Source organism: Synechococcus sp. BIOS-U3-1 (assembly GCF_014279975.1).
Classification (GTDB): domain Bacteria; phylum Cyanobacteriota; class Cyanobacteriia; order PCC-6307; family Cyanobiaceae; genus Synechococcus_C.
On the sequence record NZ_CP047936.1, the window covers coordinates 1,657,096 to 1,708,597 of the forward strand.

General features: G+C 52.1%; 70 protein-coding genes (2 of these 70 running past the window's edge). 31 read left to right on the plus strand and 39 right to left on the minus strand.

Features of this window, described 5'->3' with window-relative positions; all coding sequences use genetic code 11:
- The 3 genes in view from SynBIOSU31_RS08905 to SynBIOSU31_RS08915 are tightly spaced (at most 19 nt apart) and all read right to left on the minus strand, a layout consistent with a single transcriptional unit that may run on beyond the window.
- On the minus strand, positions 1-1,208 hold the 5' portion of the coding sequence (locus tag SynBIOSU31_RS08905) for a hydroxysqualene dehydroxylase (protein WP_186489292.1). Its footprint begins 427 nt before the window's first position; only the first 1,208 of its 1,635 coding nucleotides appear in the window; the start codon lies at positions 1,206-1,208; its stop codon lies beyond the left edge, outside the window.
- Between the two features lie 19 nt (positions 1,209-1,227).
- The gene (locus SynBIOSU31_RS08910; protein ID WP_186489296.1) at positions 1,228-2,199 is read right to left on the minus strand and encodes an SDR family NAD(P)-dependent oxidoreductase; all 972 of its coding nucleotides are present in this window, start codon (positions 2,197-2,199) and stop codon (positions 1,228-1,230) included.
- A complete protein-coding gene (locus SynBIOSU31_RS08915) occupies positions 2,192-2,992 on the minus strand; it encodes an SdiA-regulated domain-containing protein (RefSeq protein ID WP_186489299.1) in 801 nt (266 codons plus the stop codon). The genes SynBIOSU31_RS08910 and SynBIOSU31_RS08915 overlap by 8 nt, the downstream gene beginning before the upstream one ends.
- A 159-nt stretch (positions 2,993-3,151) precedes the next feature.
- Between SynBIOSU31_RS08915 and SynBIOSU31_RS08920 the strand changes: the two genes are divergently transcribed.
- Both SynBIOSU31_RS08920 and SynBIOSU31_RS08925 read left to right on the plus strand, forming a co-directional pair.
- Positions 3,152-3,298 (plus strand): hypothetical protein, encoded by a 147-nt coding sequence (locus SynBIOSU31_RS08920; protein WP_186489301.1) that lies wholly within the window; start codon positions 3,152-3,154, stop codon positions 3,296-3,298.
- 94 nt (positions 3,299-3,392) lie between these two features.
- Positions 3,393-3,587, plus strand: coding sequence for a hypothetical protein (locus tag SynBIOSU31_RS08925; RefSeq protein ID WP_186489303.1), 195 nt, complete (start codon positions 3,393-3,395; stop codon positions 3,585-3,587).
- 72 nt (positions 3,588-3,659) lie between these two features.
- Here the strand turns inward: SynBIOSU31_RS08925 and SynBIOSU31_RS08930 are convergent, their stop codons facing one another.
- Positions 3,660-4,079, minus strand: coding sequence for a DoxX family protein (locus SynBIOSU31_RS08930; protein WP_186489304.1), 420 nt, complete (start codon positions 4,077-4,079; stop codon positions 3,660-3,662).
- A 69-nt stretch (positions 4,080-4,148) separates the two neighbouring features.
- Between SynBIOSU31_RS08930 and SynBIOSU31_RS08935 the strand changes: the two genes are divergently transcribed.
- Positions 4,149-4,625 (plus strand): cupin domain-containing protein, encoded by a 477-nt coding sequence (locus tag SynBIOSU31_RS08935; protein ID WP_186489306.1) that lies wholly within the window; start codon positions 4,149-4,151, stop codon positions 4,623-4,625.
- 30 nt (positions 4,626-4,655) lie between these two features.
- Here SynBIOSU31_RS08935 and SynBIOSU31_RS08940 read toward each other — a convergent pair whose 3' ends face one another.
- The gene (locus SynBIOSU31_RS08940) at positions 4,656-5,144 is read right to left on the minus strand and encodes a cupin domain-containing protein (RefSeq protein WP_186489308.1); all 489 of its coding nucleotides are present in this window, start codon (positions 5,142-5,144) and stop codon (positions 4,656-4,658) included.
- 96 nt (positions 5,145-5,240) lie between these two features.
- Here SynBIOSU31_RS08940 and SynBIOSU31_RS08945 point away from each other — a divergent pair, with 96 nt between their 5' ends.
- Positions 5,241-5,630 carry a putative quinol monooxygenase gene (locus SynBIOSU31_RS08945; RefSeq protein ID WP_186489309.1) on the plus strand — a complete coding sequence of 130 codons (390 nt, stop codon included), beginning with the start codon at positions 5,241-5,243 and terminating at the stop codon, positions 5,628-5,630.
- A gap of 358 nt (positions 5,631-5,988) precedes the next feature.
- Entirely contained in the window at positions 5,989-6,741 is a 753-nt protein-coding gene (locus SynBIOSU31_RS08950; RefSeq protein ID WP_186489311.1) for a GAF domain-containing protein, read from the plus strand.
- Here the strand turns inward: SynBIOSU31_RS08950 and SynBIOSU31_RS08955 are convergent, their stop codons facing one another.
- Genes SynBIOSU31_RS08955 through SynBIOSU31_RS08975 form a run of 5 tightly spaced genes read right to left on the minus strand, consistent with a single transcriptional unit; the run spans position 6,742 to position 11,527 of the window.
- Positions 6,742-7,965 carry a glycosyltransferase gene (locus tag SynBIOSU31_RS08955; RefSeq protein WP_186489312.1) on the minus strand — a complete coding sequence of 408 codons (1,224 nt, stop codon included), beginning with the start codon at positions 7,963-7,965 and terminating at the stop codon, positions 6,742-6,744. It lies immediately after the preceding gene.
- Between the two features lie 39 nt (positions 7,966-8,004).
- The gene (locus SynBIOSU31_RS08960; RefSeq protein ID WP_186489314.1) at positions 8,005-8,265 is read right to left on the minus strand and encodes a hypothetical protein; all 261 of its coding nucleotides are present in this window, start codon (positions 8,263-8,265) and stop codon (positions 8,005-8,007) included.
- A gap of 52 nt (positions 8,266-8,317) precedes the next feature.
- Complete coding sequence (locus SynBIOSU31_RS08965) at positions 8,318-9,127, minus strand: VanW family protein (protein ID WP_186489315.1); 810 nt, start codon at positions 9,125-9,127, stop codon at positions 8,318-8,320.
- Between the two features lie 25 nt (positions 9,128-9,152).
- On the minus strand, positions 9,153-10,202 hold the full coding sequence (locus tag SynBIOSU31_RS08970) for a WD40 repeat domain-containing protein (RefSeq protein ID WP_186489317.1): 1,050 nt from the start codon (positions 10,200-10,202) through the stop codon (positions 9,153-9,155).
- Positions 10,190-11,527, minus strand: a complete 1,338-nt coding sequence (locus SynBIOSU31_RS08975) for a CobW family GTP-binding protein (protein ID WP_186489318.1) — start codon at positions 11,525-11,527, stop codon at positions 10,190-10,192. Before SynBIOSU31_RS08975 ends, SynBIOSU31_RS08970 begins: the two co-directional genes overlap by 13 nt.
- 157 nt (positions 11,528-11,684) lie before the next feature.
- Between SynBIOSU31_RS08975 and SynBIOSU31_RS08980 the strand changes: the two genes are divergently transcribed.
- Genes SynBIOSU31_RS08980 through SynBIOSU31_RS08995 form a run of 4 tightly spaced genes read left to right on the plus strand, consistent with a single transcriptional unit; the run spans position 11,685 to position 15,525 of the window.
- Positions 11,685-12,593: a metal ABC transporter solute-binding protein, Zn/Mn family gene (locus SynBIOSU31_RS08980; protein ID WP_255477176.1), complete on the plus strand. Its 909-nt coding sequence runs from the start codon at positions 11,685-11,687 to the stop codon at positions 12,591-12,593.
- Between the two features lie 6 nt (positions 12,594-12,599).
- Positions 12,600-13,370, plus strand: coding sequence for a metal ABC transporter ATP-binding protein (locus SynBIOSU31_RS08985; protein ID WP_186489321.1), 771 nt, complete (start codon positions 12,600-12,602; stop codon positions 13,368-13,370).
- Complete coding sequence (locus SynBIOSU31_RS08990; RefSeq protein ID WP_186489322.1) at positions 13,363-14,220, plus strand: metal ABC transporter permease; 858 nt, start codon at positions 13,363-13,365, stop codon at positions 14,218-14,220. The genes SynBIOSU31_RS08985 and SynBIOSU31_RS08990 overlap by 8 nt, the downstream gene beginning before the upstream one ends.
- Positions 14,221-14,259: 39 nt before the next feature.
- Positions 14,260-15,525, plus strand: coding sequence for a cytochrome P450 (locus SynBIOSU31_RS08995; RefSeq protein ID WP_186489323.1), 1,266 nt, complete (start codon positions 14,260-14,262; stop codon positions 15,523-15,525).
- Positions 15,526-15,540: 15 nt separating this feature from the next.
- Here SynBIOSU31_RS08995 and SynBIOSU31_RS09000 read toward each other — a convergent pair whose 3' ends face one another.
- The 4 genes from SynBIOSU31_RS09000 to SynBIOSU31_RS09015 form a co-directional block, all read right to left on the minus strand.
- A complete protein-coding gene (locus SynBIOSU31_RS09000; RefSeq protein ID WP_255477177.1) occupies positions 15,541-15,726 on the minus strand; it encodes a hypothetical protein in 186 nt (61 codons plus the stop codon).
- A gap of 135 nt (positions 15,727-15,861) precedes the next feature.
- A complete protein-coding gene (locus tag SynBIOSU31_RS09005; protein ID WP_255477178.1) occupies positions 15,862-16,083 on the minus strand; it encodes a hypothetical protein in 222 nt (73 codons plus the stop codon).
- A 187-nt stretch (positions 16,084-16,270) separates the two neighbouring features.
- Positions 16,271-16,495: a hypothetical protein gene (locus SynBIOSU31_RS09010; protein ID WP_186489326.1), complete on the minus strand. Its 225-nt coding sequence runs from the start codon at positions 16,493-16,495 to the stop codon at positions 16,271-16,273.
- 46 nt (positions 16,496-16,541) lie between these two features.
- Entirely contained in the window at positions 16,542-17,063 is a 522-nt protein-coding gene (locus SynBIOSU31_RS09015; protein WP_186489328.1) for a hypothetical protein, read from the minus strand.
- 9 nt (positions 17,064-17,072) lie between these two features.
- Here SynBIOSU31_RS09015 and SynBIOSU31_RS09020 point away from each other — a divergent pair, with 9 nt between their 5' ends.
- Complete coding sequence (locus SynBIOSU31_RS09020) at positions 17,073-17,384, plus strand: hypothetical protein (RefSeq protein WP_186489330.1); 312 nt, start codon at positions 17,073-17,075, stop codon at positions 17,382-17,384.
- A gap of 533 nt (positions 17,385-17,917) precedes the next feature.
- A complete protein-coding gene (locus tag SynBIOSU31_RS09025) occupies positions 17,918-22,126 on the plus strand; it encodes a hypothetical protein (protein ID WP_186489332.1) in 4,209 nt (1,402 codons plus the stop codon).
- A 96-nt stretch (positions 22,127-22,222) separates the two neighbouring features.
- Here SynBIOSU31_RS09025 and SynBIOSU31_RS14605 read toward each other — a convergent pair whose 3' ends face one another.
- Entirely contained in the window at positions 22,223-22,612 is a 390-nt protein-coding gene (locus SynBIOSU31_RS14605; RefSeq protein WP_255477179.1) for a DUF3104 domain-containing protein, read from the minus strand.
- Positions 22,613-22,642: 30 nt separating this feature from the next.
- On the opposite strand from SynBIOSU31_RS14605, the gene SynBIOSU31_RS09035 reads away from it, so the two are divergent.
- Positions 22,643-23,263 (plus strand): DUF3598 family protein, encoded by a 621-nt coding sequence (locus SynBIOSU31_RS09035; protein ID WP_186489334.1) that lies wholly within the window; start codon positions 22,643-22,645, stop codon positions 23,261-23,263.
- Between the two features lie 11 nt (positions 23,264-23,274).
- Here SynBIOSU31_RS09035 and SynBIOSU31_RS09040 read toward each other — a convergent pair whose 3' ends face one another.
- Complete coding sequence (locus SynBIOSU31_RS09040; RefSeq protein WP_186489336.1) at positions 23,275-23,655, minus strand: hypothetical protein; 381 nt, start codon at positions 23,653-23,655, stop codon at positions 23,275-23,277.
- 485 nt (positions 23,656-24,140) lie between these two features.
- Here SynBIOSU31_RS09040 and SynBIOSU31_RS09045 point away from each other — a divergent pair, with 485 nt between their 5' ends.
- Positions 24,141-24,341 carry a chlorophyll a/b-binding protein gene (locus SynBIOSU31_RS09045; RefSeq protein ID WP_186489337.1) on the plus strand — a complete coding sequence of 67 codons (201 nt, stop codon included), beginning with the start codon at positions 24,141-24,143 and terminating at the stop codon, positions 24,339-24,341.
- A 142-nt stretch (positions 24,342-24,483) separates the two neighbouring features.
- Positions 24,484-26,409 (plus strand): DUF4114 domain-containing protein, encoded by a 1,926-nt coding sequence (locus SynBIOSU31_RS09050; protein ID WP_186489339.1) that lies wholly within the window; start codon positions 24,484-24,486, stop codon positions 26,407-26,409.
- A gap of 20 nt (positions 26,410-26,429) precedes the next feature.
- Here the strand turns inward: SynBIOSU31_RS09050 and SynBIOSU31_RS09055 are convergent, their stop codons facing one another.
- Entirely contained in the window at positions 26,430-26,633 is a 204-nt protein-coding gene (locus SynBIOSU31_RS09055; protein ID WP_115126788.1) for a hypothetical protein, read from the minus strand.
- Positions 26,634-26,904: 271 nt separating this feature from the next.
- Here SynBIOSU31_RS09055 and SynBIOSU31_RS09060 point away from each other — a divergent pair, with 271 nt between their 5' ends.
- Positions 26,905-27,009 carry a DUF4278 domain-containing protein gene (locus SynBIOSU31_RS09060; RefSeq protein WP_186489341.1) on the plus strand — a complete coding sequence of 35 codons (105 nt, stop codon included), beginning with the start codon at positions 26,905-26,907 and terminating at the stop codon, positions 27,007-27,009.
- 46 nt (positions 27,010-27,055) lie between these two features.
- A complete protein-coding gene (locus SynBIOSU31_RS09065; RefSeq protein WP_186489343.1) occupies positions 27,056-27,379 on the plus strand; it encodes a hypothetical protein in 324 nt (107 codons plus the stop codon).
- Between the two features lie 5 nt (positions 27,380-27,384).
- Here the strand turns inward: SynBIOSU31_RS09065 and SynBIOSU31_RS09070 are convergent, their stop codons facing one another.
- Positions 27,385-28,212, minus strand: coding sequence for a J domain-containing protein (locus SynBIOSU31_RS09070; protein ID WP_186489352.1), 828 nt, complete (start codon positions 28,210-28,212; stop codon positions 27,385-27,387).
- A gap of 119 nt (positions 28,213-28,331) precedes the next feature.
- Between SynBIOSU31_RS09070 and SynBIOSU31_RS09075 the strand changes: the two genes are divergently transcribed.
- On the plus strand, positions 28,332-28,997 hold the full coding sequence (locus SynBIOSU31_RS09075) for an SDR family oxidoreductase (protein WP_186492952.1): 666 nt from the start codon (positions 28,332-28,334) through the stop codon (positions 28,995-28,997).
- Positions 28,998-29,082: 85 nt separating this feature from the next.
- On the opposite strand, the gene SynBIOSU31_RS09080 is transcribed toward SynBIOSU31_RS09075, so the two are convergent.
- Together SynBIOSU31_RS09080 and SynBIOSU31_RS09085 are read right to left on the minus strand one after the other, a co-directional pair.
- Entirely contained in the window at positions 29,083-29,244 is a 162-nt protein-coding gene (locus SynBIOSU31_RS09080) for a hypothetical protein (RefSeq protein ID WP_170951881.1), read from the minus strand.
- Entirely contained in the window at positions 29,241-29,378 is a 138-nt protein-coding gene (locus tag SynBIOSU31_RS09085; RefSeq protein ID WP_066908436.1) for a high light inducible protein, read from the minus strand. Before SynBIOSU31_RS09085 ends, SynBIOSU31_RS09080 begins: the two co-directional genes overlap by 4 nt.
- Before the next feature lie 149 nt (positions 29,379-29,527).
- Here SynBIOSU31_RS09085 and SynBIOSU31_RS09090 point away from each other — a divergent pair, with 149 nt between their 5' ends.
- Both SynBIOSU31_RS09090 and SynBIOSU31_RS09095 read left to right on the plus strand, forming a co-directional pair.
- Entirely contained in the window at positions 29,528-29,764 is a 237-nt protein-coding gene (locus SynBIOSU31_RS09090; RefSeq protein WP_370593616.1) for a hypothetical protein, read from the plus strand.
- A 7-nt stretch (positions 29,765-29,771) separates the two neighbouring features.
- A complete protein-coding gene (locus tag SynBIOSU31_RS09095; protein WP_186489354.1) occupies positions 29,772-30,572 on the plus strand; it encodes a PhzF family phenazine biosynthesis protein in 801 nt (266 codons plus the stop codon).
- Between the two features lie 142 nt (positions 30,573-30,714).
- Here the strand turns inward: SynBIOSU31_RS09095 and SynBIOSU31_RS09100 are convergent, their stop codons facing one another.
- From SynBIOSU31_RS09100 to SynBIOSU31_RS14795, 3 genes are all read right to left on the minus strand, one after another.
- A complete protein-coding gene (locus SynBIOSU31_RS09100; RefSeq protein WP_186489356.1) occupies positions 30,715-31,143 on the minus strand; it encodes a hypothetical protein in 429 nt (142 codons plus the stop codon).
- A complete protein-coding gene (locus tag SynBIOSU31_RS09105) occupies positions 31,140-31,289 on the minus strand; it encodes a hypothetical protein (RefSeq protein WP_186489358.1) in 150 nt (49 codons plus the stop codon). The genes SynBIOSU31_RS09100 and SynBIOSU31_RS09105 overlap by 4 nt, the downstream gene beginning before the upstream one ends.
- A 288-nt stretch (positions 31,290-31,577) precedes the next feature.
- Positions 31,578-31,832, minus strand: a complete 255-nt coding sequence (locus tag SynBIOSU31_RS14795; RefSeq protein WP_067093057.1) for a hypothetical protein — start codon at positions 31,830-31,832, stop codon at positions 31,578-31,580.
- A gap of 136 nt (positions 31,833-31,968) precedes the next feature.
- Between SynBIOSU31_RS14795 and SynBIOSU31_RS09115 the strand changes: the two genes are divergently transcribed.
- On the plus strand, positions 31,969-32,127 hold the full coding sequence (locus tag SynBIOSU31_RS09115) for a hypothetical protein (protein ID WP_186489362.1): 159 nt from the start codon (positions 31,969-31,971) through the stop codon (positions 32,125-32,127).
- A gap of 16 nt (positions 32,128-32,143) precedes the next feature.
- On the opposite strand, the gene SynBIOSU31_RS09120 is transcribed toward SynBIOSU31_RS09115, so the two are convergent.
- Positions 32,144-32,299: a hypothetical protein gene (locus SynBIOSU31_RS09120; protein ID WP_186489364.1), complete on the minus strand. Its 156-nt coding sequence runs from the start codon at positions 32,297-32,299 to the stop codon at positions 32,144-32,146.
- A gap of 41 nt (positions 32,300-32,340) precedes the next feature.
- Here SynBIOSU31_RS09120 and SynBIOSU31_RS09125 point away from each other — a divergent pair, with 41 nt between their 5' ends.
- The 3 genes from SynBIOSU31_RS09125 (at position 32,341) to SynBIOSU31_RS09135 (ending at position 35,139) form a co-directional block, all read left to right on the plus strand.
- Positions 32,341-32,601, plus strand: a complete 261-nt coding sequence (locus SynBIOSU31_RS09125) for a hypothetical protein (RefSeq protein ID WP_186489365.1) — start codon at positions 32,341-32,343, stop codon at positions 32,599-32,601.
- 288 nt (positions 32,602-32,889) lie between these two features.
- Positions 32,890-33,990, plus strand: coding sequence for a site-specific integrase (locus SynBIOSU31_RS09130; protein ID WP_186489367.1), 1,101 nt, complete (start codon positions 32,890-32,892; stop codon positions 33,988-33,990).
- A 420-nt stretch (positions 33,991-34,410) separates the two neighbouring features.
- Positions 34,411-35,139 (plus strand): hypothetical protein, encoded by a 729-nt coding sequence (locus SynBIOSU31_RS09135; protein ID WP_186489369.1) that lies wholly within the window; start codon positions 34,411-34,413, stop codon positions 35,137-35,139.
- A gap of 222 nt (positions 35,140-35,361) precedes the next feature.
- Here the strand turns inward: SynBIOSU31_RS09135 and SynBIOSU31_RS09140 are convergent, their stop codons facing one another.
- Complete coding sequence (locus SynBIOSU31_RS09140; protein ID WP_186489371.1) at positions 35,362-35,676, minus strand: hypothetical protein; 315 nt, start codon at positions 35,674-35,676, stop codon at positions 35,362-35,364.
- On the minus strand, positions 35,673-36,209 hold the full coding sequence (locus tag SynBIOSU31_RS09145) for a hypothetical protein (protein WP_186489373.1): 537 nt from the start codon (positions 36,207-36,209) through the stop codon (positions 35,673-35,675). Before SynBIOSU31_RS09145 ends, SynBIOSU31_RS09140 begins: the two co-directional genes overlap by 4 nt.
- Positions 36,210-36,319: 110 nt before the next feature.
- Here SynBIOSU31_RS09145 and SynBIOSU31_RS09150 point away from each other — a divergent pair, with 110 nt between their 5' ends.
- Positions 36,320-36,709, plus strand: coding sequence for a hypothetical protein (locus SynBIOSU31_RS09150; RefSeq protein WP_186489374.1), 390 nt, complete (start codon positions 36,320-36,322; stop codon positions 36,707-36,709).
- Positions 36,710-37,445: 736 nt separating this feature from the next.
- Here SynBIOSU31_RS09150 and SynBIOSU31_RS09155 read toward each other — a convergent pair.
- Together SynBIOSU31_RS09155 and SynBIOSU31_RS09160 are read right to left on the minus strand one after the other, a co-directional pair.
- Complete coding sequence (locus tag SynBIOSU31_RS09155; RefSeq protein ID WP_186489376.1) at positions 37,446-37,886, minus strand: hypothetical protein; 441 nt, start codon at positions 37,884-37,886, stop codon at positions 37,446-37,448.
- A 14-nt stretch (positions 37,887-37,900) separates the two neighbouring features.
- Entirely contained in the window at positions 37,901-38,239 is a 339-nt protein-coding gene (locus tag SynBIOSU31_RS09160; protein WP_186489378.1) for a hypothetical protein, read from the minus strand.
- A 110-nt stretch (positions 38,240-38,349) separates the two neighbouring features.
- Here SynBIOSU31_RS09160 and SynBIOSU31_RS09165 point away from each other — a divergent pair, with 110 nt between their 5' ends.
- From SynBIOSU31_RS09165 to SynBIOSU31_RS09175, 3 genes are all read left to right on the plus strand, one after another.
- A complete protein-coding gene (locus SynBIOSU31_RS09165) occupies positions 38,350-39,066 on the plus strand; it encodes a hypothetical protein (protein WP_186489379.1) in 717 nt (238 codons plus the stop codon).
- A 296-nt stretch (positions 39,067-39,362) separates the two neighbouring features.
- Entirely contained in the window at positions 39,363-39,608 is a 246-nt protein-coding gene (locus SynBIOSU31_RS09170; RefSeq protein WP_186489380.1) for a hypothetical protein, read from the plus strand.
- Positions 39,609-40,363: 755 nt separating this feature from the next.
- Positions 40,364-40,756 carry a DUF3104 domain-containing protein gene (locus SynBIOSU31_RS09175; RefSeq protein ID WP_370593617.1) on the plus strand — a complete coding sequence of 131 codons (393 nt, stop codon included), beginning with the start codon at positions 40,364-40,366 and terminating at the stop codon, positions 40,754-40,756.
- 49 nt (positions 40,757-40,805) lie between these two features.
- Here the strand turns inward: SynBIOSU31_RS09175 and SynBIOSU31_RS09180 are convergent, their stop codons facing one another.
- On the minus strand, positions 40,806-42,611 hold the full coding sequence (locus SynBIOSU31_RS09180; RefSeq protein ID WP_186489381.1) for a hypothetical protein: 1,806 nt from the start codon (positions 42,609-42,611) through the stop codon (positions 40,806-40,808).
- Between the two features lie 35 nt (positions 42,612-42,646).
- Here SynBIOSU31_RS09180 and SynBIOSU31_RS09185 point away from each other — a divergent pair, with 35 nt between their 5' ends.
- Entirely contained in the window at positions 42,647-42,841 is a 195-nt protein-coding gene (locus SynBIOSU31_RS09185) for a hypothetical protein (protein WP_186489382.1), read from the plus strand.
- A gap of 1 nt (position 42,842) precedes the next feature.
- Here the strand turns inward: SynBIOSU31_RS09185 and SynBIOSU31_RS09190 are convergent, their stop codons facing one another.
- The 3 genes from SynBIOSU31_RS09190 to SynBIOSU31_RS09200 form a co-directional block, all read right to left on the minus strand.
- A complete protein-coding gene (locus tag SynBIOSU31_RS09190) occupies positions 42,843-43,118 on the minus strand; it encodes a CCRG-2 family RiPP (protein ID WP_186489383.1) in 276 nt (91 codons plus the stop codon).
- Positions 43,119-43,225: 107 nt separating this feature from the next.
- On the minus strand, positions 43,226-43,420 hold the full coding sequence (locus tag SynBIOSU31_RS09195) for a hypothetical protein (protein ID WP_186489388.1): 195 nt from the start codon (positions 43,418-43,420) through the stop codon (positions 43,226-43,228).
- Between the two features lie 569 nt (positions 43,421-43,989).
- Positions 43,990-45,378 (minus strand): glycosyl hydrolase family 57, encoded by a 1,389-nt coding sequence (locus SynBIOSU31_RS09200; RefSeq protein WP_255477449.1) that lies wholly within the window; start codon positions 45,376-45,378, stop codon positions 43,990-43,992.
- On the opposite strand from SynBIOSU31_RS09200, the gene SynBIOSU31_RS14800 reads away from it, so the two are divergent.
- Together SynBIOSU31_RS14800 and SynBIOSU31_RS09205 are read left to right on the plus strand one after the other, a co-directional pair.
- Positions 45,293-45,535, plus strand: coding sequence for a hypothetical protein (locus SynBIOSU31_RS14800; protein WP_255477469.1), 243 nt, complete (start codon positions 45,293-45,295; stop codon positions 45,533-45,535). The two genes, SynBIOSU31_RS09200 and SynBIOSU31_RS14800, sit on opposite strands and share 86 nt — an antisense overlap.
- A 1,239-nt stretch (positions 45,536-46,774) precedes the next feature.
- Positions 46,775-47,722 carry a hypothetical protein gene (locus SynBIOSU31_RS09205; protein ID WP_186489390.1) on the plus strand — a complete coding sequence of 316 codons (948 nt, stop codon included), beginning with the start codon at positions 46,775-46,777 and terminating at the stop codon, positions 47,720-47,722.
- A 1,092-nt stretch (positions 47,723-48,814) separates the two neighbouring features.
- Here SynBIOSU31_RS09205 and SynBIOSU31_RS09210 read toward each other — a convergent pair.
- The 3 genes from SynBIOSU31_RS09210 to SynBIOSU31_RS09220 all read right to left on the minus strand — a co-directional run bounded on the left by SynBIOSU31_RS09210 (position 48,815) and on the right by SynBIOSU31_RS09220 (position 50,095).
- The gene (locus SynBIOSU31_RS09210; protein WP_186489391.1) at positions 48,815-49,102 is read right to left on the minus strand and encodes a hypothetical protein; all 288 of its coding nucleotides are present in this window, start codon (positions 49,100-49,102) and stop codon (positions 48,815-48,817) included.
- Positions 49,103-49,284: 182 nt separating this feature from the next.
- Entirely contained in the window at positions 49,285-49,593 is a 309-nt protein-coding gene (locus SynBIOSU31_RS09215) for a hypothetical protein (RefSeq protein WP_186489392.1), read from the minus strand.
- Positions 49,594-49,783: 190 nt separating this feature from the next.
- Positions 49,784-50,095, minus strand: a complete 312-nt coding sequence (locus tag SynBIOSU31_RS09220; RefSeq protein ID WP_186489393.1) for a TIGR03894 family protein — start codon at positions 50,093-50,095, stop codon at positions 49,784-49,786.
- Positions 50,096-50,258: 163 nt separating this feature from the next.
- On the opposite strand from SynBIOSU31_RS09220, the gene SynBIOSU31_RS09225 reads away from it, so the two are divergent.
- Positions 50,259-50,636, plus strand: a complete 378-nt coding sequence (locus SynBIOSU31_RS09225) for a DCC1-like thiol-disulfide oxidoreductase family protein (protein ID WP_186489394.1) — start codon at positions 50,259-50,261, stop codon at positions 50,634-50,636.
- Here the strand turns inward: SynBIOSU31_RS09225 and SynBIOSU31_RS09230 are convergent.
- The 4 genes from SynBIOSU31_RS09230 to SynBIOSU31_RS09245 all read right to left on the minus strand — a co-directional run.
- Positions 50,627-50,785: a hypothetical protein gene (locus SynBIOSU31_RS09230; protein WP_186489395.1), complete on the minus strand. Its 159-nt coding sequence runs from the start codon at positions 50,783-50,785 to the stop codon at positions 50,627-50,629. The genes SynBIOSU31_RS09225 and SynBIOSU31_RS09230 overlap by 10 nt on opposite strands.
- Positions 50,786-50,900: 115 nt before the next feature.
- A complete protein-coding gene (locus tag SynBIOSU31_RS09235) occupies positions 50,901-51,074 on the minus strand; it encodes a Nif11 family protein (RefSeq protein ID WP_186489397.1) in 174 nt (57 codons plus the stop codon).
- 126 nt (positions 51,075-51,200) lie between these two features.
- A complete protein-coding gene (locus tag SynBIOSU31_RS09240; protein WP_186493178.1) occupies positions 51,201-51,401 on the minus strand; it encodes a hypothetical protein in 201 nt (66 codons plus the stop codon).
- 64 nt (positions 51,402-51,465) lie between these two features.
- A protein-coding gene (locus SynBIOSU31_RS09245; RefSeq protein WP_186489398.1) for a prohibitin family protein crosses the window boundary here: on the minus strand, positions 51,466-51,502 show its final stretch. 770 nt of this gene lie beyond the right edge of the window; only the last 37 of its 807 coding nucleotides appear in the window; its start codon lies beyond the right edge, outside the window; its stop codon occupies positions 51,466-51,468.

Below are 51,502 nucleotides of genomic sequence, written 5' to 3' on the forward strand. Positions count from 1 at the left end.
CAGTCGACGATGCCCTGATCACTCAATTCAGCAATCGCCGTAGCGTTGTAGAAGTCGCTGGCAATCACCGAGCCCTGCACGGGCTGACCACCCCAGAGCTCCTGCTCATTAGCTTTCTGCAGCTGATCCAGCATGAAAAAAGTGGCCCCGGCACCGTGAAGCGCAGTGAAGCGCGAGAACACATTGGCGGGATCGGCAACCGGTACGTAGCGATCCAGCCATAGCCGCACCGACACCACATCGATCGAACCAAGAGTGCCGGCCTGCACCAGCTCCGGTGCCAGCACACCACACTCTGGCGATTGCGCCATCAAGGCACCCATTCCCTTAGCTCCCATTGCCAGCACTACCGCATCCACGTCATCCAGAACATCCCTGCTCCCCGTCATCACGTTGCGGGTTTCCAACGACCGAATCGTCTGGCCGTCGGCTGACACGTTGAGTTTGGTCGCCAGCGTGCCGCCCAGCACCGCGAGTTGATGGCGCTCCCGTAGCCGGTTACTGAGTGGTGCAATCAGCTGTTCGGCAATGCTCTTGGAGCGAATCCAGCGCACATCAAACGAGTCTTGGTGAGCCAGGGCGTAGTAATACAGAAGCTCCATGGTCACCGCCGCCGAAAGCTCCTCCGGCGGCTTGAACAGCCCCACCAGCAGCGTAGGGCGCAGGAAATCGTCGATCATGCGATCACTGATCCGCAGCTGTTTAAACAGCGTCAGCGCATCGATCGCGTCGTAGCTCCGGTACACCGCGTCGCTGCGGTTGAGATCGAGCATGGCGTAGAGCAGACCAGCGATGCTGAGCCGATCAGACACGGGCAGGCGCTTGAAGTTCTTCACCGTGGCCAACACCTGCCCGACAGGACTGGGCAACTGCGGCGCATCACCAAACACAGGCGCGGTGGCCTCCAAACCATCCGGCGACCAAAAGGCACTGGTGGTGAACTCCGTGTAGATCGAGCCCAGGCCAAGCTCATCGGTGAGGGCGTTGATATTGGGATAGTCCTTCCAAAAGCCGCGGGTGCCGGCTTCGAAGGGCTTGCCGCTCGGGGTTGTGATTGGCTCACTACCGCTGGGATCCGCCATCCCGTCGATCAGAGTCACGCGCACGCCGGCTTCGCAGAGCGCTTTGGCCGTACCCCAGCCTGCCCAGCCGGCACCGACCACCACTACATGAGACGTCTGGTTTGCTGAAAAACCGTTCTCGGCCATTGGGCTTCTGTGCTTGAGCTCAAGTTAGAGAGATCGGCAGCTCAGACATCAACTGCTCTGACAGCCGCCATAGTTCAGCGGCCTTCGGCAGATCAGCGCCATCAGCACTGGTGTCCGTGGGATCAAGCCGATGCCCACCGAACCTCACCACCTTGTTAGTGAAGTAGTTGAACCCCGGCGTGATCTCCGGATCGCACACCAGCTGCGCCAGCAAGCGGCCAGCGTTTTCGGGTGATTCAGTGATCCGCAGCAAATCACGGGCCACGAACGCGAACGCCCCCATGCCCAGCGGGTTACTGCGCTTGTTGTACCGGAAGAAGCCTCCGTTGGTGCGCGTGATCACCAGGCCGGGGCTCCAGGCGATCACCGGCATCACGGCCCCTAGCTGCCGGTTGAGCTCCCGCGCCATCAGCACGTTGCAGAGCTTGCTGTCTTTGTAAGCCTTGTTGCCATCAAAGCTTGGGTTCCCATCCACCATCGCGAAGCCGGGCCCGGCTCGCAGCCCCTGCAGATCGCCGAGATCCGCAGGCTTGCCCACCTTGCCGGCACCGCTGCTGGGGTTGTGCACCTCAGACGCGGTGATCACCACCCGCGGGCTATCGGCCTTGCACAACAGGGGCAGCAGCCGCATCGCCATCAGCTGATGGGCCAGCTGGTTCACAGCAATGGTGAGTTCGATGCCCTGCGCTGAAAACTGTGGGTCGGAGGCACCGGCGTATTGCAAACCGGCATTGAGCACCAGCGCATCCAACGCTGCACCGCTGTCCACAAGCTGGCTGCAGATCGTGGCAACAGCCCCGAGATCGGCTAGGTCGCAGATCAGGATGTGAACGGATCCCGGCAGCAAACTGCGGGTCTGATCGGCCGTGGCCTGGTTGCGGCAGACAATCGTGAGCTCATGCCCCTGGGCGATGAGCACTGTTGCCGCCTCAAAACCCACGCCGGAGCTTCCTCCGGTGAGCAGCACGCGTTTGGATGCAGGATCAGCCATGGAGCTGGAACACGTAGAGCTCGGCGTCACGATCGCTCACCACATAAACCTTGCCACGCTTTGAATCCACGGCGATGCCTTCTGCTTTACGCACACGCTTGGATTGGCCACCGTCTTCGAGACTGAGATCAAGGCGATGCAGCACCCGATCACGCGTCCAGTCGTAATGGAACAGGCATTGCCCCTGATCACTGGCGATCCAGAAGCTGTCGTGCAGGCTGTCGTAGCTCAATCCGGAGAAGTCGAGCCTGCGAGTCCCCCGCTTTGGATGAGAGAAGCCGTTCTCTGGCGTTAGCAATCGCGACGACAGGATCGTGCTGCATGCAGCATCGAGTTCGATGAGCAGCCCTGGTCGACATTCCTTGACCACAAATACGTGCTGATTGGTGCTGTTTACCGTGATCCCCTCCAGACCCTTGTTGTCGGGCTGAGCGGGGAAGTGCATAGCAACGCTGGCGTAATTGACCATCTCGGCCAGGGGGCGACTCTGCAATTCACGACGACTGGCGAGATCAATACTGACCACCGAATTGGTCTCCTCCTGCACAGCCAGCAGCAGCCTGCCGTCGCAGCTGAGGGCGAGACCCTCCAGCCCTGTCGCATTCACAAAAAACGACTCACTGGTCGACACCCGGCCATTGAGATCCATGCAAAAGATGGCCTTCGTATCGTCGCTGACCGTGAAAAGCGCCGTGCCATCAGCATTGAGGCTGAGGCCCGAGGGTTCATTCAGGCCAAGAGCTGGATCTCCGATGCGTTGCCTGTGGATCAGCTCGAGGCGGAATGGCCCCATCAACACCCACGCGAGTCACTGAAGTGATTGTGAGTCCAGGACAAGCCGGGCATCAGCGCTGAAGTGTCGGGTGCAACACATTGTGAACGCTAATGAGAATCACTTGCTCCAAGCAGAACGGCCATGCTTTGTTGCGACTGAATCTCAGATGCAAGGACAATGCTTCGGCTGTTCGGCGATCGTCAATCCCTGCTGGAAGCGCTGATGCAGGACTGGGCCGAGGCCCAACTGCAACTGCCCAGCGCAAGCGAAATCCCCCAGCGCCTGCGCATGCAACGCAGGCCGTTGCGCTCCTCCGGCAGCTGAGCACAACGGAAGAATTGCCAAAGTTGCTCAGTTCCTCCCCCAGGCTCTCTAAGGTCTGCTCGAAAGGAATTCGTTCTATAGGAGGAATTGCGCGATGTCTGATGGCAAGCACAAGTTCGAGGAGTATGAGCTCCCTTTCGGCACCAACGAAAAGCACACGACTGAAGAGTTCGATCCCAAAAAGGATGCGGGAGTGAATAACCCCGACAGCCGTCACCGCGACAAAGTGCTCGACGAGATCTGCGATACCCATCCGGGCTCACCGATGTGCAAAGTCTTTGACGAGTGAAATCCTGAACATGACTGCTTAACCCCCACCAGCGAGTGGGGGTTTTTTGTGGCCTGAACCTCCAGAGCAAGCTCAGCGCACGCTGTCAAATGCCTTGGCACGCACCTTGCGGAAGTTGGGAGCGGAATTGGCCGTTGAGCGGGTGATTGCCAAGATCAGGCCACCGATCAACCCCAGATTCATGTAAAAACCCGCATCGATTGGGAAGGTGTGGAAGATCAAGGTGGTGGGCACCAAAAACACCAGCAACAGCGAGGCACCAAAAATCGTGTCACCGCCGAACACCAGCAGGATCGAGCCGGCGATCAGCACCAGAATTGCAGCCAACAGCAGCACGTTCGCCAGTGGTTCAGGGATGCCTTTGGAGGCGATGAAACCGGCATTACCCGTGAAGTCGCTGAGCTTGCCCGGCAGTGCATGAACAAACACGGCCGCAAGCAATACGCGGCCTAAAAAATCCAAAACTTTGGAAGGCGAAACGGGAGTACTCATGTCGATCGAGCGGTCGCAGGCACCGCCTTGGTAGTGGTTGAAACAATAGTGACCAATTTGAGTCCGGCCATGCGAGCCACCGTCCTGTCGCTGATCACCCTCGCCGGCCTGCTGCTTCCAAGTGCTGCGACTCTGGCTCACCGGAACCACAGTTCCCAGAGCGTGACGCCCGCAAGCGAACAGCACCAAGCTCCCCGCCATGCACCATCCACCACCGAGAAAGTGAAAGTGGAATCCCTGGGCAGCCTGGATCTCTCGAGGGAATTCACCGCACTGCAAGGTCGAATGCTGCGCACCCGACGAATCACGATTGCCCCCGGTGGGTCGGTGGCCTGGCATCAGCATCAGCAACGGCCTGGGGTCGCCTACCTGCTCAATGGATCCCTAGTCGAGATCCGCGATGACGGAACAGGTCCCCGCGCGATCCAGCGCAAGGCCGGAGAGGCCGTGTTCGAATCCACCGGTGTGCTGCACGGCTGGAGAAATGACTCAGACCAACCAGCCACCGCCGTGGTGATCGATCTGGTGCCACAGACGCAGCCCTAACAGCCAGGGTCAGCTGAAGCGCTCAGTCATTTATTCATCCCACTCGGTGGTAGGCATCCCCTCCACCGAAGCCACCATCACCCACACCACCGTGGGCTTGTCGCTGTTGTTTTGAACGAAATGAGGCTCCTTGGAGCCCTCGATGAAACTTTCGCCTGGCTTGAACACGCTGGTCACCTCCGTGCCATCCGGCTGAACCCGGGTGTTGAGCAGATCCCCGGATTCAAATCCCTGCACATGCACCAGCATCGGAGCGGGGTGGGTGTGTACAGGAATCTTGCCACCCACCGGGAGTTCCACCCGATACAGGCGCAACTCGGGATTGCCCTCCGGGTAGCTCAAAGCAGTGCCGTTGAGCGTCTTCGAGCCTTTGAAAATCTCCTCAATCTTGACCTCAGTCGCAGCGGGCTCCGCAGGCGCGGCGGCCTTGGTTGTTTCACGTCCCCGGTTCGAGCAACCGGCAACGCCCACCATCAGAACAGAGGCTGCCGCCAAGGCGGGGAGAACAAACTTGCGCATGGATTCGGAGGTCGGAACAGACACTTTTGTCAGTGTGACCATGATTCAGCCCACAATCCTTGTGAACGCGAATATTGATGACCTTTCAGTGAAGTCATGGTCGGATTCGATGCATCCACACCGTTCATGTTGCTGGCGCGCATTCATGTGAAACCAGGCTGCGTGGACGCTTACCTCAAGCTTGCCGAAGCCACTGATGCCGCCGTACAGACCAGTGAACCCGGCATGCTGCATCACACCTTCGATCAGGACCCCGACGATCCTCAGGCTTTCGTGTGGTCTGAGGTCTATGCCAATGATGCGGCCTTCGCGGCACATGTCAGCAACCCACCAGTGCAGGACTATCTCAAACAACATGTCGAACTGGGGGATGGCTTCAGCATCGAGGTGTACGGCACCGTGGGCGCTGAATGCCGCGCTCTGATGGAGTCCTTCGGGCTGCCGCTGAAAATCTTCGCCAGCAAGCTGGGCTACAGCCGTGTCTAAGGCTTGTGACGTCTTCCTCGTCGCAGAGTTGCTGAAACTCAGAGGTTCTCGCACGAGTCCGTGCAGCACTCAGCAGCACTCAATGGAATGTTTTCATCCGTTTCAGTAATGCTTCTGAGTTTTGAAATTGATGAGTCCTCAGACCATCAACACAACCGGGAAGCGGCATGGGCTCTTCTTCTGCTTCGCCTTATAACGCTTAATCGCCATCCCACACCGTGAGAGTCCCGGTCGAAAAGGCATTTCTCATTCATTCATCTCGAAACTTCACAGAGCAACACCCACGCCATGAACTTCCATTGCCGGACGCAGTCAATTTGACAATGACGAATACGTTGTTGGGGAAGTGAGTCAGGCGATGAAAACTGCTGTCATCCCTGAATTCGAACAGGAACGTCTCAAGGCCCTGAGTGAATACAGGATTCTCGGGACTCGCCCTGAGCAGTCATACGACGACATCACTCATATGGCCTCACTGGTGTGCGAGGCCCCCATTGCACTGCTCAGCTTGGTGGACAGCGACCGGCAGTGGTTCAAATCGAAGGTGGGAATCGAGGCTGAGGAAACCCCCAGAGACTGGTCGTTCTGCGCCCATGCCATCCACAGCGACCAGCCCCTGATCGTGACCGATGCTCTTCAAGACGATCGCTTTGTCGACAACCCCTTGGTATGCGGCGATCCGAAAATCAGGTTCTATGCAGGCTTTCCGCTCAACAACGAAGCAGAGCATCGAATCGGAACGCTGTGTGTGATCGACCGCAAGCCCAGTCAGCTCTCAGGCAACCAGCTGCAGATCATGCAAGCCCTGTCTCGACAAGTGGTGTCATTCCTTGATCTGAGAAAACGTTCGTTCAATCTGCTCGAATCGTTCTGCTCCGAAACCAAGCCTTCAGGAATCATCTCCACTTGCAGCTATTGCCGCAAAGCCAAGGATGAACGTGGGGATTGGGTGCATCTCGATCAATACCTGGCTCGTCGCAGCACCTTGAACTTCTCGCATGGCATCTGCGACGGCTGCATTGAAGAGCACTTTCCCGAAGTGCTGGAAGCATGGCAAGCAGAGAGCAAGAAGTCTGGGCAACAAGCTCAGGTGATTGAGGATGGTCTCTGATCAAGCCAGCTGACGACCTTTCCAGGTCCAGCCGCGGCCGGTGAGCGTGCGCCACACCGACACCGGTCCGATCGCCCCCAGCAGCAGTCCGCCTGCACCCATCAGCCACCAGTAGGTGAGCGGCACATCAAAGCGTTGTCGCTGCCAGAAACGTAGAGCTAACTGCTGCCCAATCCCCAGCAACGACAATCCAAGCAAAATCAACCACCAAAGCGACAACTGGGGCAATAGCCAAAGCAAGACAAGCGCCGAAGGCAGAAGCAGCCAGGGAATACTGAACATCAGCACCACCACAGCGGCGGCACCGAGAGCCTTGCCTACATCGCGATCGAGACCGATCAACCAGTTTTTGGTCCATCCCTCCCAGAGCGATGGCAGATCGGCATACATGCGCAGATCCACGGCATCAAGACCGAGCAGGTAGCGCAATCGAAAGCCACCGCCCTTGATGCCCCTTGCCAGGGCCAGATCCTCCACCACTTCGGACGCAAGGGCGCGATGTCCACCGATGGCCTCGTAAGCACTGCGGCGAAACAGCATGAAGGGCCCTGCCGCAAAGGCCACCTCTGAAGCAGGATCATTGGTGGCCTCGATCGGAAACCCCAGCCCCAGCAGGCTGGCCATGATCGGTTGCACCATCCACTCCGCCAGGCAGCCGCATCCAAGCCGCGGCGCCAGGCTGAACAGATCCGCCTGCTCCCGGATCGCCTGAGCCAGAGCACGGCGCAAGGCCGCGGGTTGCAGACGTACATCGGCATCGATGAACAGCACCCAGTGGCTGCGCACCTGGTCCATGGCTCGGGTGCAGGCCCAGTTTTTGCCCACCCAGCGCTCACCAGCTGGACGAGGACCAGCCCCGATCAGTTCAAATGGCGGCTGTGCAACGTTGTGTTCTGCCGCCGCGAGCGTTGCCCTTTCGGCAGTGACATCCGTGGAATCGTCATCCACCACCAACACTTGCCAGTCCGAGCAGGGCGGATCACTGGCGAGCACACTGCTCAGACATTGACCGATGTTGTCGGCTTCGTTGTAGGCGGGGATCACCACGCACAGGGAGGTGTCCGGTGGATCAAGCTCCGGGGCAGCGTCGAGGCAAGGGGCGATCGAGAACACCCGCTGCAACCCGAGCAGGGCAATCAGCAGACCCGAGCAGGCGGAAAAAGCGATGGCCACCAACAACAGGGCTGTGGTCAGCAGAGGGTCCAACACAACATCCCAATCCATCACTCCAGGAAATCACTCAGGGTTGCTGAAGAAGCAACCTCAAGTCTTGCGTGAGTTGCCGCCCGTACCTCCAGAACCCCTTTTATTCCTGTAGCCCTGTGCTTCAGCCAGGTGGCGCAAATAAACGATCTGATGACGATCGGGAAGACCAGCAGCAGCGATCAGACCCAGCAGACCAAACAGCAGGCCAGCAACGAACCACATCCGGCTGTTGCGAGCCTTCTGCTGCGCAATCGTCGCAGCCAGGAAAGCGCTGGCCAGATGTGAAGCGGCAATCAACAGCAGCAGCATCCAGTCCATGGGCAGAGAATCACGTCACTTCATCTAGCTAGCCACGACTTCAGCGAATGGCTCAAGCTGCTGTCAACAAAGGCTCGTACATCATCAGAGCATGGTTTTCTACCAGCAACTTGTCTGAGCTGGAACCATCACTATTCTGTCGGATCTGGTAAATCTGATTGTGCCTGGAATAGCCACCCCAGACCTGTTGCTTGATCTGGTGGTGACGCTCTTCCAGGATGTAAGTCGATGAATAATTGGTGTCACAAAAGAGTTCACCATGCAAATACATTTCATCCAGCCATAAATGAATGCGAAAGCAGTAGGCCGTTTGATTGGTCAACTGCAGGTCGACATAGTTGTAAGCCAGTGTTGCTCCTGCCCCGAAAGGAATCGATCGATTCACATCAGGGAAAACATCAAATCCATGGCGCCAACGCTCGGTGATCGTGAGTGGACTGTGCCCTGCGATCCAAAACAAAAGGTTCCCAAGCTGGCAAAGCCCCCCTCCCAGACCTTGAGCAATCGTTCCCTGTTTCAACACCAAACCATCCAGATAACCTTTGCTTCTGGTCGGTCGACCAACCAGCTTCCACACCGAAAAAGTGTCGCCAGGGCGCAAAACAACCCGGTCCAACCGGGCAATAGCCAGCTGAAGATTCCTGCGCTTGTTGTGCTGAAGCTGAGGATCCACCCCTGACAAGGGACGAAGAATCAACGACTGATGATTGAACTTCAGATGGTTAATCAACAGGGCGTCCGAGCGGGCCGCCCAGGTCTGGCCACCCATAGACCAGTGGATCTTTCTTTTTGCAATATGGAACTCACGACCCAGCAATTGCCGGATCCTGCCGCGCTGAATGGGTTGGGAAAGTTCAAACATGCCCAGCAGAGGACTCGATCAAAGATCAGCCACGAATTTTGAATGGCCATACAGAGACTCGTCCATCGGAGTCAATCGCCGCCAATGCGGTGTCATCCGGTTTCCAACACAGCGCACTGATTCTTTCAGCAGTGAAGGCGCCTCCGAGTGGGTTGCCATCACCATTGTGATCGAGTAGCCAGACGAACACCGAACCATCCCTTGCACCGGAGGCCAGAAACAATCCTTCATGCGCAAAAGCCAGGCTGGAAATGGCTTCAGGGTGAAGCACAAGCTGACCCGGCAGTGATCCTTCAGGACCATCGCCTTGAAAATTCCAGACAACAATCTGATCGCTACCGCCAGTGGCCAGTAAGTGGCCGCTTTGATCAAACGCGAGTTGACTGGGCTTGCCTGGATAGCCCGTCATCTCAGCATCCAGACCGGTTGATCGGCGCCAGAAATGCACGGAATTGTCCTGGCTGCCGCAAGCCACGATGTCTCCATCGGGACTCAACACCATGGAGACAAGGGATCCTTGCCATTTCAGTTCCTGAGCAACTTGTTTCCTGGAGATGTCAAAGAAACTGACCTTTCCATAGCAAGCAGTGGCGAGCTCATCGGGCTTCGACCAGGACATCGAACTGACGGTGCTGGGGTGTTCGCCAGTGCACCATGTCTCAACCCCTTCAGAGTTGTAAATGTGAACATTTTTTGATGCGGCAACAGCGAGCATTTCGCCATTATCTGACCAGGCAAGATGTTCAACCCAAACGTTACCAGGTTGAATCGAATGCAGGATTTCTCCCTGCTGACTATCGCAGATTAAGACACATCCATCCTGACCAGATGTGGCGAAATAATCCCCTTTAGGATGAATTGCCAAAGCCAGTAAGCCGCCTTGGTGAAGATTACTTTTAGTCCAAATTCGTTCACCGGATTGTCCCGCAAAGAGAGACAATCCACCGGCGACATCACACACCAGAAGATTATCTTCTTCACCAATCCATCCACAGGCCAGCGCATAGTCATCAACCTGGGCAGTCCAACCTTCATGAAGCATGCCCTGGGGGGCAAACGTCTTCAGATCAGGCATTGGGCAAAGTCCTTGCGTATCTGGGCCTCATCAAGGTTACGGCCGATGAACACGAGCTGATTGCAGCGCGGCGCATCTCCCCATTCTTGCCCTGGCTGGGCGGTGAATAACATGTGAACTCCCTGAAACACAATTCTTCGGGATTCATTTTGATAGCTGATAATTCCCTTAGTGCGGAAAATATCAACACCCTTTTCGGCAAGCAATGTTCCCATCCACGCGTTGAGCCTTTCAGGGTCAACATTGCCCTCACACTCAATGGCCATGGAGCCGACCTCATCGTCGTGCTCATGCTCTGCAACCCAGGCTCGCTCTTTAACGGGACTCACTGGCTGCCCATCTTTGATGATCTTCAGATTAAATTCCTCTGCCGTGTGCTGGGCGTAGAAGCCAATCGTTCCTTCACTTTTCACTTCAAATGGAAAAAATTTCGTGCCCTTCGTCTCCAATTCAAGGCTGAGATGTTGATTGGCAGCAATCGAATCATTTGGCTTGATAGATTGCGCGGCCTGGGCGAAGAGCCGAACGCACTGCTCTGCGCTCTGCTTCAGCGCATCTTCATCAGCTTGCTGCCCTGGAATTGCAACCAGAGACATCTCAGGGTCTGGTCCATCATCGAGAGTCATCTCATATTTCCCTGGCTCGAGCTGATAGACACCGGTCCACTCAAAGGGATATTCCGGCTCAAGAAAGGTGGGACGACGCTCCAGAATCTGGTCAAGATCAAAGGCGCTTAGATTCAGCACCGTCTCAACAGGCACTTCAGCCTGAGTGCTACGCACTACACGAGCCATGGTGTTCATGTCTCGCAGGCGTGACTCCAATTTCAACAATGATTCCTCAGGAACAAGGTCAGACTTGTTGAGGATCAAGACATCAGCAAAAGCCACTTGTTCAGAGCTTTCATTACTTCGTTCAAGCTGTTGATCAATGTGCGCAGCATCAATGAGCGTGACAATTCCATCAAGCGTGAATTCATCCCTAATCTCGTCATCCATAAAAAATGTCTGCGCAACTGGCCCAGGATCAGCAAGCCCAGTTGTTTCAACCAAGACGTAATCAAATTTGTCGCGTCGTTTCATCAGGTTGCCAAGAACCCGGATCAGATCGCCTCGAATTGTGCAACAAATGCACCCATTCGACATCTCAAAGACCTCTTCATCAGCATTGATCACAAGCCCTTGATCAATACCAACCTCCCCGTACTCATTCTCAATCACAGCAATGCGTTTGCCATGTTCCTCACTTAATATCTTATTCAATAAAGTTGTTTTTCCAGAGCCCAAATAGCCGGTCAAAATCGTAACGGGTACTTTTTGATACATTCACACCGAACGGCAAGCTTTCACAACACTAGTGAGAGCGGGCAGTCGACGAGATAATGATTATCATTGGTATGAGTGGGCTCGATTGAGCTCTGATCCTCAACCTCCTCCTGGCTTTCAGATCTGAATGGCTTCTGTGTTTTCGCGTATGAGCGCAATGTCGCTCCTGCTTGGCCTGGTGGCCTGCGGAGCTCCCATTGTCAACAACACCGATCCAATCCAAAGCAAGGGAGTGAAAGTGGTCACCACATTTCTGCCGATCACACTGTTCACCGAAGCGGTGGCTGGTGACTGCGCGGACGTCACAGCCTTGATACCAGCCAACCTGGGGCCCCACGACTTTCAGGCCACACCGTCTGACCTGACAGACCTCAGTAGCGCGAACGTGCTGGTCAAAAACGGACTCGGCATGGAGGAGTTCCTTGATGATCTGATCAGCTCCGCTGACAACAAGGATCTGATGGTGATTGATTCCAGCAGCGGGGTGCCAACCATCGAATCAGTGGAAGACGATCATGGGCACGATCATGGGCACAGTCACGGTGAAGTGAATCCACACATCTGGCTTGACCCGATTCTTGCGGTCCAGCAGGTTGAGAACATCAGAGACGGTCTGGTCAAGGCCGACCCCAGTTGCGCTGATGGTTACAAGAAGAATGCGGAGCTTTACACCGCCAAGCTCAAAAAGCTGAACACGGAGTTCACGGCCAAGCTCAAGCCCTTCAAGGGCAGGACGTTTGTGGCATTCCACGACTTTGCCCCCTATTTCGCCAATCGTTATTCCCTGAAAGCGGAGTACCTGGTTGACCTCCCGGAAATGAATCCCAGCCCTGCGGATCTTCAACGTGTCGCGGCGCAGGTCAAAGCCTCTGGCCTCAATGCCCTGTTGAGCGAACCCCAGGAAGGAAAGCGTTCTTTCAATGCCTTGGCGAAGGACCTGGGCGTGAATATCGTTGAATTCAACCCCCTTGAGACAGGCTCAATTGAATCCGCCAAAGTGCCTGGTACTTACTTCGAAGTGATGCGCTCCAACGTCAACAATCTGGTCAAGGCCATCGGGGACTGACGTTTAATGCGCAGCCCAGTTTTGGTTGTGAGCGACCTGTCGGTGGAGCGTTCAGGTCGCCTTGCCGTTGAGAAGGTCTCGTTCGAACTGCAGAGTGAAAGCGAGACCGCTGTGGTTGGCCCTAACGGCGCCGGCAAGAGCACTCTGGTGGCTGCTTTGCTCGGGCTACTGCCACGAAAAGAAGGAAACGTTCAGATACTTGGAGAACAGCTTTCAGCCAACGGCGACCTTCCTGGTGCGATCAGATCTCAGATTGCCTATGTTCCGCAGAGTCTGGCCTTGCAGGGTCGTTTCCCCCTAAGCGTGGCCGAATTCGTCGGCTTTGGGTTTGACCCCCCAGGACCACGCTGGCCATGGCAGCAACATCGCAAACGCAAAACTGCCGTTGAGAAGGCCCTGGATCGCACCGGGTGCATCGATCTGCGCAACCGTCTTCTCAGTGAACTGTCGGGAGGTCAGCTCAAACGCGTAATGCTCTCGTTCTGCGTTGTGCGGCCCCGTCAACTCCTGGTGCTCGATGAAGCACAGGCAGGCCTTGATGTGCCGTCGAACGAACGCTTCCAGCAGCTGCTACTTGAGCTGCGGCGTCAGGAGGGATGGACCGTTCTGCACGTCTCTCACGATCTCGACATGGTCCGTCGCAGCAGCGATCAGGTTTTGGGACTGAATCGTCGCCTCTGCTGCAGTGGCTCACCGGATCACACCCTGACTCCTGAACGCCTCGTCGATCTGTATGGACCCAACATGGTTCAGTACAGGCATCAGTGTCATGGTTGACACTCAAGCACTGGCGCTTGTTCTCGCCGAACCCTTCATGCAGCGCGCGCTGATCGGCGGTCTGCTCACAGGAGCGCTTGGCGGTTTGTTGGGCAGTGTTGCCGTACTCAGGCAACTGTCGTTTTTCAGCGATGCCCTCGGTCATTCCGCCCTGCTGGGCATCACGCTGGGAATCCTAATGGGCGTGAATCCAACGCTGGTTCTAATCCCCTTTGCGGTGGTGTTCGCCATCCTGGTGAATCAGCTGGTCGAACGCAGCTCTCTCCCCACGGATGCGCTGCTGAACATTGTGTATTCAACGTCTCTGGCGGCAGCAATTCTGTTTCTCAGCCTGGTGGAGAGCTATCGGGGCGGGATTCGCCAGCTGCTGTTTGGAGACATTCTCGGGGTCAGCACTCTGGACCTGATCGTGATCGGCATGCTGCTGGCCGCTGCATTGATCTATCTGTGCCTGAGCCTGCGTGCTCAGGTTCTGCTCACCCTCAATCAGGAACTTGCTGGTGCAGTCGGTGTCCAAACCCGATGGCATCGACTGGCCTTCATCGTGCTGCTGGCCGTTGTGGTGGCAGTGTCGATCAAAGCCGTCGGCGTGCTTCTGATCAGTGCCTTTGTGGTCATCCCTGCCTGTGCCGGTCGGCTGCTATGTCGTCGTTTTCCGCTCTACATTTTCGTCTCCTCGATCTTGGGAGGCACCTGCGCATTGCTGGGATTATTGGCATCCGGACTCACCAACCTTCCCTCAGGCCCCTCGGTGGTGATGGTGCAGTTCCTGGGTTTCCTCATTGCCCTCGTTCTCAGTTCAGGCATCTTCAGACGGACCTCATCCACAGCTCCTGACCCTCAGCTCTGACATGGACCGATCAGTTTTCAGTGCAGTAGATGAGTGTTCATGACTGTCACGACCTGTCCGAGCACCGGTGCTGTCACAGGCCTCAGGGAGACGCTCGAATTCTTCAGTGACTCTGAGTTCGCCAGCAAACGCTTTGCAGCCCATGGCAATGTCTTTGAGACCCGCCTGCTGGCCCAGCGGATCGTGTTCATCCGGGGTGAGCGGGCGGTGTCAGATCTGCTGAAGCAAGGTGCATCCCTTGAGGGGTGGTGGCCGGACAGTGTGAGGAAACTGCTCGGCAGCCGGTCGCTAGCCAACCGCACAGGCCCAGCTCACAAAGCTCGCCGCCGAGTGGTGGGTCAGCTGTTCTCCAGCGGCGCACTCTGCCGCTATACACCTTCCATCCAGGTTCTGATCGAGGAACTGATCACGGAGCTTCAGGAGAGCGATGATCCGCAGCCTCTGGCAGCCAAAATGCGACGCTTCGCCTTCGCTGTGATCGCCTCGACCGTGCTGGGGCTGGATGCCAACGATCGTGATGCTCTGTTTGGTGATTTCGAGATCTGGACCCAGGCCCTCTTTTCGATTCCACTGGCTGTACCGGGAACTCCCTTTGCCCGGGCACTGGCGGCAAGAGAGCGGCTGCTCTCACGCCTGAAGACGGTGCTACAGAACAGCACCCGCTGTCAGGGAGGCCTTGATCTACTCAGTGGTGGGCTCGATGAAGTCGACGTACCACTGGATGACGACGACCTGGTAGAGCAGTTATTGCTTCTGTTGTTCGCAGGCTATGAAACAACGGCATCATCGCTGAGCTGTCTGTTTCGAGCCCTGCTGCTCAACCCAGAGGTGGAGAACTGGCTGCTACCGGAGCTGCTGACATCACCCTGGCCTTTCGAGGCCTCGCATCGATCACCCCGCCTGGATGCAACGGTTCTGGAGGTGATGCGGCTCACACCACCGGTAGGAGGCTTCTTCCGCCGCAATCTGCAGCCAATCCAGTTAGCCGATGTGGAGATTCCCCGTGATCGGGTCATTCAGGTCGTACTGGCTTCATCAACCGCAGAGGAAGGCAGTGACATCGCCGCATTCAGGCCGCAGCGCCATCTGGACGGATCGTTCGATCAGACCCTGTTGCCTTTTGGAGGTGGAGAACGGGTCTGCCTTGGAAAGGCTTTGGCCGAACTGGAAATCAGGCTGATGACCGTGGGGCTGATCCAGAGACTGCAGCTTCGCCTGGTGCCCGATCAGGACCTTTCTCTGAAACAGATTCCCAGCCCAACTCCTCGCGATGGGCTGCTGGTGAGCGTCACACCGCGGCCATAAAAGCTGCACAAACCGTCAGGATGCTTTGGTGGAATTCTGCCGACGGCGCCTGGCTCGACGTGGTTTGCCTGCAGACGCGTCACTCTGCTTGAGATAAATCTTCCTGCCGCTCACATCCAAGCGATAAAGACCTCCGCGTGGTCCTTTGTAAACCTGATCGTGCAGGCCGGAGGCAACCGCCTGAAGGGTTCTCTTCTTCAACGATTGAGAGTCATCCGAGTGAGAACCTTCCGTGGCCATTTGTTGATCGGATTCTCCGAAAAACACCGACTTTAAAAATCTAAAGACGCGCTTAATCATGGAAAAGTAAAACGCTTCCCTACTTAAACGTCACCGTCAAGACCCTGGAGATCCATGCTGTTCATCACTGATTTGTTCGCTCTGCAGGAGTCTCTCCAGCAGATCAGGATCGCCAACAATCACTCGCCGAATGCCATCTTGCCCCATATACGTGAGCCGGCCGGCCGCATCAACCGTGAGTGCGGTCAGTGGTGTGATGAGCTCCGGTTCCAGCAAATGAGAGTGCAGCAGCAGTAATCCATCGTGTTCTGTCAGCACCTGAAAAACACTTCCGCTTCATAAAAAAAATTCCCAAGGTTTTCACCTCAGGAATTGGTGCTCTCATGAACTTCTCAACCGCGACAAGAGTCCTACAGATACCGGAATCTTCACAGGGGGAAAACCGTCTTAACAGGGTCGGGTGACCAGACTGCGGGAACGGAGAACAGCACCACGGATCCACGCACTAAACCACCCATCGATCAACATCCATGATCGTTTTAATCAGCAATCCAAGGCGCTTGAACTCTGCGAAATTGAGGTCTTTCACAGCTTGATCAAGACCACAATCAACCCATTCGCCATGGCGTTTCTCATAGATCGTGAAGTCCTGATCGAGCGACTCACGCCGAATGCAGTATGTGAGTCCATCGTCGTGCAGAAACTCAGCCGATTGACGTTGCAAAGCCATGCATCCCAAGCCACTAAGGCTGATTGATTGGCCCGGAGCGTAAATCTCAGCGCTTCAGTTCGAGAACCAAACGCCTGATCTCAACAGGTCCGGAAAGAATCGGCACCACGGTGACCTGCAGCCGTTGATCTCCAGCAACTGGGCCGTATCCACAGCGCATTCGAGCCAGTTTCCAGGATTGATTGACACGATCCTGCAGCTGCGTCTCCGTTGACATCAAGGTCATCGACGGGTCGAGAGCATCACACTCCACCTCTGTGGGTTTGGACGCATCCTGCGGCTGGATGGAAATCCTGAACACCAAAGAACTGCCTTGCTCATAACTGAGATCAAGACTGTTCCAGAAACTCAGCTCCCCTCCTGCGGGCACATCCAGCGACGCCACCTGAGAACCCATCGCGTTGGGCTTGAACTCAAAACGCCTCAGAGCTTCTCCACCCGTACAGGAACCGAGCAGAACCGTTAGTCCCAGAGCTGACACAGAGGCCAACGCTCGAGCGCCCAGTCGTTTCATCCCAGAACCAGACACACCATCTTCACTCTCAATCGTTCCAGCTGAATCAGGCAATGCGCCTTGATGCTCATTGCTTTAGCGATCGGAGGCGCTGATGACAGCCGACACTCCACCCAACCAGATCGCGGAAGTCTTCTGACTTTCCGGCCCCGTGCTCCAACAGTTTCCACCCATCCGTGTGGCTGGTCCTTCGACAGGCAGACATCAGGTGCGCCACGTCGATCGACACTCCATTGCACCGCCGCAGGTGCGCCGGAGCCGCATCAGCCCTACATCTGGACGTCATGGCCCCAGGGACGCCGCAGCCAGTCGCTTCGCACTCCTTCATTCATCCCCACGTGGTGGACTGAAACCATGCGCGAACGAGCGAGATAGGCCGTCTCTTCCATCCGGAAGGGACGGCCTCCTTTTATGAAATCAACTGCTGTGACTGACAAGTGTCTTGACTGGACACAACCCGATAAGTGAGCACATAAGTCAGCACTAAACGGGAGCGGTTGCAGGCTCACCAGGCAGCCTCAAAACGGTCCGTCCACAGTTCATCAGTGGAGCCAGAGGATCACAGCGTTCTCACTTCTGATGCTTCAACGACTCTTGAGCACGGTCGACACGTCACCTTGCATCGCCCATCCGTTGCTCTGACGACCACTCAACTAGTGGCCAGAGAAAAAGTACAGATCAGGACCAAGACCTTGAAAAACTCTCTTTGAAGAAGAAGAGAGGGAGCATGGGGGCCATCAGCCTCCGTGTTGGTAAGTCAGAGAGGCTCAGAAATGTCTGCTCGATCTCCAGTAAGCACCGCTAGGCGGCAGATGCGCCTGGACATGCCCGCATCAAATTCCAGAACGGTCTGCTACACGGGAGCTTTGGCGTGACTGGTATTCGGGAGAGCAGAACGCTGTCAAGGAGTGGGATTTGATTCGTTCACCAGGACTCCACCAGAACTGCTCACAGGCTGCACCAGGGCGCAACCAGAAGCTCACAAACGCATCGGACATGGTGCAGGTGTCCGGGAGAAATCCCACACCAACACAAGGTCAATGGACGTCACTTACACCAAACTCCAACTCGACACAGCCGGCCGAACCGAACTGCTGAAGCAAACCGGCGACCAAACGATGATGGCCAAGCAAGGCGAGACCAGCTTTGCCATTCATGGCCAAGACGGCAAAGCCAGCACCGCAGTCGACCAGAAATGGCACATGATCAGTGCCGAGCAAGTTGACGAAAGCGGAAGCGTAATCTGGCAAAACGCTAATACCGGAGCATTCCGCGAAACCAAATACAGCATCGACAACACCCAAAAAACCTGGACTCAAAGCGGAGAGGCTCAGGAACTCAACACCAGTGAGCTTTACGAGCGGGAAGGCGAACACAAAGCAGACCTCAATGGTGATGGCTTTCAAAGCTCAAGCGCACTTTCGCTGAAAGGTCCTGTCAATCAACAGCAAGGTTCATCTGAAATCATGCTGGAAGGCGATGGTCTAATCAGCAGCACAAACAATGTTGTCGGCCAATGGAAAGCAGACCGCAACACTGAATACTCCATCGAAGGAAAGGACAAAGGCCTGTTTGACATTGACAACACTGGCAAAGTGGAATTCAAGGGCGATGCATTTGCTCCAGATCCAAGCAAAGCAAAGGGTCCAGCAGCCTATGAATTCACTATCAAAGCCACTGATAAGTCAACGAATCAGAGTGTGACCCAAACGGTCAAACTGCAACAAAGACATGTCATCGAAGTAACCAGCAACGCTGGAGACACAAGCAAAGGCTCTTTTGGGTGGGCCGTGCAGCAGGCCAATCAGCTAGGGGCTAAAAACATTGCCTCCGAGATTCGCTTCAAAGAAAGCATGACAATTCAAAGCGAAAAAGGATATCGGCTCACGCATGGCGATATCAAAATCAACACTTATGACTCAAAAAATATCTCGATCAAACGCATAAGCCATGGCTCAGCCTTCACGATTGGAGAATACAAATACGCAAACAAGCACGATGTCAACAAACAACCAGATCTAAATGTTGATGCCTCAAATATCAACGTATTCGAAACAACTGCTAAAGGACAAGATGCTGCAGAAAACGGCGGCGGCGGTGGCGGCTACGGGGCAGGAGCGGGAATCCTTCATTACAACGGACATCTGACTTGGAGCGATAGCGTCATCCAAGGGAACAAAGTGATAGGTGGTAAGGGAGCATTGATTCCCACTGCAGGAGAAGAGCCGTACGAGGGTTACAAGGGAAGGTTCTACTTTTATAACTATGCAAAAGCTGGAAATCCAGGTCTAAGAGGCGGTGGACTCAATGACCGCAACCATAGTTTTGGCAGCAAGCATGTTGAGGGTGGCGCACCAGGGAAGAAAGACCCCGCTCTCTTTCCTTCGAACTGGGAAGGCCACCATGGGAAAAATGGTTCAAATGCACCGAATAGTGCCCAGCTAGGAGAGGGCGGTATTGGACCTGCAGCTCCTGGCGCCAGCGAGTGGAGCCGCGCTAGAGATGCCTTCGGCATAAGGGGCACTAAAGGCAACACGGGGCTATATGGAACAGGCTCGGATGCAGGCTATGGCGGAGGCCAGGCAGTCCATCCTTTCGACGGGGTTGATGACTCCAACACAAGAGGATGGGGAGGCACCAACACTCAGTTTGCACACGATATTCGACGACACACCGGCGCGGACGGGGCGGGACAAGGCGGATTCATAAATTCATTAGCCCACAAGAATGACAAAAACTCGGTAACGGTCAGGTCAACTGATGCATTAGGAAACCAAGCAGAGTCCTCCACTTCAGCCGGCAAAACCAATAACATTCACAGCAGATACATTGAAATCAAAATCGACAATTACCGTCAGCATGACAACCACAAAACGCCTGACATTAAGCGACAAATTGTTGCGCCAGGTGCATATAATACTGATCACAATGTTGACCGAAGCAAAGCATTCGCGAATTCAGCTACATTTGTCAAAGCACCAGACAAAGAGCCCACAAGCATCACGGTTAGATCAAATTCTTTTGTAGTCAAAGAGAATGAAGCGAACATTGTTGGTCAAACCATTGAGCTTGACCCAAACAAGTCGCATGTCATCTTTTCAGCGATGCAGAGGGGCGACAGCAATACTGTCACCGCAGAAGTCCAGAATTGGCAAAGCTGGAGAGATGGAATTTCAGGGATTATGCAGAAGGTATATTCCGTGAAGACAGAAGAAGCGATTCGTAATAGCAGGAAAGGATTCTTGGAGGCTTGGGGTTCAATAGGAATCCAAGCAGCTGGCCAAGCCGGCGCCAAAACAGGACCATTCAGTCTATTTGTCAATTTAGTTAAAGGAATCGGGAGTGAAATATCCGAAACGACCCGCATCGAGAAAGAGCTCAAACAGAGAGAAGAGACGATCAAGGAAGGGATGAAAATCGAAGCCCAATTTAAGGATGGTTTAAAGACAAATCACATTCAGGTCAACCATGTAATAACGCGCCCAGACCATAACAACTTCCGCCTTGGAACTCATACGGTGGAATTTGAGCCAGGGCTTGATCCATTGCTGAAATGGGAACGTGTGACAAATGGACAGGCAATTATATCAATCAATAATAGGGACTTTAACAACAGGACGGCAAACAACAAGGCCAAGCAATTTGCGCTTTTGAGGTTGACGAAAGAGCAGACAAAAGAGATGGCGAATATCCCAAACAAGAGTGATTATATTAATAACTTTATTCAATTCGAACGTAAAACAGTAAATGGCAATAGCTTCGCTTTTGCAAGACTAGGAGCTCAGTCAAAATGGCTTAAAGTCACAAACGAGTCCCAGCATCGACTCACAGGAAATGGCAATGACCGAGTGAAAATCAAAAGAGATTATCAAGGCAACGATATTCATACGAACTTGATAGTTCGTACTTATCAAGGTGATGATGTTGTTGAAGGTGACGAAGGCGCCAGCACTTTCCATCTAGGCCAAGGGAATGATTACGTACAACCCGGGCTAGGCAAGGATGTTGTCAAAGGTGGTGAAGGAATCGACACAGTCAGCTACAGCAACATAGAACAAGCCCTGAAGATAAGAGCCCAAGATGAAAAGATAAGCGTAAAATTTGCAAAAGAAAAAGCAAAAGCAAAAGCAAAAGCAACAGATCCGATCATGGACGACACGCTCACAGAAGTAGAAAATCTATTTTTTGGCAAAAAAGCTGATATCGATCTCAAAGGGCTAGCACCTGCTGTGGAATTCTCAACAACTGATCCGAATCGAACAAGGAATAGACAAGTTGCCAGGACGATCGTGTTCAAAGAAGGCTCCACATTTAAAGGATCAGAAGGAGATGAAAAGATCATCGTTGACTTTGATACCAAGAAGGGAACCTCTAATACAGTTGACTCGATCAAGAAAGTATCAATCGATGGCCGAGGCGGAAGAGACACTGTAGTAATTAATGGCTTAGATTCGCACCTAGAAAATGGGCACAAAGTGTCTATTGATAGAACAAAAAAAGAGGTCAACCTCATTAAAGGTGATAGCAAGAAAACAATTGTTAGCTATGAAAACATCATGGGAGATCCAACAGTCATCACCCAAGAAAACCAGGTTGTTGAGCCGGAGCTCAATCCATCCAAGACTGCAGTAGAAGAGGTTAAAAAGGCCGACCCAAGTGTTAGCCCACAAACCCAATCTAATGCTGAGCCAACAACTACCTCCACATCAGCTGATCAGTCAATGATGGTTGATTCACTCACTGGAAACATTGTTGAATCCGCCAACAATGTCACCGGCACCGTATCGCAATTAAAAGGCGAAACTGATTCTCTTACCGGACAGACAATGACCAATGCAGATGCAGACAGCTCTGACTGGACACCAATGCATCACGATGCCGGCCTCAGTGAAGGGTACATGAATCATTCAAGAAATCCGCTTGCAGCTCAGCCCAATGGCATCAATTCCAGCAATGAGTTCACCATTCATGCTGAAACATTCAGCCGGCTGGAGGTCGATGCGATCGCAACATCCATGCCTGATCAATCTGTTATTGGCGATCCATTCGAGGCCGTGGGAGCTAACGCAACCTATCGGACAACGTCTGCGCCAGCTGGAGTTGTTGAGATGTTCTAGCAGTCATTTAAGATTTAATGATGATTAAAACGACTAGACCAAGCCCCGCTAAGTGCGGGGTTTTTTATTGCCCTGGATCCCTCGGCAGGATTTGAGTCACCGGATCAGCCCGGAGTCGACATCAGCGATCTGAAAGAGGTTGTCCATGGAAGGGGCACGGGCACGCCGCAGCTTTTCTCCGGTCAGGTCGTCATGCCGCACGATCACCGTCATCCCTGGAGCAACGGCCAAAACGTGATCGATCTTGTTGAACCCAACGGAACCAAGCGATCCATCGTCCTTTGGCAGAACGGAGATGCTGAGCTGTTTCTCAACAACAAGCGCTACGTCGGCACTCACAACAGTTCTGGTGATCGGGTCGCAGTGACCGTCGGTCGAGGAAACTTTCAGTTCATCGCTCCCTGAAGTCAATAAACCACCTGCCCCTCTCCGGAGGGAAGGCCTTCCGTTTCTCCATGCATCACGGCTGCCCGTTCCAGCAGCCACGATTGGTGGTCGATTAACCCACTTAAGGCCATGCATGACCCCCGCTCTGCGCTGGTGCAGTACAACAGCGGACATTGGAAGGGTTGCTTCATCCGGCTGAGCAGCAGCGGCAAAGAGGAAGATCGTTTCCCGACATCGCTCCAGGTGCAAGAACGCGATGGCGTGATTGAAAACTGCCTCACCTACCTCTCCAGCGGTCAGCAGCGGTCGATGAATTTCGAAAACATACCTTTCACCATGCAGGTGGATGCAAGTGGCGGATGGTCACTCGGCCCCAGTGCGATTACTCCCCTGGCCTGGGTAGGAGAACTGAGCGTCGTCCATGGCGAAGAACGGCGACGGCTTGTTGCGCGCCATGGATTCAATGGTCTTGATCAGGTGGTCTACATCGTTGAAACCAGGCAAGGCCGTGAACCAGAAGCACCGGTTCAGCCCTTGGAATGCATGACAAGAACCAGTGGCAACTGGATGATCTGGCAGCCAGAGCCGAATGTTGAGCTGTTACTTGATGCGAGAGATCGACAGATGGGAGATGCAACGGCCTGTGGCCTGCGCTGGATCACTCCCCAGGGGCAAACACATCAGATCGTGCGTCGCTACGACGCCAACGGATACCTCGAGACCCTCTCGGAAACAGACATCTGGGGATGACGCGTGAGGGGCTATCGACTGCAGAAATCATCAAGCATCGATTGCTTGCACTCGGAGAGCGTCATGCCGTAAACGATGGTGTTGCCATTGGCTGGATTGCGCAGCCCGAATGAACCTGCAAATCCGCGCAGCATCCACTCCCCTCCTCGAGTGTCTTTGTAGAAACCCACAGTGCGCGCAACTCCGTCTTTGAAGTGCGTGAATACATCACTTGCGCCGTCTTTCCATGCCAATCGGAAGACGTTGCAGGGAGCGTCCGGACAAAGGAAAGTTCGCCTGCAATCAAGACTTCGATTGTTGTAGAGACAGCTCGACCACCGATCGGCCCTGGCCGGTCCCAGCGAGCCAAGAGCAATCACAGGCAAAGCGAAAGCAACTAACAGTGAACGCATCTTGGATGCACTCAATCCAGTTGCCAGCATTCACTGCCATTCCTGGTCATCAAACAAACCAGACTCGATTCCCTACTGATCACCCGATAGGTGTGACCATCTGCATCACTTTTGGATCTTGCATGCCAAAGAGCGTGGTCTTTGGTGTCGTGCAAGTCGGTCTGATGCCAGCCTGCATCGGTCAGCTCTTCGATCTGAAACACAACATCTTTTGGCTTCTGTGTTCAAGATGTGCGGCTGAAACAGACATCTCGCGAAGCAACCGAAAGATGTCGGGATTGGTTCACGCCCATTCGCAGTTGATCAAGCGATCAGACTGAATAGACCTGATCAGCAGGCGATCCCGGTTTCAAACTGTCTAAGGCAGATGCATTGCCCTGCAGGCGGTCTCGGCGAGCAGCGCATCACTAGACCAAGTCCACACCTCCGCTTGCTTTGCACTCCGTTACAAAAGGCTGTAATATTGCTTCACAAGCAAAAAGCTCATGGGTTCTTCAACTCCTACACAGGATCAGTGGTATCAAGATGCAGCTGCTAGCCAGATCAAAGGCGAGCGGATGGTGCGTGCAGAGCTTTTAAACGGTCGCGTTGCCATGCTCGGATTCGTAGTGGGTGTACTCACCGAAGCATTGACCGGCCACGGCATCCTCAGCCAGATCACTTTTGGAATGCTGGGCCTCAGCTGAGCTCTCTTATTCACCTCCAGCCAATCGAAAGCACCTCCTAAGCAATTGCTAAGAGGTGCTTTTTTGATGGGAACCTACAGAACTGAGCCGTTTGAAAGATCCCGGAGGTTCCCTAAATTTCAAGAGAACGGCTGCAGAAACGATGGCGCTTGTTTACAGCGAGTGGGCCGGTCCACTGCTTGAGACCATCAATGCCGACATCGCCAACAGATCGACACTGGCGTCGAGTCTGCTCACACCCATTGTCTACGGAGCTGATCTGTTCGGCGACGAAGCGAAGTTTCTGACCGGCAACTTCGGCTTCGACGGATACATAGGCGTCCCACGCTTGATGGGTGCCAATGCAGAACAGGCTGCTGCGGAATTCAATGTGGCCTGGCAAACCATTGACCCGACGCTGAACCCAACCCTCAGAGCACTCACATCCGCCGGCGGCCTGGTAGGTGCGAGCGGCACCTACGCCACCAGACTGATGCTCGCTGACACCATGCCGCTGGTGTTCAGCTTTCCCGTGCTGCCCTCGTACCTGGATGCCGATGGTAGTGACTTTGAGGTGACCCTGAGTGACGGGACGACGGTGACCCCCCAGATCGCTGGCCTGATGCCGAACCTCGAGCACAACGAGCGTCAGACGGTGGTGATCATGGGTGATTTCGGCAATCGCACCACACCTGGCAATGCCGGTGCCAAATACCCGATATCGGTAGCGATCGTCAACGACGGCACACCGCTTCAGATGATTGGCAGGTCAGGAGCGGTCGATGCCGTTGGGCTGTCGATCGACAGCAGCAACTCTTATGTAGCAGGCAATGGTCCTCGACTGGTGTCCGCGAAGCTCAATCTGTACAGCGATCTGGGAGAGGGCGGACCCGTTGGTGTCGGTGCTGCATCACAAAACAACAGTGGCTCTGATTCCTATGGCGATCAGGCTCAGTACCGGTTGCGGCTGTACACCAGCGCCGGTTTTTCACCGGACGGCATCGCGAGCCTGATGCCGAATGACTTCGGCCGGTTTTTCCAGCTGAAAGCGACCACGGGAAGCGGTGAGAGCGTCACGATCACTGAAACGGGAGTGTCCTATGCCATCGGGAATCAGGGCATGGTCGCCGTGGTGGGCCTCGCTGATCTGGCACCTGCAGGGACTCCTTTGAACGCGGCTTATGTCGAGGACCATGACAACTACTACGACGTCATCCTTGAAGGTGATCGAAACGCCATCAAGTCACTCAGTGCAGTGCGCATGCCATCCGGAAATGGCTACAGCGCTGTTTACAACCCGGGCGGACCAGGGAACAGTCCCAATGCCCCCGGTGCCGCTCCAGGCCCGTTCACCGTGCCAAGCCAGGACCACAGCATTCCAATCAGCTTCGATCTGGACGGTGCCAGGCAGGTCACCTTTGTGGAAAGCGACGGTGCCGTCCTGCGCAATCCTTGGAATCTTCAACCTGTGGGTCGCCTGTTGGGAACTGCGGTCGAAGACATACTCACAGGACAGACAATCCTGGCTTACATCGATCCTCAGGGCCGTCGCTTCTTCAGCAGTTTCGAAGCGTCATCCTCAACAGCAACGGATCTTCCAGGCCAAAGAGCTCAGCTGTCTGTCATTGATCTGATCGATATCAGCGACGCTGATGCAGAGAGTGATGTAAACGTCTCGGGATCCTTCAGTCGATCGGCTGCAGACGTCTCCGTTCTTCAGTGGTATTCGGTCAGCGACGACAAGGGCACGGTGGTGGATCCACTCAGCGGATCAATCCTAAAACCCGGCGAGCCTGGATATGCCGAAGCAGCAGGCCGTCGCGCCGATCTGATCAGCGACAACACCCTGGAGTTAACCAACTCCAAGATCGCTCCCTTCAGCATCACCCTGGAGAGCGGTGCGATCTACGCACCGTTGATCATCAATCAGACGAGCGGTGAGCGCTATTTCGCCTTTGCCGCGGCCAACCCCGACAAACTCGTGCATTTCACCGGGTTCGGCGCCAATGGATGGGGCATGGAGGATGGCTACGGAGGCGGCGATCGCGACTATGACGACCTGATTGTGCGTTTCAGCCTGGGAGTCTGAACAACGCCCTCATCTCCCAGTCACTCGTCCTTGGTCTGGCCTGACGCAGCGATCCTGGCGTCCGCCCAGCGCGCAAAGAAATACACCCCCACAAACAAGGGCGTGTAAGCCAGCCACATCCGTTCAGGAGCCAAACCACTGTTGTTAATCACAGTCAGTCCGCCATACCCCACCAGGAAATAGATCACAGCCCTTCGGAGGGCGCCCACCTGCTTGGGATTCATGTCGCGGCTTGCGTTGGGATCATCCTAAGGAGCTGAACAATGCCGGGCTGGAAACAGGCGATTGCATTGATTGAAGCCGCGTTGGATTACAGCAGGCAGCGCAGCCGATGCAGGTTGAACCCGCCGTGTAGCGGCACGAACGTCATTACTGTTCTCCAGCCTGCTATAAAAATTGCGTTGAGACTCTCAACACCGTTCACCTCGTCTTTGGCGAGGCGCAGTTCGACTCAGGCCATGGAACGGGGACCTGAGCTTGCTTCGAGGAACCACCATGACACTGACCTACCGCGGCCAGAAGTACGTGCAGAACACCGCTGTCGCCAAAAGCAGCGAGCGTTCTGAACTCGTGTACCGGGGCCAGAAAGTAGCCAGATGAGTTCCGCCGAAACACGGCACAACGCCCTGCTCCGCAGGGCTTTTTCATGCATCTGCACCAGCCACTGAAACTCACCTGCAAGTTTCTGCTACTGAATGCTTGTTTTGCGATCTCTGAACCGGTCATGAGGGTTCATGCCGACAGCACAATCGCCCATTGCCAGCTGAGCAATCAGAACCCTTCGGTTCCGGTCGAATCAGGTCCGTGCCGGTTCAGCCAACGCCAGGGCAACGTGACCATCATGTTCCGCGCGCAGACATTCAACTTCCCTCACAGCGAGGTGGGACTGCGTTATCAGCGCAGCAACAACTCAACAGGCATCCGCTTCGACATGTCCGAGGGATCCACGATTGAAGTGCTCTGGCAATGAGGCCTTCAGTCCATTAGCAACTGATAGGCGTCCTTGACACGGCGGAAGGCATCCGCCGATCCACCCAGGTCGGGATGATGCTGCTTGACCAGCTTCCGGAATGCCTGCTTGATTTCATCCTGGGACGCGTTCGCCTGCAACCCCAGGATTGACAGGGCTGAGGAACGCGCAGCGTCCGATCCTCTCTGACCCTGTCCCGTTGGCTCTCGATCCGTCGCCCGTTGATCGCTTCGGGTCCGCCGACCGCTGCTGCCGGTCTGGCGATGATCTTGGCCTTGCTGATGGCGTTGGCGCAGTTCCGCCACCACCCTGCGTGGATCCTCATCAAGCCATTCACTGGCCCGCACCCCATAGAGCGCAAACGCGGCCAGCACCGCCGCGGTTTTCTTCGTGGACTTGCCCCCCACGGCAGCAAACAGATCAGTGCCAAGACCACTGACCACCCGGTCGAGCCTCTGACTCAAGCTGAGCTGATAGTGAAAGCTGCTGCGATTGAGCTGGTCGATCAGCTGCTCAAGGCCGTGCTGGCGCAACACACTCCAACCCGGCTGCATCGCCAGAGAATCTCCCCAGCGCTGCACCTGCGCAGAGTTCACCAGAGTCGATGGCTGTTGCCTGTTCCAATCACGGTCCGCATCACGCTGAGGTCGCTGCCACTGCTGCCGGTGCAAACGATCAAGCTGCTGATGCAATCGCTGCACCTCCCTACGCAGAGCGTCGTTTTCCCGCAGCAAAGCTTCCACATTGCTGGTGACACGTTCAGCGTGGTTCTGCCGGTTGCGATCGTCACGGGTTGACGATGACGGCGACCACTGGCGCGGATCAAAGCCCATGAAAACCGCGCGACAGCGACCGGATTGGCGAATGCCAAAAGACTACGAGCCGAGGCGATGGGCGAGGTCCCCATCCGTTGATGCTGAAGGCAGGATGGTTCTCTGCAGCAACTCGGCCATTGGCGGCTTATCTCGTGACCGGCGCAAATAGGGGAATCGGTCTTGCGTATTGCCAACAGCTCCACAACCGTGGAGACAACGTGATTGCGGTCTGCCGTCAGTCAAGCGATGAACTGGATGAGCTTGGTGTGAGGGTTGAATCAGGAATTGAACTCACCAGCCCAGACTCAATCGCAGCGCTGGCCAATGGACTGGCCGGCCAACAACTAGACACCGTGATTCTCAATGCAGGGATGCTGCAGTCGATGGGGTTGAGCGACCTCGACCCCGATGGCATCCGCCAGCAGTTTGAAGTGAATGCGCTGGCTCCTCTTTTACTTACCAGAGCTCTCATCCCGCTGATGCCTGAGGGGGCAAAACTGGTGCTGATGACCAGCCGTATGGGTTCTATCGAAGACAACAGCTCAGGGGGGTCTTACGGCTACAGGATGTCGAAAGTGGCGCTGAACATCGCAGGAAAATCACTCGCTGTCGACCTGCAGAGTCGAGGCATTGCCGTGGCGATTCTTCATCCTGGCCTCGTTAAAACTCGGATGGTCAGATTCAATCCTAACGGCATCAGCCCAGAGGACTCTGTCAAAGGACTGATCGCACGAATTGACGAACTGACTCTTCAGAACAGTGGCAGCTTCTGGCATGCCAACGGCACAGTGCTGCCCTGGTAGAAAACGGCAATTGAAATAAAAAACCCCTGCCTATGGCAGAGGGTGAAAGAATCAACGTCGACTGACAGCGACTGGTTGAACTCAATCAAAAATAGTTGCTGAGAGCGTCCAGCGATGACCAGAGGTACTTCACAACAATGTTGGCACCTACTCCGAGGGTCGCGATGAACGCACCGAAGAGAATCAGTTGGACATACCCAACACGATCTTCCGGTGCCCAAACATCAGGCTCCTGTATGGATTTCAACCGAGGCCTACCTGAGAGAGGATTCCTTGACCAGTCAGAAGCTCGGTGCCGAGTCCGATCACGAAGCCCATCATTGCGAGGCGACCGTTCCACTGCTCAGCGAAAGCAGAGAAACCGAATTTTGCGTTGTCCATGAAAAAGAATCGCGTGTGAACCCTTTGTAACAGATTGTGTCGCCCTCGTGTGAGCCAGCGTGCAATTGGATAGCCGTCCAGCCGCTCGATCTTTGACGGGCGCTCTAGCGACACGGCAGCCACAGCCTGATCGCGCATGGGTTGGAGGCATGCAAGATGCCACTGCCGTCAAGTCGACGATGGACCAGCAAACACCTGCCAAACCAACGCTTCAGCAGATTGTGCTGCGGGCTCTAAGGATTGCAGCAAGCACGGTTGCGATCGTTGAACTACTGCGCAACCAATGGACAGGAGGGGTTCTCGCTGCCATGGCATGGCTCCTGTTCTCACAGGTCGAAAGATCACGCGGCTCTGCCGATAAGCACACCCGCGAAGGATCCAGCTGAACATCTCATGAGAGGGCCGATCCCAATCGAACAGGTCGCCGCCTTTGCTGAAGGTCCGTTTCAGGGCAACCCTGCCGCTGTCTGCCCGTTGCAGACCTGGCTACCAGATCGACTGTTGCAGGCGATCGCTGCTGAGAACAATCTCTCCGAAACAGCTTTTTATGTCGGCAATGGAGGTCGCTACACCCTTCGCTGGTTCACTCCCACCTGCGAGGTTGATCTTTGTGGCCACGCCACATTGGCGGCCGGCCATGTCGTGTTTCAACAAGAACCAGAGCTCGAGATTGTCAAATTCAGCTCCAGGAGCGGACCACTGACGGTTCAACGCAATGGGCAACAACTCACTCTTAACTTCCCGGCGCAGCCAGCGAAACCCTGCGCCATCCCAAGAGAACTCAACCAAATACTCGGCACCAACGCGGTCGCCTGCTTAGGGGCGGTAGATCTAATGGTGGTGGTCGCGCATGAGCGCGAGGTTCAGGCTATGAAGCCTGATTCAGCAGCTGTCGCCGCCCTGCCTGGCAGGGGCCTGATCGTCACGGCACCCGGGGACAACGTGGATTTCGTCAGCCGGTTCTTCGCACCGTCATGCGGCATCGAGGAAGATCCAGTGACTGGGTCTGCACATTGCACGCTGACGCCTTACTGGTCTGCACGACTCAAGCGCACAAACCTGGTCGCCCGTCAACTTTCGGCTCGAGGGGGACTGCTGCACTGTGCTTTGGCCCATGACAGGGTGTTAATCAGCGGCCGTGTGATTCCCTATCTCAGTGGGTTTTTACATCTCTCTCCTGATCAACTGGACTAAGTGATGTGGAAGCCTTTTAACATTTGCAGATTCAGCTGTAGATCAATAAAAAGCCGAAACAACCAAACACTTAGTACCGGAGTGTCTAACAGACAACACACTTCATGATCACCCTCTACGCGGCAGTTCCAGACGCAAAAAATTAATGCTTGATACAACCTTCAGAAATCGCGTCTTTTCTGATCGACAGCATTGTTTCATCGTATGGCACACCCACAGCAATAACGGCTTTTCTCCACTCTGCATAGCCACCTGGGTCCTGCGATTCGTCCACCCATCCAGGAACTGACTCCATCGCTGCATCCCTTGAAGCTTTCAGCTCGGCATATCTTTTCCCCATAGCATCACACTTATCGTGATCGAGTGCTTTGGAAGGTTTGACCTCAATCAGAGTGCATGAAGCAACAACAGCGCAACCAACCAACAAAATAGTTTGATTTATTGAGTTTTTCATTGATTTGAAGTGAGACAAAATTGGTATTTGATTTAAAAGTTTATAAAAATATTTGCAAGCAACAACATGTATAGCAGGCGACGCATGCCTGTGATGCTTGGAATAGATCGCAATCAACGCCGCGCAACCCAGGTCCAGACGAACCAGACAATCACGCCGAGCAACACCCAAGGGAGAAGTGCACGCAACACAACGACGGCGACAAACACGATCAACAGACTGATAGTGCCACGCTTGACCAGCGCCTTACTTTCGTCAGTCATATATTGCCAACGGGGGATCAGCGGCACGGCATCTGTGCAACAGCAACAATAAATTTAGGAGATACCTTGGAAGGACACCACTCACAAACCTATGTTGTTCATAGTTCTAACAACTTGTTATTAACCCATCAGTACACAACATCCGAATAGCTCCTGTTAGGCCGAATGCACCAAGCAGAGTGCATGACAAAAGGGGAACCCAAAAAATAAATAATTCAGTCGAACAAGCAATTGCGCAGTGAGATCGACATTGTCGAGATTGCCCATTCACTGCGTCCAGACGCCTGGTCAGGCCTGCGCCGCATGACGCCGACGACCGAGAGGCTCGATCCAATGTTCAACGACATCCCGATGCTGGAGCCACTGAGGAGGTACTCGGCAACCGAGATTGACAACACCATCGTCCATCAAACGGCCAAGACGAACTGCGGCAGCTTCTTCCGCACGGGAAAAAACATGTTGATGAGAAGCGAGCCAATCAACCTCATCTTCCGTGATCACGCCCGTGGACAGGCTTTCAAGAAACAATTCACCAAGGGTCATCGGAGCTTTGTAACGAAGTTGTTACATCATGACGCTCGCGCCGGGGCACCGCGAGTGGAGCCACAAGCCGGCAGCGCAAGCGGCTCTCCACACGACATGACATTTTTTTAAGATTCGGCTAACAACTCGCTGATTCGTGCAAATCAACCTTTCTCAGCAGTTTGAGGCTGAATCGCTAAAGCGAATGATCGACTCCACCACTGATGTGCATGAACTCCAGGCCCTGGCTCGTGAACTGACTGACCTCTACATCCGTCAAAGGGCTGCCACAGCCTGGGTGGTTTCGGAACAGTGACCGGAAAACGTCAGTCTCACAGACGCATCAGGATTCCCATCGATTGATCGGCGTGAGAAAAACGCTCAAAACGTTGTCGATCGAGTTGAAAGGCCAAGACAGCATGCGCAGAAAAGCGGAGCGCTGACACAACAGCCAGACCGATGCAAAGCGGACAGTGAAGCAATCCCATCCGTCAAGCGTGGAGTCGTTCAGGCCCGATTACAAGATTGCTTGCCATTTCTTGACCTGATCGCCTGGTACTTCGAGGATCAACGGTTTAATACCTCCATCATGCGCTCATTCAGCTTTGCTCTGGTCGCAGCCACTGGGTTGCTGACAGCCACCATCGATGTCGAGGCCAAAACCACACGCAGCTTCAGTGGTTCAAGCCCAGCCGAAGTTGAAAAGAATGCTCGAAAAGCTGGTTACAACTACCCAGACGGAGACATGAACTGCTCCAGCAGATGCAACCAACGCTGGGCCAAGGATTGAAGCAGATTGAAGACAAACACCAACGTTTGGATATCGAGGGCGCTCACTGTCCAAGAGCCACCCCGCAGAACGGAGGTGGTCATGCCAATCAGGGTGAACAGAATGATCCTGAGAGCCGCCTGGGGAATGGTGATGAAGCCAAACCTATGGGCCTCATCAATCTGCGAGCAAGCATCAGCGCGGCCTCAGTGCTGAACGCAGAACAATGCGTGATTACGCTCAAAGGGAGACCAACTCTAATCATCACTAGTACCAAGGGTTCTCAGCACTCCCAAACACTCCCTTCAAATGCCACGCCCTGCAACAAAGCCACGCCTGATCAATGGGAAGTATTGGGCTGTCAAGACGGTCAAGGGCGTGAAGCTAAGCAAGTGCCTAGGAACCAACAAGGCACAAGCGCAACGTGATTGGCCTGCTGCCTATGCATCGTTAGGCGCTGAACGCACAAGGCGTTACGACCCAATGGAGCTGATCAAGATCGTCACTCCAGATGGTGATGAGATGCGGCGGGCCATGGATATCTTCCCTGCATCTGAGTTGACCTATGACCCGCTTGCCAATGCAGAGCAACCAACAGCTGATGCTTGGGAACAGGCGCTTGAGATCACTCGAAGACGTGCCCTAAGACGACAGCACAAGCAGCTGAGTAGCAGCTGGGAAGCACAGATCAGGATGGTCAGGCCATACCTGCCAAGAGGTGTCTCACCTGAAAAGATGCAGCCGCAGCACATCAGGCAGATGATGTTGGCAATGGAAGGTGATGGTCAAAGTGACAGCACCATCAGCACACGCATGGCAACGCTGTCTGGTGTGTTCACTTCATTGATCAAGTCGGGTCTTCACCCAGACCTGTTGAACCCATGCTCAAGGGTTGACTATGTGTCGCGGGTGCAGCGGTCACACCTGACAGCAACTGAGGACCACTACCGACAGATGCTCAGCTCAGACATCAAGAATGATCCATTGCTGTTAAGGATTGTCTTCCTTGGTGTCCGTGTTGGTGAAGCCATCCACGGGAGGGTTGAAGGGGATACTTTTGTGATTGAACCTATTGATGGTTGGTCTCCGAAGAACAAATCATCAATCAGAACTATCCCAATCCCTGCATTTCTACGTAACTCAATAGTGGATTGTAATGCCGATGCATTTGGGAATGTATTTAGAAAGGCAAGAGAGGATGAGCAACTAGTACCGCATTCATTTAGGCATGGGTTTGTTCAGCTAGCAAGACAGCTACACTGCAACCCATTAGTGATTGAAGCAGTGTTAGGCCATCGCCTACCTACCGCCATGATGGAAGTGTATGGATCAGGCTATGCGGTGGGTACAATGAGAGAGGAAATGCAAAAGATATGGCAGCGCCTGGACAAGATGCTTGTGAAAACCTGAGAGCTAAACAATACAACCAACAGAACAACAGATACAAACCGCTAAGTAACTCCATGACAACGGCGCTAACTAGCAGATCATTACATCATGCATCAACATCAACATCAACAAAATAAGAACCATGAGGAAACAGCATGGACAAACAACTGAATGAACAAACAACAATCGAGTCAAGCAAGCATTATCTAGATCTGCTGAAGAGAGCAGACACTACGACCTCAAGACGTGATGCTATCCATCAGATTAGAGAGGCATCCAAGCTTGAGCAGCTTGCTAAGCACTAAGGCTGAGGTCATGACAGTTCAGAAAAGAACACGCAAGAAAAAGACGCTGTTAAGCGGCGTGTTGAGTAGTTGACGACGCCCCATATTTAAGGCATTAATGAAGTAATACAGAACAATTTAAGGTTGCAGGCAAAATATGGTCAGTTACAGCAAAGAATTCATCAAGCGATTGCGTTTGCGCCATCGTGGATACAGCGCACTCCTAATAGCACAAATTATTTTTCTGATACTGCTCCCAGTAGCCGAACGATACCCAGCCTTACAATCTTGCCTGAATATAGCCCTGGCCAGCATATTACTCGGCCTAGTTAGCCGATATACACAAATCAAAAAACTGAATTCCTTCTTTTTTGGGCTTGGTATTTTAGCTATAAGTCTTGAAGTTATTTGGCGCTTCAGCCTAGGATTTTTTCCAGCCATGGGTCATTGGCTGACGCCTGTACATGTCTTTATTTGGATCTTATTTTTTATGCTAAGCATTTTAAGGCTTATAAAATCACTTATACGCGAGCCATTCGTGACTGTTGAAGTCGTAATGGCTGCCGTAGATGGTTATCTGTTAATTGGCGTAGCTGGTGGCGTGTTATTGACGGCAACACTTGAGATGCATCCCGCTGCATTTGACATCAATGTTTTAACCAACTCTAATGCATACGATGGCCTAGGAAATATATCGAATCCAGTGAGTATTTTTTCGCCAGTGTTAATGGCGACTGCTTTTAATATTTTGACAACAGTTGGAACAGGAGTTGTGAGCTCAGGCGATACAACCTCACAGGTAATCGTCACGATTATTACAGTTAGTGGTCAGCTGTATATAGCGATTTTGATCGCTTTTATTCTAGGTCGGTCTCGTTCTCGTTAAATACTTGAAGCAGACAAACTGAGGCGTCTCTTCCTCAAACCATCTTGTACTTTGTTCTGTATATCCTCTAAAAAGGTTACTTGGCGGATACACGCCAATCGTTACACCATCCCTAAGCCATTCATTCTTGGCATTGCTTGCTTCTTCTCTTGAGCCATAGCTATTTGAACAACTGACTAAGGTAAGAAGAATTAGAGCCGCTGATAGTTTTGTCATAGATGCTCAATAACGGAAGTGTTTGACTACTTCCATCTTTCCTCTAGCACCATCTCTATCTCTACAAGTCATATCTACTGCTGCCTTATTTTTACAAACTAACCATTGCTTTTCAGCTTCATCTATGTCACAGTGCCTGGCAACTACTAATGCTTCAATTATAAAACCGTCTTTATTGCTTAACCTTGACTTTTGATGAATGCCATTATTTGCTTTGATCTGCTCTAGTGTCGTGTAGGGGTAAGTTTTGGTGATAACTTCTCTGCTGTTGTTAGTGCTTCCATCGCGAAGTGTGTAAAAAGTTTCGTGCTTGTATCTCAAAAAGGGTGATTCTTACAGAAACCATTAATTACAAAGGTATATAAAATTCCAGGGTATTCAGCTGTTCCCCCGTCAGTACTGTCAATGATTTCTGTATAAACAGAGGACAAAGAGCCCCTATCAATAAAAATACTATATTCCTGGAATGTATTATTGCCATTCCTTTGATATGTATCCCCAAGAACCGGACGTCTTTTTCTGACTAACTTAATTTGGTTTCTTGTTTCTTCAAAGGAATAAAAGATAGTCTCTGAAGCGCGGTCTACAATAGCTTCCTTTGTATCTGGGTTGAACTCAATGGTGTATGGGTCATCCTCTCCAAACATGTTTTGCGATTCACAATCATCATTGAAATAATCTTCTGGCTCACATATTGGTCTCTCAACCCTTTTTTTTCCGAAGTACTCCATTAACTCATTGGCTTCATAGATGGCCAATCCATCATTTTCATGGCACAACAGCCTTACAGGTAGAGATAATGCAGGAGATGCTGAGAGGACCAGAGCACCAAGGAGGATTGATAATCTCTTCATTAGCTTCTCGTGCGTTGCTTTAATTTAGCTCCTTAGCTTATGAGAGGTGTCTGTGCTCGCTGAGAGCGCGCTGTAAGGCTCTACAAGGCCTCTATGAAGCACCCTTGTGTATGGCTCGAATCACCTATGCACTAGCTCTAATAAAACGTCTTCTCGCAACACTACTTTCGACTTCTTCTTTGCTGGGCGTTATGCCTGCTCAAACTCAATTGACTAATCCTTGTTCACCGGAATGCGATGAAGCTGGGTGCAGAACAGCATGCGAAGATTATGGCGCAGGAATTAAAGGGTGCATTTATCTCAACGTGATTTCAAGGAATTACCCATATGTCACCTTTAAGACAAGCTATGAAAGAGAAATAAGTGAGGCGAATTGTCCGCAGTTCAAACTGAGAACTCTTCGCGTAGAGGATGGAATGCCTTCTCGTTGGAAACAGGTGATACCAGGTTCACTTGATTATGCAAAACTTATGCAGGCTTGCACCCTCAAAAAACAATAAAAAAGTCTGAAGCCATACAAGAGCGCGCGCTGCAAGGCTCTCTAACAGTCTTCACGGCTGAGTAAGCTACATTTATAAGGCAACTATTAGTGCCTCCTGTAGGAGCTTGTAGAGGCCTCAGAGATGACTCAATAGCGGAAGTATGAGAGTAAATCTTGGCGTTGTCCCATTCCTTCTTCTCCATCTTTTGACTGCTTGCCAGCTTCTTCTTGCAGACAAACTGACGCGTCTCCTCCTCACACCATCTTGTACTTTGTTCTGTATATCCTCGAAAAAGGTTGCTTGGTGGATAAACGCCAATCGTTACACCATCCCTAAGCCACTCATTCTTTGCATTGCTTGCTTCTTCTCTTGAGCCATAGCTATTTGAACAACTGACTAAGGTGAGAAGGATTAGAGCCGCTGATAGTTTTGTCATAGATGCTCAATAACGGAAGTGTTTGACTACATTCCAGTCCTCAGAGTGGCTTTCCGCTCGCGTCCAGGTTCCATTCTCTATCTTTCTATTCTCTTTACCTAAAACCTGGTTTTCTGCTGTCTCTTCTTCACACGAACGACTAAACACAGGAACTACTCCGTTTTTTTTCAACTTGATAACGCAGTTGTGATTTATTTACAAAAGTCGTAGATGCACCTCTACCCTTCCATTCATTACAGGCGCGAACTGCCTGCTCCCTTGATGGATACTTTCCACAACCTACTAGTCCTAGTAAAAGAAGGAAGACTGATAATCGGATCATTGGTTCAAAGCTTTCTCAAATACTGAAGCTTCAACTTCTTTGCACATGCCAGTCACCTTGAATGAAACCGAAGAATTATCGTCACGACTGAGAACATTCACAGTCATTTGCCCAGGAGGATCTACTTGCAAAAACATCGACGCGGAAAGAGAAACTCCATCCACTAACTTTTCATCGTCAACACTATAAACACCATTAACAATTTCCACTTCCTTCCATTCAGCATCATCTTCTGACGTCATGACTCGGCTGTTTATCAAGTCAACTTTGCTAAGCAATACATCGGCACCCTCATCGCTCTCTATAACCTTATTTGCCCTAAGATCCTTGCTTATCTTGCTAAACTTAGTATCACATTGTAGATAAAGAAAGTCATCAGCTAATGCAGTTGATGCTGAGAGGAATAGAGCGCCTAGGAGGACTGATAATTTCTTCATTGGTTGAGCGTCTATTAATTCAAGTAAGGTCTAATTAAGCGCTGTGCCTCATCTTCTGAAAGACTCATCTTATTGCAATCAGAGTTCAAATAAGGGAGTATTACTTGCACAGCTTTCGATGCTTTATCAGATGACGATGCCCATGAATAAGCAGCATTGAGTTCTGGATACACGCTTAACATATAATTCATTACTTCTTTTGCTTCCTCTTCTGTCATTTTTCCCTTCCTTACAAAGCAGTCTGTACCTGCTAAAGCTCCTACCACTGTTGATCTATTAAGGAACCGTGTGTCATCTGCTTTAACTGGTAAAGCCGACACCATTAGTGCTGTTAGGAGTAAAAGAGCTTTCATTAAAAGTGAATCTTTTCACAACCGTAGCAATACTGATTAGAAATGACAAAAATTAGTCACTAGCACAATACCTTGCTACCCTGTTTCTATCAACTACGGCTGAAGCAATAATGACTGAAACAAATACTGAGCACGATAGAGGCATTATTTCTACAAGTGGTGATAACTCATTTGTACTACTACTTCAAACAATTGGCGGTGGTGGTAGTTGGCGATCCCAAATCCAAAACCAAATCCAAATCCAAATATCTGATCTTGTTACTAATGGCAATGGTGGAAGCGTTGATGTTGACGGTGCTGGTGCTCAAGACGGGATGATTGCTACAAGTGGTGCTGGATCAAAGTCAGTGGTACTTCAAACAGTTGGCGGTGGTGGTGGGTTTGCTTCTGCGACTGACTCTGTTACTGGTCAGGACATACAAACCGAGTTGACTCAACAACTTCAATCCTTACTCAACGGCTCAAGTTTTATTGGTGCTATTACTTCTGACGGTAATGATCAAGCGATTGAAGAACTAATAGGAGACATTCAATCCTCCGGTTTTGTTCTAACGTCGGTCACAGGCAAATCTATTCAAATTTCAGCAGATCCAAGCTCAACTTTAATCCAAGAAGGTATCACTGATGAATTTAATTTTATTCCTTCAGTTCTTGATGGTGGTCAGTCCTGGTTTAGCTTTCCTGTAGAACCTGGTGGACCTATATCTGAAAATCTTACTGAATATGTTGATCAGGTCGCATTTGTAAGTATTGAAGGTGGTATTGAAGCTAAGGCTGAAGAGGGTTACAACTTGATGCTCCTTTTTGGAAATCTAGTTCCTCAATAAATCACAAAAATTAGTCAGACTTATCCGCACCTTATACAGGTAGAAGAGGAACTAGGCGTATGCTGCAGTAAATAAAGGGAAAAGCAATAAGCAGTTTATACAAGGAGAACCAATCCGCAGTGTATACAGGGGGAACCAATAAGCACCGTATACAGAGAAAAACTGAGTCAAGGAAAAGACTTAAACACCCATAGGACTACGTACTCATCATCATCAAAGTGTTCCATATAGAACACAAGTATATATCTAAACTAATGACAGTAATTCTGAAAGACATAGTGCCTCCAATAATCGAGGTGTCAAAGCTGGGATATGCAGCAGTCGTTGTTTACAGTCTTTTATTCCAATCTGCTTTTCAAGACAGGCGGTATGAAAAAGGTAAATATGAGTATCGGCGTGATTGTGGAGGAACTACGACATGGTCACACAAAGCGCTGGCTGACACGCTTGGAATGGGCAAGAAGAAGGTTCTTGAGTCAGTTGATGCACTACTAGACAATGCATTTATTCAACTGGTTGGACTGATTCCATCATCGAAATGAAGTATGAATAGAGTCTATCGCGTTACGCATCCCATAATGCTTGAAACGGTCCGTGCCGTTATTCCGATGATGCCTTATCCACCGTCGGTTGCAGCCAAAAAACTGACAAAGGGTGGTGGTTCAAGTACTGAAGAGATTGTCTCCAATGGCGACTATGGACGAGAGGTTGTCTAATGACTTATCTATTCAAGACATGATCGACGTCACTGCATGACATCTGATTGCCAGCTGTAATTTGAAGTCAATGACGCTGGTAAAGAGCTGACAACAAAGCGATGACATTGTATCTATACAAAGTCCGTTCTCAGTAAAGCAAGCACGCGAAGCGTGGGAGCTTTCTGTACTGACACAAACAGCACCTAAATCATTTTTTACTTATGTCTAGGTGAACGAATGAACGAGCGAGCGAGCGAATGAGTAAACAGACATCTTGAATGAACCAACCATTTATCTATATCTTGGTGAATGACTGAACGTACGAGCAAAGCGAATACGTGAAGGAGTAATTAATACCAACTTCAGCTATGACAGTAACGAAGGGATAGACAAGGGTAACTGCAAGTTGAAGTACATCACTGCATTGTTATTGGTACGCCCACTAAGCGTGCAATAAACAAACCATCATCATTCGGTGACTGGGATACATTTAAAATACCTGACTATTTATCTGATCTGATCTGATCTGATCTGATCTGATCTGATCTGATCTGATCTGATCTGATCTGATCTGATCTGATCTAATCGAAGTCTTAGCCATGGTCAGCAGCAGTGACACCCTTACTCCGGGCACCATCCGGCCTGGTCCTTCTAAAAGGAGCTGGGCAGGCCCTCCCATTTGGGGCTACTACAGGCGTCCTAGTTTTGTGGGCATGTCGGTTGATCACGGGGTTTACAACTCGCCCGAGTCAGAGAGGCCGTTGTTCCTGGACGTGGCCACAGGGATGACGGTCATCGTCAAACACGACCTTCAGACCGGAGAGAAGGCCGAGAAGGATTGGTGGATGGGGCAGGTGATCCACTGCGGTGGAGCTGCACGAGACCCGAACATCCACAACCTGTTCCAGATCGCCGATGTGGATTCAGGCGTGATCCGCTGGGTCAACGCTGATCTGGTGATGCACATTTTGCCGAGGGAGCCAGGGCAATAAAAAACCCCGCACTTGGCGGGGCGTATTACTGGCACTGCATCAACTTAATTTAGGCAAGCACTTCATCGTGCTGAGCATGGAATTGGTCTTGATGATGTGGCTTGGTTGGATCAGATTGATGTAATCCATTGAAGATAGGTGCCGTAGCTGGCTGATCAGTCAGGAGTGGTGTGGCTACATCTGCTTGAAAAGGGAGAATGACTTCGGGGTTAGTGATGAAATCTGTATCGAAGATAGGTGCCGTAGCTGGCTGATCAGTCAGAAGTGGTGTGGCTACATCTGCTTGAAAAGGGAGAATGACTTCGGGGTTAGTGATGAAATCTGTATCGAAGATGTCACCAGATACACCCCCGAAGCCTGCTTCCATAGTCCTGCCGGCGTTGTCGATAGTCCCGATGACCTCAGCTGTTTCGCCAGTCAAGGAATCAACAGGATTGTTCTTCTGCAGGTACTGATTGAGTATGACATCAACGAGGTTGTCGAATTCGCTCCCACGGGTTGCAAAGATCTCCAGTGCCTTGATATACGAGCTGGTGTCTGCTCCAACCGTGAATCCTGCTTGTTCTGCGTTAACGCTGAGTGAGCGGGCACGGTTGGCAGCCTGCTTGAATTCGCCGGCATAAATGTCTTCAATGAAGGCCTTGGCGTCTTCCCTCACACTCTGACCGCTGCCAAGGTCAGAAAGAGGAGCGATCGATTTCTCTGCCAGAGCAACAACTGATTTGGAGCTTGGAAGCGCAAGATCCTCCCAGTAAGCCGATCCCTTCTCGGCCATCCTGGTGAGCACATTCGGCACAACTGCGGAGCGGATCAACAGCTTCTCTGTGGCTGTTTTGAGATCGCCGGCCATCAGAGCATCAAAGCCGCCGTTGAATTGATCCTTGATGTCAGTGAGGCCAGTGCTGTCGCTGAGATCTCGAACCTTGGAGTAATAGCCATTAGTGCGCGAATTCAGCACTGCATCTGTGATGCCAGTGAGTGCCTTGCCTTTTGGTGCCCCGAAGGAAGCCTCATGACCAAAAGCACCGTGGGTGTCGCCTTTTGCTTGATCCACAGCGTTGGCAACAGTGTTGGTGAGAGGGGTGACGGCAAGCGCATGCTGAACGCCCTCGCCGATGTTTCCTTTTTGGAAACTGCGGATTGCAGCGCCCTGTCGTTCCTTCATGTTGGTCAGGCCAGTGCTGTCAATCAGCTCTCGTGCGAGCGTGAATCCGCCATACGTGATGCTGTTGATGGCGTTATCGATTGATTGAGAGACGACTTCTGGCTCGTTCTGTAGCTGTTCTTTGACGACACCAATTTCGCGGGCCTGCTTTGGATCGGTCTGGGCCACTACCGCCTGAACAACGGCAGTTGTGCCATCAACCACCGAGGTTTCGCCGGAAGCTATAGCAGAACCCTCTTTGACAGCAGTGGCGATTGGGCTGTTGGCACCCGCTACGGTCTTGACAACGGTATTGACCCCTTCCTCGATGGGGGTTTCACCGGAAATCACATTGACGGTGGTGTCGATCGCCTCACCGATGCTGGTTTTTTTAGCGGCATCGAGAAGTGCATCGCCGACATCCTTGCCATTGGCGATATCAACGACACCTTCCACAACGCGCCCAATGGAAGTGTTCTTAGCTGATTCAACAAGATCAGTGCCGTACTCCTCCCAGTTTTTTTCACCGGTCGCGACTTTGACAAGACCGGTGACACTTTTGACAACAGGAGATTCGGTGACGGTTTCAACAACGGCATTGAAAGCTTCTTCTGGAGTTTTTTGACCTCCAATGACTTCAACGGTGGAAGTAACGGTTTTGACTGCGACATCAACAACGGAGACAGCAGCAACAAAGAGTTGAGCAAACATAATGAAATCAAGAAAGTAACTTGGGGTTGGGGGTGATGCCCCCTCGACTCCTTCAAGATCACAGCCCCTCTGGTGAACCCCACTACAGAGCTCTGGTGAAGCACTGGAATAGTTCTGGTGAGCTTCTGGTGAACCGCTCAGATCTCAGTAAGAGAGTGGATTCGAGTCACCACAGCCATGAAAAAACCCCGCTCGTGGCGGGGCGTCATGTTTTAGTTGCTTGTCTTTGACTCAGATGTCGTCACCGCCTGGATTTGCACTACTGCCGAGTCGGAACTCTGGATGAACAATGCTCTTGCCTCCACCAAAGATGTCCTTGATGTCTTTCCAGGTGAAGCGATCAGTGCAAATTTCCCCATTAGGACCCGCCACTACTCCACCAGAAATAGTGGTGAGTTGATCAAGAGTGAGTTCGTTGTTGGTCATGGGTTTGAGGTTGTTGTGGGGGTGTTTCCCCCTGATGAACACACCATCTCTCGAATCAATGGCTTGAGTTATGACCACCATCAAGCAGTGCTGTGATTTTGCTCACAGGTGCTGAAAGGCAATAAAAAACCCCGCTCGTGGCGGGGCTGGTGATCAGAATGTGAATGAGGCGATTGGTTGCGCAGGAGTTATGCCAGGGGGCCACGACCACCATTTAACCATTCGAAAATTCGAAGCGTGGGGGAGTTATTCCGGACGTTCTCATACATGAACCGAGCGGCATCCTGCCCGAAATTGCCACCTGCCACGCATTCAAGCTGATCAATTGTCAGCTCTTGATCGAGCAGTTCAGTGTTGTTGTAGTCAGTGTTGAAAGTAGTCATTGTTTTAAAGGAGTGATTTGGGGTTGGGGGTGTTGCCCCCTCGACTCCTTCAAGATCACAGCCTTTCTGGTGAACCCCACTACATAGTTTTGGTGCAGACCCCAAGATGTTCTGGTGAGCTTCTGGTGAATCGCTCAGAGTTCATTGTCTGACTGGGCTAGTTCACGCGGGGGCCGGTGACGCCGAGGCTTCTGGGCAGTAATCCTTTCTGGAGTGCGATGCAGGCATATCCAAGTGCATCGGCCATGTGGCTTTGATCCCGTAAATCCCCGCAGAAATTTCTGAGGCTTCATTAAGTACCTACACGGATCCTGAATAACCCACACGCCCCCTTGCGTGCCTGCTGATCCAGGTATGTGCCGTTACAGATCTGTTCTACTTCTTTCTCGGGGCGGTTCGCTGTCGACTGTGGCTAGAGACGCGTTCCTTTGAATCGCGTCTCCCCAAGCCAAGCCAATCAGTGGTCGATGTAGTGCTTTGACAAAGGAAGTCAACTCTTTCCCTTCGCCAGTAGTGGAACCTCTTGCTTGACCCATGAGGTCACACTTTTAGGAACACTAAAGGTCACACTATCTGTGCAAAAGCCGCATCCCTTGATCGTAAATGTCAGTTGCGTATTGGGTCCATTGACCTTGTCCCCAGTATCTAAAACAGCTTGTTTCCAATAGCAGCAGATGCATTAGTGCATCTCGAAATGCTGGTGACTGTGACAAGCGTGGTTGCTCAGAGAGCTGCTGATCGAACTGCTGATGAAAGCTTGCGCTGAAGCGTTGCATGGGTTGGAGCACATTGTCGTATCCCTCAACCCAGCTGAGGTTGTTGGTCCATGAAGCGCCTTCCATCGAAAAACCATCGTTGGCAGACCTGAGCTCTTCGATGCTTGCCGCAGTCTTTTCCACTCCACCCGACGCACCAGCCCTTTGCCATAAACGATGTTGGTGCACAGCTTGGATGGGGGGAAGGTCGCTCGTCTTCAGTCCCAGTGCATCGAGCTGTTCAAGATATTCCGATCCATTGAGTGCGGCTGTACCAGTGTTGCTGTCTCGAATGCGGCGATTGGCTTGACGGAAGGCTTCCGGAAATTCATTCATCATGACCCCACCGTTTTCTCCGTCTGCGATTTGACTAACGAGAGAAGGGAACTCTGTGTTGCCAAGCCGTTGGCAACTGAGTCCAAACGCCTCCTCACACGGTTGCATCTGCCCGACGAGTTTGGTGTCGGACCCCTGGGTTTTGATCAAGGCTGTGATGCTGATCTCCTCGCCTGAGGAGGAACGGGCCACCAGCCTGTTGGGAATAAAGCGCTGTTGGCAACTGAGGGGAGAACCATCCAGCTGCTCCACGCTGTGCTCCTGCACCAGCAGCCAGCGATAACCGGCTTCGCGCAGGCTATTCACTAGAGCAAAAAGAGTATCCGGGTGATTGGGCAGGTGCATTTCCGGCAGTGAGAAACCTCGTACTCGCTGGAGAGCGTTGTCGCCAAATAGATCGGCGAACTGGTGTTGCCAGGCGCTGATCTGCAGAGCCAGATCTGGAATGGGAGTGGAGGGTGCAACAGCATGGCTCCAGAACGTGCCTAGCCATTCCACGTGCCTGTTCATTTCAGCGTCGCAGGCCAGGTAATGAAGAGCTTCCGTAATGTCTCGGCGCTCCATCTGCGTGACGCCCCAGAGCAGATTTCCTGAGTAATCGAGCATGATTCTCGGATCGCAACCCTCTCGGATCAACTCCGGGATCAGATTGGCCATGCGCTTGTAGCAATCAGCGAAAGGTTCAGCGTTGTGGTTATCACCTTCATCTGGGTGCTCCAGCATGTACTGCAGGTGAGAGATCAGTGCTCCATTGAGACCTGCAGGCACGGTGGGCTGATGCATGTGCAGGGCGCAGGCGAAAGCCGACTTCAGACTCTTAACTCCGCGTTCGGTTGATGATGGCCAGTTCCGGCTTGATTTCTGCATCAAGGTGAGCAGTTCTTGCTCTCTTCCACAGATTGCAGGATGGTGTGCTGACTTGACCGCCATGAACGCTTCTTTTGTTGAGCAGAGTGTGATTGATGCTGGTCGTGATAAGGAGCTGTTTGGCTCGCTTGCTGCTTCGCTCGATATACTTGCTTAGTGAAGATTGTTCTGCAAAAACTCTGCAAAGACTTGTTCAACAGTGCAGCAGATTTAGCTGAGCAAAGCTTGTTTGAATGGCATGAATGAACCCCCGGAATTCAGAGTTGGTGCTGAATTCCGGGGGTTTTCCCCAGCAATTTGCTGGTTTGGTGACCGCACCATCCCGATGAATGGAACGGCCTAACTCGCTCGTTTGTTCATTGGCTTCCTGTCTGAATCTGAACGTGAATCCTGGTTGAATTCGTTGCGAAGGACAGTGGGTGAAGCGAAAGAAAGTAGAAGCGAACAATCCTGCTGTGAGCCTCTGGGACCAGGTTTCCGTGAGGTTTGGCTGATCGGATCGGCCTTGATGACCCGATCAATTGCACCTCATCTTTGTTGGGAGAAACGCTGGAGCAGTGACTGACAGCCGAATCGCTTCTCAGATCTGCTCAGGTGGAGTGTCTGCCGTCATCCGGTACCTCCGATTGGATGTACCCAGTGTTGATCTTGTGTGGACTGTTCGGCAATCAGTGCAATCACGCATTCATTTCCTGTCAAGGACCGCTTAAGCTGAAGGGTCTGTGACTAGGTTCTTGCTAGTTCTTTGTACTGGAGAGGAGAGTCAGCATCTGAATAGGGAGAGTGGTCTCCATACGAATTGCACTTGATGTGATTGATTACTGAGTGGCGCCCGTATTCCCTTCAGAGCACGCACTAGCCAGTCCGTGAAGCATTTGCCTGCTGAGGTCGCCCCTACCAGCTGATGCCTCAGATCAGTCTTCAAGGATCTCAGTGATCCTCATCAGCTTCCACTCGGCTAATCCATGGCACGCTTCCCTGATCTTCTGAGAAGAAATGCGGGCGTTGATCCCCAAATACCTTTGAGTGTTTTCGATTTCTGCTGTGCGTTGCTCTGACGACTACTGGCTGATGGCGAGAGAAAAGGACAGGTCAGGAGCAAGACCCGGAGAAGCCCTCTGTGAAGAGCAAGAGAGGGAGTATGGGGGGCTTTCAGCGTCCGTGGAGGTAGGTAATTGGTATTCGGAAATTTCCGTTCAAATGCTCTGACCCCAGGTGAAACACTGAATGGGGGATGTGGATTTGATTGATTCGGAAGATGGTGAAGAGGTCCAGGAGAGATGTCCCAATGGTGGATTGGCACTGGTCTAAACCTTCAGCCTCAGCACAACTGATATGCAATCTATGCATAAAAACTGTGTGTGTTAATCTCAATGAAATATTGAATTAATTCTGAATGCAAATCTTGGATGTAAATGGAAATACGACTATTGAAAGTGTTGCGTCAGAAGGAGCTTCAATATTTCTCATCCACAATGGCAACAGGGTAAAACTTCAATATTTAAGTTATGCTCAATCGAAGGGCGGGAGTGACGGAGGGCCATCCGGCTGGATTCCTATTGCTGCAGAGACAGATAATGGCGTTTCCACAGTTGTAATTAGATTTACGTATAGCTCAGGTCTCAGCGACAGTCTTTATCAAGCAATTGATTTTGCGAAAGACTCTGGGAAGGTGATTAGAATTCATGGAAAAGACAATACTTTATATCCTCTGGGAGAGACTCCTGGCGATGTAAACCAACTTATTTTCTGGGGTGCAGACGCGACTAAATTTTTTAATAAATTTGGCTCAATTATATCTCCTAGAACATTTCTTAGTGATGCACGTGATTCCCTGACTGGCCAGGCCAACTTCAACATAGCTTTAATGGGAGGCAATGACTTCCTTGAGGTTACGGGAGGTTCTAATAACTTTGCCAATGGTAATAATGGCGAGGATTACATTGTTCTTCGGGGTGGTCAAGGTAGATACCTTGGCGGTGCTGACAACGACCGGCTTGAGGTTTTTGCCGCTGAAGCAGGTAGCCAGGTCAACGGAAACAGAGGAATGGATGTTGTCACCGGAAGCGTTGATGGTGTGATTTACCGAGGAGGGTCTGAGAATGACACCCTTCAAGTCAGTGCTGGCACTGTGTGGGGCGATAAAGGAGCAGACACATTCCAAGCAGTCACTGGTGCGGGTGTTGCCGTTGTCCAGGACTACACAGTGGGAAAAGACTTTGTTCAAGGCATCGCTGGAGGTAGCTTCACGCTCACTGATCAGGGCTTGTCCTACGGCGTTGGCAATGACCAGATGCTGTTACTCCTGAATGTCAATGATGCGTCTCAAGTGAGCGTGATCTGAAGACGGCAATTTGTCGGGAAGCCTGAAGCCATGAACACGGGGCTGAGAGCTATACAAAACCCGAAAGGGAAAAGCAGGTGGCTTTGAGTAGTCGCTATCGATCTCCCGACTGTACATTCACAAGTAAATAGAATATTTCTATTGCTTCAATACGCCAGCAACCGTTAGTGCTGCTTCTGTTAATAGACATCTTTTATTTAAAAAAGTCCTAAGGCACGCCATTCTGCTCTGATCATCGTAAAAATTACCGGAAAAAGTTATTGACGTGTCCTCAAAGTATAAGACAACTGATTTAGTGAAAAGCATCGTAAAGGTGTCAATCTTTGTTATATTCTCATAGTTACAGCTACTCAAGCCAAACGCTCCGCAATACTCGATATGGTTTTCGTATAGCCTCAGAGCCGGAGCTAAAGAGTTATTACCCAAAGCAAATAGCTTTGGCATAAAGCTCAAGCCATTAAAGCTAGCGCGTAAAGTGGAGTCAAAAATAGGTTTTGTCTTGTTCAAGTTCAGCTTTTGTCTATGCAGTAAAAGTAATAGTAACAGCAAGATTAGAAATTGTCATTGACAATATGGTCGGGAAGTGGTGTCCCTATCAATCACCCGATATAAACATCAAACCAATCACATACCGCCAAGTGCGGGGTTTTTAATGCCCTGGAGCCATGGCGTCCACGGCTTTCGGGTGAGCTAGTTAATCTCTGCATCTCAACAGAACAATCGAACTGCTGAAACAGGGCTCGTGTTGCGCTTAATTGGAGCCCATCACATTTTGCTATCTCATATTTCTTGAGTGCCACCTTTCAGATAACAAAGGTCTGTCCTTGAAATCTCTATTGGCTGCAAGAGCTCTATATTCTCCGCAGGTGATAGGTCTATGCCGTCTGGCGTGATAGCAGAAGCCGGATGCTATTCAATTTTCTGCCTTAGAGAAGGTTCAGATAGCAGTCGTTGAAGATCCTTCTCTGGCTCCTGCAGAACACCTCCGTACCTCCTTAACGCAGTGCTGTGGTCATTTGTCTGACCTCGCGTCATCGATCATCCAACGTTCACCGAATCTTCAGCAGCGGTGGATGACCATCAAGAAAGTAGTCATCTTTTATTCTTCAAGTTTGCAGCGCTCCAGCCTGCTCCAAAAGCAAAGATGATTGCTGCATAAGCATTAGGGATAATGACTCCCTCTTTCACCATGGAAACAAATGCCATGACAAGAAAAGCCAGCCACCAATAAAAAGACCAGTCCCTTTTCTTTTCTGACACGGTAGAAATGGTGGCAAATGAATTCACTCTAGGAGCTAAGAGACCAGTCGAAGCACTCTGATCTTCCTTTCCAAAGGTTGGCAAATGAATTCGGCGGCCACTACATTCAACCACATTCATCCATCCCAAACCTTTGACGACGACAGCTCAACTCATTTTTCCTGAATGAGTTGTTTCAAGAAAAGTCTCATGGTTGATCCGTGCAATCCGGCGCAGCCCCATCAACGAGAAGCAATGAGAGCGATTAAACAACATTGACTGCTGGAATGCTTAGTAACAGCCACAGAAATCAATTCGAGTTTTTATTGAGAGCGGCTACACAACCTTCGAAAAAGGTATGAATTTCCCTCAAAAATAATAACTATAAACTCATCAGACTCAACAACACCCTCGTATTCAACGCAAAAAGAATCAACAAATTGATCAGCGGTATCAATTCCATTTTGCATTAAAAGCTCGAGAAATAAATTGTTCTGAACTTCCCCAAGAATGTAGTAGGTCTGTTCAGCAATCTCATCGATCAGCAACTGTTGCTGCAAAGGTTTTTCCTCATACCAGTCCGCATACCTCTGTCGCTCCTTGAGCGATTCACGTGAGAGACCAGCACTCATTAGCGCAGCATGGTCGCTGACATGAAGTCCAGAACGCTCAGTTCAAAGAGGGCAGGAATCACTGAATTTTCACAGTCTTTGAAGGCATCCGATCGGATAACAATCCACACCCGATCAAATAGCAACAACAATGAAGGAAAGCCAGAATCCAACACTGCTGTCTCAAGGACGACCGGCTCGAGCTCTCAACTCAACCGGTGGAACGGGAGCGCCGACGCACCACCCGGCGGCCGTCAGGTGTCTGTTCGACTTCGGGGGCAGAGTCTGCGGAGTTTGCAGACATTGTCACGTCCTGGCCTTCAGGCTCGTTCTCAGGGGGTTCCTGTTCAGCGATCACGCCGACCACCACCGCCGCCTGCACCTGATCATGCAGGTCGCCGATCACCATCAGGGCTTTGAGGGTGAGCTCAAGCCGAGACTCCCTTGGTAGGCCTGGACGCAGCTTCTTGACTGAGCCCCAGAGCTCAAGTGCCACCTCTCTGAGGAGTTCCTTTTCTGCCATTCGAGCCCGAAGCGATCCGTCTAATCGATCGCATCAACCTACCGTTCAGAGTGCAGCCTGACTCAGCTGAACAGAGAATTGACCTCAGACCCTGGTCCGAATCAACCGCTCAAAGTCTGCTGCAAGTCCGCTGAAGGCCAGCTGAGCACGCCAGGATGTCCGCATGGCTCTCACTCTCGTCTACGACGGCGGCTGCCCGTTTTGCAGGCATTTCGCCCAGCGCAGTGAACTCATGGGTGGTCTGCCCGACCTGGTAATCAGGGATGGGCGCAGTGACCATGCACTGAGAGCTGAACTACGCAACAAAGGGTTCAATCTCAGCAACGGCGCCGTTTTGATGGATGAAGAACAGATCTGGCATGGAAGTGAAGCCATCGCGATGCTCTGCCAACAGCTGTCACCCAGCGATCCTCTGCTGCGCCTGCTGAATGGTTTGTTCAGCAATTCAGGACGAGCAAATCGGCTCTATCCAGGACTGCTTCTCGCAAGACAAATCGCTCTGGCTGTGCGCGGACTGCCTGTGGATCCTGATCAGGCTTGAGAGGCGCTTCCCAGCAAATTGCTGGTCAGCTGATCAGCCGCATCGGCGGCCTGGTCATGCTGGTATGCGAACTCTTCTAGTTCAGCGTGCAATTCCAGAAGCATTACAGCCATTGAATGTGCCAGTTCACTGCTGAAGCTGATCTGCATGGAGCATTCAAGAGTCCGACACGCGGGTTCTAAAAGCTTCAGCGAAGAAGGCGTGGATGTCGTCAACGTGCCGTTACATAAGGGCCGCACGCTCATCAAGCAGCGGCCCAAATCATCACTTGTGCTCGCGTTGCCAGCGGCTGAAGTTTGCAGCAGAGAACTTGTGACCATGGCGCAGTCCCACCTTGGCAACACAGGTTGTATCACCAGCACACTGCTCAACCTCCTGGCGGATGTTGTCATTGCCGTTGGCCCTTGTGAGAAAAGTCTCCAGTTGCTTCATGGACATGGTGAACCTCCAGAGGGGTACTCCACCGCTAACCAAACCTGACGAGCAGATTCAAATCCAACGGTTTTTCTTCCCCAGCGCATTCGTGATGGAAGCCTCCATATCCCCCGCCAATGACACTCAGCGTCACATCAGCACACCTGGAAGAGAATTGCGCTGCTGTGAGGGTGCAGGGCCTTGTGGCAAAGGTCCCTGCTGCGGCAACACCCTGTACTGAACCCTGACCCGCGTACGGGCCGCGCAATGGGTGATGAAACCCAACAAGAGCAACAGCAAGAGACCTGTGGTTGCGCGTTGACTCATGCCCAAAGCGGCCCCAGAAGCCATCCGACAGGGAGGACATCCCTCCTAGGTGCGGATGGCCTGATAAGAGCCTGAGACTGGATCAGCATCACTTGCGGCCGACAATCACCGGTGGGGTACTGCCG

What these genes read in the sequence shown, in the direction of transcription:
- SynBIOSU31_RS08910 (WP_186489296.1), bottom strand. Translation starts at nt 2,199, where the DNA reads ATGGCTGATCCTGCATCCAAACGCGTGCTGCTCACCGGAGGAAGCTCC.
- SynBIOSU31_RS08915 (WP_186489299.1), bottom strand. Translation starts at nt 2,992, where the DNA reads ATGGGGCCATTCCGCCTCGAGCTGATCCACAGGCAACGCATCGGAGAT.
- SynBIOSU31_RS08920 (WP_186489301.1), top strand. Translation starts at nt 3,152, where the DNA reads ATGCTTCGGCTGTTCGGCGATCGTCAATCCCTGCTGGAAGCGCTGATG.
- SynBIOSU31_RS08925 (WP_186489303.1), top strand. Translation starts at nt 3,393, where the DNA reads ATGTCTGATGGCAAGCACAAGTTCGAGGAGTATGAGCTCCCTTTCGGC.
- SynBIOSU31_RS08930 (WP_186489304.1), bottom strand. Translation starts at nt 4,079, where the DNA reads ATGAGTACTCCCGTTTCGCCTTCCAAAGTTTTGGATTTTTTAGGCCGC.
- SynBIOSU31_RS08935 (WP_186489306.1), top strand. Translation starts at nt 4,149, where the DNA reads ATGCGAGCCACCGTCCTGTCGCTGATCACCCTCGCCGGCCTGCTGCTT.
- SynBIOSU31_RS08940 (WP_186489308.1), bottom strand. Translation starts at nt 5,144, where the DNA reads ATGCGCAAGTTTGTTCTCCCCGCCTTGGCGGCAGCCTCTGTTCTGATG.
- SynBIOSU31_RS08945 (WP_186489309.1), top strand. Translation starts at nt 5,241, where the DNA reads ATGGTCGGATTCGATGCATCCACACCGTTCATGTTGCTGGCGCGCATT.
- SynBIOSU31_RS08950 (WP_186489311.1), top strand. Translation starts at nt 5,989, where the DNA reads ATGAAAACTGCTGTCATCCCTGAATTCGAACAGGAACGTCTCAAGGCC.
- SynBIOSU31_RS08955 (WP_186489312.1), bottom strand. Translation starts at nt 7,965, where the DNA reads ATGGATTGGGATGTTGTGTTGGACCCTCTGCTGACCACAGCCCTGTTG.
- SynBIOSU31_RS08960 (WP_186489314.1), bottom strand. Translation starts at nt 8,265, where the DNA reads ATGGACTGGATGCTGCTGCTGTTGATTGCCGCTTCACATCTGGCCAGC.
- SynBIOSU31_RS08965 (WP_186489315.1), bottom strand. Translation starts at nt 9,127, where the DNA reads ATGTTTGAACTTTCCCAACCCATTCAGCGCGGCAGGATCCGGCAATTG.
- SynBIOSU31_RS08970 (WP_186489317.1), bottom strand. Translation starts at nt 10,202, where the DNA reads ATGCCTGATCTGAAGACGTTTGCCCCCCAGGGCATGCTTCATGAAGGT.
- SynBIOSU31_RS08975 (WP_186489318.1), bottom strand. Translation starts at nt 11,527, where the DNA reads ATGTATCAAAAAGTACCCGTTACGATTTTGACCGGCTATTTGGGCTCT.
- SynBIOSU31_RS08980 (WP_255477176.1), top strand. Translation starts at nt 11,685, where the DNA reads ATGTCGCTCCTGCTTGGCCTGGTGGCCTGCGGAGCTCCCATTGTCAAC.
- SynBIOSU31_RS08985 (WP_186489321.1), top strand. Translation starts at nt 12,600, where the DNA reads ATGCGCAGCCCAGTTTTGGTTGTGAGCGACCTGTCGGTGGAGCGTTCA.
- SynBIOSU31_RS08990 (WP_186489322.1), top strand. Translation starts at nt 13,363, where the DNA reads ATGGTTGACACTCAAGCACTGGCGCTTGTTCTCGCCGAACCCTTCATG.
- SynBIOSU31_RS08995 (WP_186489323.1), top strand. Translation starts at nt 14,260, where the DNA reads ATGACTGTCACGACCTGTCCGAGCACCGGTGCTGTCACAGGCCTCAGG.
- SynBIOSU31_RS09010 (WP_186489326.1), bottom strand. Translation starts at nt 16,495, where the DNA reads ATGGCTTTGCAACGTCAATCGGCTGAGTTTCTGCACGACGATGGACTC.
- SynBIOSU31_RS09020 (WP_186489330.1), top strand. Translation starts at nt 17,073, where the DNA reads ATGCTCATTGCTTTAGCGATCGGAGGCGCTGATGACAGCCGACACTCC.
- SynBIOSU31_RS09035 (WP_186489334.1), top strand. Translation starts at nt 22,643, where the DNA reads ATGCATGACCCCCGCTCTGCGCTGGTGCAGTACAACAGCGGACATTGG.
- SynBIOSU31_RS09040 (WP_186489336.1), bottom strand. Translation starts at nt 23,655, where the DNA reads ATGCGTTCACTGTTAGTTGCTTTCGCTTTGCCTGTGATTGCTCTTGGC.
- SynBIOSU31_RS09045 (WP_186489337.1), top strand. Translation starts at nt 24,141, where the DNA reads ATGGGTTCTTCAACTCCTACACAGGATCAGTGGTATCAAGATGCAGCT.
- SynBIOSU31_RS09050 (WP_186489339.1), top strand. Translation starts at nt 24,484, where the DNA reads ATGGCGCTTGTTTACAGCGAGTGGGCCGGTCCACTGCTTGAGACCATC.
- SynBIOSU31_RS09055 (WP_115126788.1), bottom strand. Translation starts at nt 26,633, where the DNA reads ATGAATCCCAAGCAGGTGGGCGCCCTCCGAAGGGCTGTGATCTATTTC.
- SynBIOSU31_RS09060 (WP_186489341.1), top strand. Translation starts at nt 26,905, where the DNA reads ATGACACTGACCTACCGCGGCCAGAAGTACGTGCAGAACACCGCTGTC.
- SynBIOSU31_RS09065 (WP_186489343.1), top strand. Translation starts at nt 27,056, where the DNA reads ATGCATCTGCACCAGCCACTGAAACTCACCTGCAAGTTTCTGCTACTG.
- SynBIOSU31_RS09070 (WP_186489352.1), bottom strand. Translation starts at nt 28,212, where the DNA reads ATGGGCTTTGATCCGCGCCAGTGGTCGCCGTCATCGTCAACCCGTGAC.
- SynBIOSU31_RS09085 (WP_066908436.1), bottom strand. Translation starts at nt 29,378, where the DNA reads ATGGACAACGCAAAATTCGGTTTCTCTGCTTTCGCTGAGCAGTGGAAC.
- SynBIOSU31_RS09090 (WP_370593616.1), top strand. Translation starts at nt 29,528, where the DNA reads ATGCAAGATGCCACTGCCGTCAAGTCGACGATGGACCAGCAAACACCT.
- SynBIOSU31_RS09095 (WP_186489354.1), top strand. Translation starts at nt 29,772, where the DNA reads ATGAGAGGGCCGATCCCAATCGAACAGGTCGCCGCCTTTGCTGAAGGT.
- SynBIOSU31_RS09105 (WP_186489358.1), bottom strand. Translation starts at nt 31,289, where the DNA reads ATGACTGACGAAAGTAAGGCGCTGGTCAAGCGTGGCACTATCAGTCTG.
- SynBIOSU31_RS14795 (WP_067093057.1), bottom strand. Translation starts at nt 31,832, where the DNA reads ATGACCCTTGGTGAATTGTTTCTTGAAAGCCTGTCCACGGGCGTGATC.
- SynBIOSU31_RS09120 (WP_186489364.1), bottom strand. Translation starts at nt 32,299, where the DNA reads ATGGGATTGCTTCACTGTCCGCTTTGCATCGGTCTGGCTGTTGTGTCA.
- SynBIOSU31_RS09130 (WP_186489367.1), top strand. Translation starts at nt 32,890, where the DNA reads ATGCCACGCCCTGCAACAAAGCCACGCCTGATCAATGGGAAGTATTGG.
- SynBIOSU31_RS09135 (WP_186489369.1), top strand. Translation starts at nt 34,411, where the DNA reads ATGGTCAGTTACAGCAAAGAATTCATCAAGCGATTGCGTTTGCGCCAT.
- SynBIOSU31_RS09145 (WP_186489373.1), bottom strand. Translation starts at nt 36,209, where the DNA reads ATGAAGAGATTATCAATCCTCCTTGGTGCTCTGGTCCTCTCAGCATCT.
- SynBIOSU31_RS09150 (WP_186489374.1), top strand. Translation starts at nt 36,320, where the DNA reads ATGGCTCGAATCACCTATGCACTAGCTCTAATAAAACGTCTTCTCGCA.
- SynBIOSU31_RS09155 (WP_186489376.1), bottom strand. Translation starts at nt 37,886, where the DNA reads ATGAAGAAATTATCAGTCCTCCTAGGCGCTCTATTCCTCTCAGCATCA.
- SynBIOSU31_RS09160 (WP_186489378.1), bottom strand. Translation starts at nt 38,239, where the DNA reads ATGAAAGCTCTTTTACTCCTAACAGCACTAATGGTGTCGGCTTTACCA.
- SynBIOSU31_RS09165 (WP_186489379.1), top strand. Translation starts at nt 38,350, where the DNA reads ATGACTGAAACAAATACTGAGCACGATAGAGGCATTATTTCTACAAGT.
- SynBIOSU31_RS09175 (WP_370593617.1), top strand. Translation starts at nt 40,364, where the DNA reads ATGGTCAGCAGCAGTGACACCCTTACTCCGGGCACCATCCGGCCTGGT.
- SynBIOSU31_RS09180 (WP_186489381.1), bottom strand. Translation starts at nt 42,611, where the DNA reads ATGTTTGCTCAACTCTTTGTTGCTGCTGTCTCCGTTGTTGATGTCGCA.
- SynBIOSU31_RS09185 (WP_186489382.1), top strand. Translation starts at nt 42,647, where the DNA reads ATGCCCCCTCGACTCCTTCAAGATCACAGCCCCTCTGGTGAACCCCAC.
- SynBIOSU31_RS09190 (WP_186489383.1), bottom strand. Translation starts at nt 43,118, where the DNA reads ATGGTGGTCATAACTCAAGCCATTGATTCGAGAGATGGTGTGTTCATC.
- SynBIOSU31_RS09195 (WP_186489388.1), bottom strand. Translation starts at nt 43,420, where the DNA reads ATGACTACTTTCAACACTGACTACAACAACACTGAACTGCTCGATCAA.
- SynBIOSU31_RS14800 (WP_255477469.1), top strand. Translation starts at nt 45,293, where the DNA reads ATGTGCAGGGCGCAGGCGAAAGCCGACTTCAGACTCTTAACTCCGCGT.
- SynBIOSU31_RS09200 (WP_255477449.1), bottom strand. Translation starts at nt 45,378, where the DNA reads ATGCAGAAATCAAGCCGGAACTGGCCATCATCAACCGAACGCGGAGTT.
- SynBIOSU31_RS09205 (WP_186489390.1), top strand. Translation starts at nt 46,775, where the DNA reads ATGCAAATCTTGGATGTAAATGGAAATACGACTATTGAAAGTGTTGCG.
- SynBIOSU31_RS09210 (WP_186489391.1), bottom strand. Translation starts at nt 49,102, where the DNA reads ATGAATGTGGTTGAATGTAGTGGCCGCCGAATTCATTTGCCAACCTTT.
- SynBIOSU31_RS09215 (WP_186489392.1), bottom strand. Translation starts at nt 49,593, where the DNA reads ATGAGTGCTGGTCTCTCACGTGAATCGCTCAAGGAGCGACAGAGGTAT.
- SynBIOSU31_RS09220 (WP_186489393.1), bottom strand. Translation starts at nt 50,095, where the DNA reads ATGGCAGAAAAGGAACTCCTCAGAGAGGTGGCACTTGAGCTCTGGGGC.
- SynBIOSU31_RS09225 (WP_186489394.1), top strand. Translation starts at nt 50,259, where the DNA reads ATGGCTCTCACTCTCGTCTACGACGGCGGCTGCCCGTTTTGCAGGCAT.
- SynBIOSU31_RS09230 (WP_186489395.1), bottom strand. Translation starts at nt 50,785, where the DNA reads ATGCAGATCAGCTTCAGCAGTGAACTGGCACATTCAATGGCTGTAATG.
- SynBIOSU31_RS09235 (WP_186489397.1), bottom strand. Translation starts at nt 51,074, where the DNA reads ATGTCCATGAAGCAACTGGAGACTTTTCTCACAAGGGCCAACGGCAAT.
- SynBIOSU31_RS09240 (WP_186493178.1), bottom strand. Translation starts at nt 51,401, where the DNA reads ATGGCTTCTGGGGCCGCTTTGGGCATGAGTCAACGCGCAACCACAGGT.